At 49.2% G+C, this 57671-nt stretch carries 44 protein-coding genes (2 of these 44 only partly in view); 13 read left to right on the top strand and 31 right to left on the bottom strand.

The features are described from left to right. From ACYVFD_RS04175 to ACYVFD_RS04155, 5 genes are all read right to left on the bottom strand, one after another. Positions 1-1051, bottom strand: partial view of a hypothetical protein gene (locus ACYVFD_RS04175; protein WP_461088496.1) — the 5' portion only. 716 nt of this gene lie to the left of the window's left edge; only the first 1051 of its 1767 coding nucleotides appear in the window; the start codon lies at positions 1049-1051; the stop codon falls past the left edge of the window. Positions 1052-1195: 144 nt separating this feature from the next. Further along, positions 1196-2812 (bottom strand): RagB/SusD family nutrient uptake outer membrane protein, encoded by a 1617-nt coding sequence (locus ACYVFD_RS04170; RefSeq protein ID WP_461088495.1) that lies wholly within the window; start codon positions 2810-2812, stop codon positions 1196-1198. Positions 2813-2832: 20 nt separating this feature from the next. Beyond that, entirely contained in the window at positions 2833-6252 is a 3420-nt protein-coding gene (locus ACYVFD_RS04165) for a SusC/RagA family TonB-linked outer membrane protein (RefSeq protein ID WP_461088494.1), read from the bottom strand. Between the two features lie 23 nt (positions 6253-6275). After that, positions 6276-7277 carry a FecR family protein gene (locus tag ACYVFD_RS04160; protein ID WP_461088493.1) on the bottom strand — a complete coding sequence of 334 codons (1002 nt, stop codon included), beginning with the start codon at positions 7275-7277 and terminating at the stop codon, positions 6276-6278. Positions 7278-7313: 36 nt separating this feature from the next. After that, positions 7314-7964 (bottom strand): RNA polymerase sigma-70 factor, encoded by a 651-nt coding sequence (locus ACYVFD_RS04155; protein WP_461088492.1) that lies wholly within the window; start codon positions 7962-7964, stop codon positions 7314-7316. A 328-nt stretch (positions 7965-8292) separates the two neighbouring features. On the opposite strand from ACYVFD_RS04155, the gene solA reads away from it, so the two are divergent. The 6 genes from solA (at position 8293) to ACYVFD_RS04125 (ending at position 16086) form a co-directional block, all read left to right on the top strand. Next, positions 8293-9453 (top strand): N-methyl-L-tryptophan oxidase, encoded by a 1161-nt coding sequence (solA, locus tag ACYVFD_RS04150; RefSeq protein ID WP_461088491.1) that lies wholly within the window; start codon positions 8293-8295, stop codon positions 9451-9453. Between the two features lie 46 nt (positions 9454-9499). Next, entirely contained in the window at positions 9500-11074 is a 1575-nt protein-coding gene (locus ACYVFD_RS04145; RefSeq protein WP_461088490.1) for a M81 family metallopeptidase, read from the top strand. A 184-nt stretch (positions 11075-11258) separates the two neighbouring features. Then, on the top strand, positions 11259-12236 hold the full coding sequence (locus tag ACYVFD_RS04140) for a hypothetical protein (RefSeq protein ID WP_461088489.1): 978 nt from the start codon (positions 11259-11261) through the stop codon (positions 12234-12236). A gap of 50 nt (positions 12237-12286) precedes the next feature. After that, positions 12287-13456 carry a hypothetical protein gene (locus tag ACYVFD_RS04135; RefSeq protein ID WP_461088488.1) on the top strand — a complete coding sequence of 390 codons (1170 nt, stop codon included), beginning with the start codon at positions 12287-12289 and terminating at the stop codon, positions 13454-13456. Positions 13457-13588: 132 nt separating this feature from the next. Next, complete coding sequence (locus tag ACYVFD_RS04130) at positions 13589-14626, top strand: Gfo/Idh/MocA family oxidoreductase (RefSeq protein WP_461088487.1); 1038 nt, start codon at positions 13589-13591, stop codon at positions 14624-14626. 152 nt (positions 14627-14778) lie between these two features. Then, the gene (locus ACYVFD_RS04125) at positions 14779-16086 is read left to right on the top strand and encodes an MFS transporter (RefSeq protein WP_461088486.1); all 1308 of its coding nucleotides are present in this window, start codon (positions 14779-14781) and stop codon (positions 16084-16086) included. Positions 16087-16174: 88 nt separating this feature from the next. Here ACYVFD_RS04125 and ACYVFD_RS04120 read toward each other — a convergent pair whose 3' ends face one another. The 5 genes from ACYVFD_RS04120 to ACYVFD_RS04100 form a co-directional block, all read right to left on the bottom strand. Continuing rightward, positions 16175-17047, bottom strand: a complete 873-nt coding sequence (locus tag ACYVFD_RS04120; protein WP_461088485.1) for a tetratricopeptide repeat protein — start codon at positions 17045-17047, stop codon at positions 16175-16177. Positions 17048-17072: 25 nt separating this feature from the next. Beyond that, positions 17073-17423: a hypothetical protein gene (locus ACYVFD_RS04115; RefSeq protein WP_461088484.1), complete on the bottom strand. Its 351-nt coding sequence runs from the start codon at positions 17421-17423 to the stop codon at positions 17073-17075. A 131-nt stretch (positions 17424-17554) separates the two neighbouring features. After that, the gene (locus ACYVFD_RS04110) at positions 17555-20746 is read right to left on the bottom strand and encodes an efflux RND transporter permease subunit (protein WP_461088483.1); all 3192 of its coding nucleotides are present in this window, start codon (positions 20744-20746) and stop codon (positions 17555-17557) included. An 84-nt stretch (positions 20747-20830) separates the two neighbouring features. Beyond that, a complete protein-coding gene (locus ACYVFD_RS04105) occupies positions 20831-21949 on the bottom strand; it encodes an efflux RND transporter periplasmic adaptor subunit (protein ID WP_461088482.1) in 1119 nt (372 codons plus the stop codon). A gap of 34 nt (positions 21950-21983) precedes the next feature. Continuing rightward, positions 21984-23324, bottom strand: a complete 1341-nt coding sequence (locus ACYVFD_RS04100; protein ID WP_461088481.1) for a TolC family protein — start codon at positions 23322-23324, stop codon at positions 21984-21986. A 284-nt stretch (positions 23325-23608) separates the two neighbouring features. Between ACYVFD_RS04100 and ACYVFD_RS04095 the strand changes: the two genes are divergently transcribed. The 4 genes from ACYVFD_RS04095 to ACYVFD_RS04080 all read left to right on the top strand — a co-directional run bounded on the left by ACYVFD_RS04095 (position 23609) and on the right by ACYVFD_RS04080 (position 26276). Beyond that, on the top strand, positions 23609-25351 hold the full coding sequence (locus ACYVFD_RS04095; protein ID WP_461088480.1) for a glutamine--tRNA ligase/YqeY domain fusion protein: 1743 nt from the start codon (positions 23609-23611) through the stop codon (positions 25349-25351). 91 nt (positions 25352-25442) lie between these two features. Further along, complete coding sequence (locus ACYVFD_RS04090) at positions 25443-25730, top strand: DUF4160 domain-containing protein (protein WP_461088479.1); 288 nt, start codon at positions 25443-25445, stop codon at positions 25728-25730. Then, positions 25672-25989, top strand: a complete 318-nt coding sequence (locus ACYVFD_RS04085) for a DUF2442 domain-containing protein (protein WP_461088478.1) — start codon at positions 25672-25674, stop codon at positions 25987-25989. Before ACYVFD_RS04090 ends, ACYVFD_RS04085 begins: the two co-directional genes overlap by 59 nt. A 32-nt stretch (positions 25990-26021) precedes the next feature. Beyond that, entirely contained in the window at positions 26022-26276 is a 255-nt protein-coding gene (locus ACYVFD_RS04080) for a hypothetical protein (RefSeq protein ID WP_461088477.1), read from the top strand. A 6-nt stretch (positions 26277-26282) separates the two neighbouring features. Here the strand turns inward: ACYVFD_RS04080 and ACYVFD_RS04075 are convergent, their stop codons facing one another. The 3 genes from ACYVFD_RS04075 to ACYVFD_RS04065 form a co-directional block, all read right to left on the bottom strand. Beyond that, positions 26283-26780, bottom strand: coding sequence for a nuclear transport factor 2 family protein (locus ACYVFD_RS04075; protein ID WP_461088476.1), 498 nt, complete (start codon positions 26778-26780; stop codon positions 26283-26285). Positions 26781-26788: 8 nt separating this feature from the next. Beyond that, positions 26789-28507 carry a M14 family metallopeptidase gene (locus tag ACYVFD_RS04070; RefSeq protein WP_461088475.1) on the bottom strand — a complete coding sequence of 573 codons (1719 nt, stop codon included), beginning with the start codon at positions 28505-28507 and terminating at the stop codon, positions 26789-26791. Between the two features lie 186 nt (positions 28508-28693). Then, a complete protein-coding gene (locus ACYVFD_RS04065) occupies positions 28694-30265 on the bottom strand; it encodes an amidase family protein (protein ID WP_461088474.1) in 1572 nt (523 codons plus the stop codon). A 297-nt stretch (positions 30266-30562) separates the two neighbouring features. Between ACYVFD_RS04065 and ACYVFD_RS04060 the strand changes: the two genes are divergently transcribed. Then, positions 30563-32152 carry a serine hydrolase domain-containing protein gene (locus ACYVFD_RS04060; RefSeq protein ID WP_461088473.1) on the top strand — a complete coding sequence of 530 codons (1590 nt, stop codon included), beginning with the start codon at positions 30563-30565 and terminating at the stop codon, positions 32150-32152. A gap of 99 nt (positions 32153-32251) precedes the next feature. On the opposite strand, the gene ACYVFD_RS04055 is transcribed toward ACYVFD_RS04060, so the two are convergent. The 8 genes from ACYVFD_RS04055 to ACYVFD_RS04020 all read right to left on the bottom strand — a co-directional run bounded on the left by ACYVFD_RS04055 (position 32252) and on the right by ACYVFD_RS04020 (position 40439). Continuing rightward, on the bottom strand, positions 32252-34483 hold the full coding sequence (locus ACYVFD_RS04055) for a xanthine dehydrogenase family protein molybdopterin-binding subunit (protein WP_461088472.1): 2232 nt from the start codon (positions 34481-34483) through the stop codon (positions 32252-32254). A gap of 83 nt (positions 34484-34566) precedes the next feature. Next, positions 34567-35589, bottom strand: a complete 1023-nt coding sequence (locus tag ACYVFD_RS04050; protein WP_461088471.1) for an FAD binding domain-containing protein — start codon at positions 35587-35589, stop codon at positions 34567-34569. After that, entirely contained in the window at positions 35586-36125 is a 540-nt protein-coding gene (locus ACYVFD_RS04045) for a (2Fe-2S)-binding protein (RefSeq protein ID WP_461088470.1), read from the bottom strand. Before ACYVFD_RS04045 ends, ACYVFD_RS04050 begins: the two co-directional genes overlap by 4 nt. A 180-nt stretch (positions 36126-36305) precedes the next feature. Further along, positions 36306-37343 (bottom strand): sialidase family protein, encoded by a 1038-nt coding sequence (locus tag ACYVFD_RS04040; RefSeq protein ID WP_461088469.1) that lies wholly within the window; start codon positions 37341-37343, stop codon positions 36306-36308. Between the two features lie 63 nt (positions 37344-37406). Beyond that, complete coding sequence (locus ACYVFD_RS04035) at positions 37407-38177, bottom strand: LytR/AlgR family response regulator transcription factor (RefSeq protein ID WP_461088468.1); 771 nt, start codon at positions 38175-38177, stop codon at positions 37407-37409. Between the two features lie 64 nt (positions 38178-38241). After that, positions 38242-38751 (bottom strand): hypothetical protein, encoded by a 510-nt coding sequence (locus tag ACYVFD_RS04030; protein WP_461088467.1) that lies wholly within the window; start codon positions 38749-38751, stop codon positions 38242-38244. A 136-nt stretch (positions 38752-38887) separates the two neighbouring features. Beyond that, entirely contained in the window at positions 38888-39361 is a 474-nt protein-coding gene (locus ACYVFD_RS04025) for a copper resistance protein NlpE N-terminal domain-containing protein (RefSeq protein ID WP_461088466.1), read from the bottom strand. Positions 39362-39371: 10 nt separating this feature from the next. Next, positions 39372-40439 (bottom strand): sensor histidine kinase, encoded by a 1068-nt coding sequence (locus ACYVFD_RS04020; protein ID WP_461088465.1) that lies wholly within the window; start codon positions 40437-40439, stop codon positions 39372-39374. Between the two features lie 289 nt (positions 40440-40728). Between ACYVFD_RS04020 and ACYVFD_RS04015 the strand changes: the two genes are divergently transcribed. Both ACYVFD_RS04015 and ACYVFD_RS04010 read left to right on the top strand, forming a co-directional pair. Continuing rightward, the gene (locus tag ACYVFD_RS04015) at positions 40729-41391 is read left to right on the top strand and encodes a dioxygenase family protein (RefSeq protein WP_461088464.1); all 663 of its coding nucleotides are present in this window, start codon (positions 40729-40731) and stop codon (positions 41389-41391) included. Positions 41392-41503: 112 nt separating this feature from the next. Further along, entirely contained in the window at positions 41504-43879 is a 2376-nt protein-coding gene (locus ACYVFD_RS04010; protein ID WP_461088463.1) for a TonB-dependent receptor, read from the top strand. Positions 43880-43995: 116 nt separating this feature from the next. Here the strand turns inward: ACYVFD_RS04010 and ACYVFD_RS04005 are convergent, their stop codons facing one another. The 10 genes from ACYVFD_RS04005 to ACYVFD_RS03960 form a co-directional block, all read right to left on the bottom strand. Next, on the bottom strand, positions 43996-45177 hold the full coding sequence (locus ACYVFD_RS04005) for a serine hydrolase domain-containing protein (RefSeq protein ID WP_461088462.1): 1182 nt from the start codon (positions 45175-45177) through the stop codon (positions 43996-43998). Between the two features lie 20 nt (positions 45178-45197). Beyond that, the gene (locus tag ACYVFD_RS04000; protein WP_461088461.1) at positions 45198-45851 is read right to left on the bottom strand and encodes an ankyrin repeat domain-containing protein; all 654 of its coding nucleotides are present in this window, start codon (positions 45849-45851) and stop codon (positions 45198-45200) included. Continuing rightward, a complete protein-coding gene (locus ACYVFD_RS03995; protein ID WP_461088460.1) occupies positions 45848-46594 on the bottom strand; it encodes a GNAT family N-acetyltransferase in 747 nt (248 codons plus the stop codon). Before ACYVFD_RS03995 ends, ACYVFD_RS04000 begins: the two co-directional genes overlap by 4 nt. A gap of 85 nt (positions 46595-46679) precedes the next feature. Further along, complete coding sequence (locus ACYVFD_RS03990; RefSeq protein ID WP_461088459.1) at positions 46680-47045, bottom strand: glyoxalase superfamily protein; 366 nt, start codon at positions 47043-47045, stop codon at positions 46680-46682. Between the two features lie 128 nt (positions 47046-47173). After that, on the bottom strand, positions 47174-49582 hold the full coding sequence (locus ACYVFD_RS03985) for an ABC transporter permease (RefSeq protein WP_461088458.1): 2409 nt from the start codon (positions 49580-49582) through the stop codon (positions 47174-47176). Between the two features lie 179 nt (positions 49583-49761). Continuing rightward, positions 49762-50298, bottom strand: a complete 537-nt coding sequence (locus tag ACYVFD_RS03980; protein ID WP_461088457.1) for a hypothetical protein — start codon at positions 50296-50298, stop codon at positions 49762-49764. A gap of 389 nt (positions 50299-50687) precedes the next feature. After that, positions 50688-51554 (bottom strand): ankyrin repeat domain-containing protein, encoded by an 867-nt coding sequence (locus ACYVFD_RS03975; RefSeq protein ID WP_461088456.1) that lies wholly within the window; start codon positions 51552-51554, stop codon positions 50688-50690. Positions 51555-51619: 65 nt separating this feature from the next. Then, positions 51620-52306, bottom strand: coding sequence for a hypothetical protein (locus ACYVFD_RS03970; RefSeq protein ID WP_461088455.1), 687 nt, complete (start codon positions 52304-52306; stop codon positions 51620-51622). Between the two features lie 54 nt (positions 52307-52360). After that, positions 52361-55006, bottom strand: coding sequence for an ABC transporter permease (locus ACYVFD_RS03965; RefSeq protein WP_461088454.1), 2646 nt, complete (start codon positions 55004-55006; stop codon positions 52361-52363). A gap of 139 nt (positions 55007-55145) precedes the next feature. Next, positions 55146-57671, bottom strand: the 3' portion of a protein-coding gene (locus ACYVFD_RS03960; RefSeq protein WP_461088453.1) for an ABC transporter permease. 213 nt of this gene lie beyond the right edge of the window; 2526 of the gene's 2739 nt are visible here — the last part of the coding sequence; its start codon lies off the right edge, out of view — the gene reads right to left on this strand; the stop codon is at positions 55146-55148.

Here is a 57671-nt window from a genome sequence, read left to right as displayed (position 1 = left end):
CCAGATTTGTGTGTTTGTAAACTACCTCAAAGTTAACCGATGGAGCTTTAGGCGTCGGTAGTGGCTTTTTATAGATTGGTTCCTCCAGATAATAGAACAACAAATCGTTTAGTACCCGATCGGTAAAGCCAGGCAGGGTTTCGATATACCGGGTGATAGCCGCCCATTCGGGTTTTTTATCATGAATGGCCATAAATCGGTACTCATGATAAAAATTCAGGATACCGATGGGCGCAAACTGATCCTGCCGACGCGAATCGACAGTAACCAGTTCGCCATCGGGTTCACAATGCACATAAACCAGATCCAGGTTTTTGCGAACGGGCCCTAACAGCGAAGGCATAGGCAGCAGACGGGCCATAGTGATCAGGGCCCGGTCAATGACGACCGAATAGTTCATGCTCCGCTCAAGGTAATTCCCTTCGTCGTCGATGTAAACACCTTCCGCCAGCCATTCATGAATCCGCTTCACATAGCCGGGATCTGGATAGAGTGCATTGATTTTTGCCAGTGCGGCCGATACCACCCATCGGTGATTGGGCGTATGGACCCCACCTGTTCTGAGAGCTTCTCCAGCTTTTACAATAAACGCCTTCAATTGCTGCTTAACGTCATTCAACGAAGCCTGATTGTTCTGTTTTAAGATCGTAGCCGCTGCGGTCAGGGGTTCCAGGATAAAAGCCGTATCGGGTGGAGAGGCCAGGTTACCAAAGTCGAGCGTACCGTCCGCATGTTGTGCTTTCAGCAGGAATCGAATAATCTTCGACATGGCAGCCACCAGTTCTTCATTCTGGTAGAACGAAGATGTCGATTCACAATATGCCGCTGCCAGGTTTGCCAGATCATACCCGGCCCGTCGACGGACTTCCGTAATCTCGACGGTTAAACTTGTAAGCAGTTTTGAGACCTCCTGTTCGTTAGCAGCTACGATCCGTTTGAAAAAATCGTCATCCGCTCTTTCTTCAGCCCAAACCATCGCGGGCACCAACGATAAACTCGCCAGTGCCCCGATTCCCAAACATTGCTCAATAAACGTTTTCCTCGAAATCATTTTCTGTCTGGTTAATTGGTTGGCTGGTTGACTGGTGAATTGGTTGATTAGTTAATTGGTAGAGCGGTTGATTAATGAAAAACTACTCGACCAATCAACCAATGAACCAACCACCAATTAACTAATCAACCAATCACCAGTCAACTAATACCCTGGATTCTGAGTTAGGACAGGATTTACGGTAAAGGCAGCCGTTGGAATAGGGAAAATCCGCCGGTTGGCATTCGCATCGGTTTTGAATCCCCATTTGCCTTCATATTTTCCAAATCGAATCATATCGTTCCGGTGCCAGGTTTCGGAAACAAATTCCCGGCAACGCTCGGTATACATATCGTTTAGTGTCACGCTCGACAATGCGGCCGAGGTGGTTCGGTTGGCCCGCAACTGATTGACCAGCGAAAGAGCCGTTTGTCCCTGCGTGGCTGTTCCACCCCGTAGAATGGCCTCCGCTTTCATCAGGATAATGTCGGAATAGCGAAACACGGGCACATCGTTGTTCTGATTCCGGGAGGTCGACGACGCATCGGGGTAGAATTTGATGTTGCGGTAGCCCATGTTCCAGGCGACCTCATCATTGCCCAGGTCGAACGTCGCTACGTCCTGACGGAGAACGATATCCGGTGTCAGATTTACCTGGTAGGTGTAGGCAGCACTCCCATCCGAACCGGTATAGAACTGATCGTAGCCCTTCTTGGTCGTCGTAACAGTTACCGGTGTAACGCCATCATTCATGTACTGAAGCCCCGTTAGCCACTGGCCATTTCGGATGTCGTTAGGATCATTGAAATTCGCATAAAACTCCGGCAGGGTGCTTTCGGGGGCACTGGGCGTAAAGGGCAGGTTGAACTTCTTCGTTTCCGAACGGGGTACGTCATATCGGGCGTGATACATCATGCCATTGGTGCCCGGCATTGCCGATGCTGCCGGATCGTAAGGAATTGCGAAAATAAACTCCTTCATCTGCGGCCCATTGTTCGGATAGAACATCTGGAGGTACGACGCACGCGGTTCGAGCGAATATAGCCCCGAGTTCATCACACTATCGCAGGCAACCACACAGTCGCTGTAGCGTTGCGTACCGGTATAATACTCCGCATTCAGGTACATTTTGGCTAACAGGGCAAAGCCGGTAAACTTATTGGCTCGTCCGTACATACTTTGGCCGGAAGTCCGGCTTAGGTAGGGCATGGCATTTTTCACCTCTTTCTCGATGAACGAAAACACCTGAGCACGTGGCACGTTCGGGTGGGGAGAGAAATCACCGTAGGTCGTGTCGATGGGGACGTTACCGTACAGGTCCATCATCATAAAATACGCCAGTGCCCGCACCATTTTCAATTCAGCTAGGTTTGTCGACTTCGATGTACCCGTCGGAATGGTTTTATCCAGTATAGAAAGCGCCTGATTGGTAGTACCAATTACGGTCGATAGCCAGGTCCAGTTGCTATTGGTCCAGCCATGATCTTTCGTCCATTCGTGGTAATGCAGCATCCGATAATTCTGATTATCGTACCAGTTGCCTCCACGAGCGGGTAAGATGGCCTCGTCGGTGCTTAAGGTTTGGATAAACCAGTAGTCGAGGGCAAAATTTCCGCGCAGAGCGGCATAGGGAGGTCCCGATGCCTGAATAAACTGCGTTGAGTTCTGGGGGAAAATATCAGGGGTCAATTCGGTATTGACCGGTACATTCAGGTCATGGCAGGCCGTAGTCAGGTAAACCACCAAGGCCAGCAGCACGCCAGGAATAGCTATTTTTTTCATCGCTTTTTTTCGAATAAGGTTTAGAATGACACGTTTACGCCCACCAGAATCGTCCGGGTTTTGGGATAGAAGTTGTTCGAATCGATACCGGGAGCAATGCCTCCCTGATTCACTTCGGGATCAATTCCCTTATACCCAGTGATCACGAATGCGTTATTGACAGTCGCATACACCCGAAGCGTTTTTACGTACTCACCCAATTTCTTGAAATTGTATCCCAGCGTGGCATTGTCTAAGCGAACATAACTGCCATCTTCAATGAAGCGGGTCGAGTATTTGTACGCGTTCACATCACTGGGCGACTCATTGGCTGCATCAACCAGAATGTTGGTAAACTGAGCCGTGCTGGGCCGGAACAGATCAGCGCGGGTAGCGTTGAAAATCTTATTGCCGAATACGCCCCGGACGAACAGGTTGAAATCGAAGTTGCCGTAGTGTAGCGAGTTGGTCCAGCCAACGAGGAGCTTCGGTTGTGGGCTACCGGCATATCGGTAATCGGTACCAATAACAGGCGTGGTGGTCAGACTGCCATTCCGGGAAAGGTATTGCGAAACACCTTTATCATTTTTACCGGCATACTCCAGGGTAAAGAATTCGCCCAGCGGCATGCCTGCCTTCAGAATTTGCAAGGTACTGCCCGTTTGTCCGGCCCCTTCAGGTTGCGTGGTCCGGGTCGAGTCACCACCGACGAAGAGTGGGTTGGTCAGGCTGGTGATTTTGTTGGTATTATGCGCCAGGTTCAGGCCGGTAGTCCAGCTAAAATTGGTTGTCCGAACGGGGGTAGCGCTCAGGCTAAGCTCAATCCCTTTGTTGCTCATGTTGCCACCATTGGCGATTATGCTGCCGACGGGCACCAGGATCGGGTCGACCCGGTACGAGTAGATCATACCCGTAGTGGTTTTGTCGTACCATTCCAGCGTACCGCTCAGTTTGCCTTTCAGCACGGTAAAGTCAAGACCGATATTGGCGGTTGCCGTCCGTTCCCATTTCAGGTCGGGGTTCGCAGCCTGGGTGGGGCCATAGGCCGAGGTCTGCACCCCGTTGTAATAGTAGGTCCCGAGACTACCGGAGATAAACTGAGCCGTATAGGCATTAAAGCCCGACGAGTTACCCGTTACGCCATAGCTGGCCCGCAGTTTGAGGTCGTTGAACAGACTCTGTTTCTGCATAAAATCCTCCTGCCCGATGCGCCAGGCAACGCCCACGGCGGGGAAATAACCCCACTGATTGTTGGCACCAAACACAGAACTACCATCCCGGCGAATCGAGCCCTGAACCAGGTACTTGTCTTTGTAATTGTAGTTCAGACGGACGAAGTCGGAGATCAACCGCGTTTCTTGGTAAATGCCATCGGCTCCGAAATTGATCCGGTAGCTTGACACGGCATAGGGGTTACTGAGGGCAAAGTTGTTATACCCGATGTTGTCGACGGGAAAATTGGTGCTGGACGTCTGGAAACCATCGCCCGAAACGGCACCCTGCCACGAATAACCCAGTACCGCATTGATGGTATGGTCGCCAAAGGATTTGTCCCAGGTCAGGAACGTTTCCAGCACTTTACGGGTCGTCTGGTACGTATTCCGTAAGGCCGAGCCATTGGTCCCAAAGTTCAGCAGTCCGTGTACAGCCGGTGGATCGGGATTATTGTAGAAGTTGGCACTGTTATACTGGGTAAAATAGCTGTCGTAGGCTTCACCATGTAATGAGGTGTTGTTCTGATACGACAGGTTTAGGTCGTAAGTCAGGCCGAAGGGCAGGTTCACATGCGTATTCAGCGACCCCACCAGGTTGTTGTATTTGGTATTATCCTTGGCGTGATTGATGATGGCCACCGGGTTGAAATAGCCCGTATTCTGGAAGTTCTCGAAATAGCTGCCATCCGCGTTGGTCACGGGCGAAACCGGCAGGTGGTTGATCATCTGCAACAGCACGTTGTTCCGCAACGGGGTGTTGTTGGCATTGCTGGCCGAGTTGGTCACGTTGAGGCTAAACCGAATCCGGTCGTTCAGGGCATACTGATCCACAGCCAGCCGGGCAATCACCCGATTCAGGGAGCTACCCTGCAAAATACCCTGCTTATCGAGGTAGTTGATGCTGGCGCTGTAGGTGCTGTGTTCGGTGCCCCCACTGATCGACAGGTTGTGGTTCTGTGAAATGGCGGAGCTTTTCTCGACGGCTTCCTGCCAGTTGGTGTTGGCGCCTTTATCGTCGGTGGGCGAAAACGATTGGCCATTCTTGGTCAGGAAATCACGGAGCTGAGCCGCATCCATCATCTTCAGTTTGCTTGATACAGTTTCACTACCTGTGTAGCCGCTGTAGTTGACCACCATCTGCCCTTTTTTACCCCGTTTGGTTGTCACCATAATCACCCCGTTGGCAGCCCGGTTTCCGTAAATAGCTGTAGCTGCCGCATCCTTCAATACATCGATCGACGCAATGTCGTCGGGAGCAATGATGGAGATATCGGCTCCTGGCACCCCGTCGATGACGTAGAACGGCCCCTGCGAGCTGTTGATGGTCGAAGCCCCACGTAATACCACAGCGGCTGGTGCGTTGGGGTCACCACTGGCCGAAATATTCAGTCCCGGTACTTTACCCTGAAGCAATTGCCCTACATCGCTGATGGCCCCCCGGTTTAGTTCTTCGGGTTTGATGGTGCTGATGGCGCTGGTCAGATTTTTACGTGACTGCGTACCATACCCTACGACCACCACTTCGTTCAGTGACTTTTCGTCGGCCAGCAGGCGCACCTGAATGGCGGTTTGGCTCCCCACCCGAATCTCCTGAGGCTGATAGCCCACAAAGCTAAACACCAGCACGGCCGAATTGTCGGGAACCGATACCCGAAAAGCGCCCTGTCCGTCGGTTGTGGTCCCTCTTGATGTTCCTTTTACGACGATGTTTACACCGGGCAGGGCCTCCCCTTTCGCATCCCGTACCGTACCCGTAACGATCTGGTCGGCCACGACCAGGTTTTTCGCATCGGCAAGGGCGAGTACTTTCCCATCCGGTTCGGCTGAGATTGTCGTCGGAAACGACTCTGGTTCCAGATTGACCGATGTTGTGGCGGCCGACGTAGTTTTTGCCTTGCTGGCCTTACCAGTCTGAATCAGATACGCGTCCTTTTTTACTTTTTTATACCGTAGGCCAAGCGGTTGCAGGAGTTGCTTTAATTCGGCTTCCACTGATCGGCTGAAATCCGGTACAGGGGCCATATAGCCTTCAACGGCTTTATCTTCGAACAACAGGTCGACCTGATAGGTCTTCTTCAGTTGCACCAATACATCTTTAAGTGGAAGCGATGTCGATGACTGGGGCTTTTGCAGCGACATCCCGTTGGTCTTCTGATACCGCTTTGCCAGCACCTGCCCCGAAGCAGGCCAGATCTGTGTGGCTAGCAGCAACACAACAAAGGGTTTAATAAGTAAGGAGTTTTGCATTGTAGGGAGTATTAAAAATCGTATCAAGGGGTAACGGGCTCTGTAAACGTAATCTGATTGCCTTTCTGGCTAACCGTAATCTCCAATAGATCAGCAATAACCTGGCTTAATTCGGAGGCCGTTCGGGTGCTAAACGTACCCGAAACCGTACGTTCGGCCAGCGCCGTATCGGCAATGTGAACATGCATACCATAGTTTTCTTCCATGAGTTTAGCGATTTCGCCAAGGGCCGTCTGATCGAATTCAAATCGATGCTCCTGCCAGGCCACATAGGCATCGGGCCGGGCTACATGCTTTATCGACCAGTATCCCGACGAATCCAGGCTAACCAAATCACCAGGTTTTAAAGTGATTCGCCGGGCCGTCGGATGCTGGGTCCGGACAATCTCCACTTTTCCTCGCCGTAGCACCACTTTGGCTCCACGCGGACGAGAGAACACATTAAATTCGGTGCCCAGTACCACCACATCGAGATCATGATCAGTACTCACCACAAACTGGGCGTGGTTTTTCATATGCTGAACCGCGAAACTAGCCTCCCCTGACAGATACACCCGACGTGCCTTATCGCCAAACCCAAATCGGGGATAGCGTAACGACGAATTAGCATTCAGCGTAACCACGCTTCCTTCGGGCAGAACTATTTTCCGAATCTCTCCATAGGCGGTTGTTTCCGAACGGTATAGTATATACGAACGACCTGCATACAGCGCGCTCATGAATACGAGTCCGGCGACAACGGCTGCCCATTGCCAGGGTGCAAAAAATCGATTGGTCGACTGACCGCCGATCTGGGGTTGAAAAGGTGGTTGTTCGGCCAGAAGTTTGGTCAATGATTTTTCCAGCGGAGCTTCCACATCCACAGCATACTGCGGATTTAGAAGCTCCCATTCTTCGAGCCATTCATAGTACAGTTCCTTATGTGCCGGATCTTCGAGCCACTCGGCAATCATCCGATGTTGAAGTGGCGTCACACGATCTGCGAAATGCTCGAAGATCAATTGTTTGTTGACAGGAATATTCATTAGATATTCAATGGGTATGTATAGCTTTATTCAGGTTCAAAGCAGTAGGCCAGCGAGGGCGATCAATCCACAAATGGTAAACAGGGCGGTTCGCAATTGATTGAGTGCTTTGGAAATATGCATCTCGACCGCTTTCACCGAAATCGACAACTCGTCGGCAATTTCCCGGTGTTTCTTATTCTCGAACCGGCTCATCAGAAAAACGCGCTGACACTGAGGGGGCAACGCTTTAATAACAGCCTGTACTTTCGTGTATAGTTCGGTGAACAACAGGATTTGCTGAGGATCTTCCGGTTCGGCAATATCGATTAGCTGATCAGTAGTTGGTGGCTGGTGCGCCAGCTCATCGCGCAGGTGATTGTAAATTCGATTTCGCAAGGACCGAAACAGGTAAGCCCGCATCGACGTGGTGATATGCAGATGCATCTGCCCTTTCCAGAATGCCGAGAACACTTCTGCCACCAGATCTTCGGCCTGCTCCTTCGACTGAACAAATCGTACGGCATGATTGCAAAGCGGCCGGTAGTAGCGCCGAAATAATAATTCGTATCCTTCGCGAATACTCCGATCAAAAGCCTGCCGGATAAACACCTCCGAATCGACCACTCGACTTTCGTTGCTGCCGGAATCGGTACCCATGATGGATTTACCGCGATATTCAGGATAAAGAGACTGAGGCTGACTCATAGTTCGGGTTAATTACTTACGAAGACACGAAAGCGATAGGGCACCCTATCCCCTCGTTAAAAATAATTTCACTTTGTGAGGAAAATTTTGAACCTGCAAGCGATCATATCCTAAGAAATAGGCCGTTTCTGACGGCCAATACCCTATTTTGGGTTAAATTTTAATTTCGCAGCCGGCAGGATTAGCTACCATTTTTTTGATCGGTTAACGTCTATACGACAAATCGAAAATCCTGTACCGTATTTCCTCATACCTTTTTTGTTTCTTGCGGAACCGTCAGAAACGAGTTGCTTTCCGATTAATTCACTTCAGTCTAGTTCGCTCGTGTATGGTATACGACGCTATAGTTATCGGTTTGGGAGCCATGGGGAGCGCCACGCTTTACCAGCTCTCAAAACAAACGCCCCATATTCTGGGTATTGACCAGTTCGATCCTCCACATACGCAGGGCTCCACCCACGGCGATACGCGCATTACCCGACAGGCCATTGGCGAAGGGTTACATTTTGTTCCCCTCGCCCTACGCTCCTACCAGATCTGGCGCGAACTTGAACAAGCCTCCGGCGAAAATCTGTTGACCATTACGGGCGGATTATTTGTTGGGCAGCCTAACTCAACCATCCAAACCCGCAATAAACCGTACTGGCTAAACACGACCCTCCAGGCGGCCGATCAGTTTGGTATTGCGCATCGCCTGCTAGACGCAAACGCCCTCCGAAAAGAATACCCACAGTTTCGGTTTGACCAACATGATATTGGCTATTATGAAAATGAAGCTGGTTTCTTAAGCCCCGAACGTTGCATCCGGGTTCAACTGGAACAGGCTCGACAGGCAGGGGCATCCATCCATACGAATGAGCGGATGCTCTCGTTTCAGCCGACAACTTCAGGAGTGATAGTTCAGACTGATAAGGGACAGTATCAAACCCGAAAATTGATTCTGACCACTGGTTCATGGATTACGGAATCGCTTCGCCAAACGCCCTATCGTGAGCTACTACGGGTCTACAGACAGGTACTTTACTGGTTCGCTATTGACGGAGAGTATGCACAGTACACACCCGACAGGATGCCGATCTTTATTCTGAATGACCGGGGTATTTACGGCTTTCCGGCTATAAATGGCCCCAAAGGAGGACTCAAAGTGGCGACCGAAACCTACGAACACGTAACCACGCCTGACACCGTTCATCGAAATAGTAGTCAGGCCGAAACGCAGCGCATGTACGAACAGTTCGTTGCTCCCAACCTCGTAGGTATCGGTCCGAATTGCCTTAAATCAGTCGTTTGTTTATACACCATGACTCCGAATGGGGATTTTATCATCGACCAGCATCCCGATTACTCGGATGTTTTATTAGCCTCGGCCTGTTCCGGGCATGGCTTTAAACATTCGGCCGCCGTCGGGCAGATTTTAGCGGAGCTGGCCCTTACAGGCCAGACTACGTTCGATATTTCCCGATTTCGACTCAATTCGGTTGCCGTCTAGTGCCGACAAATTCTATTGGTACGTTGGTTTCCATTAACTTGTGGGCATGAAACACTTCCTCCTCGGTCTTACTACCTGTTTTTGGGCGTTTAGTACCAGCTTTGCCCAATCTACCCCTCCTACCGACACGCGTTTACCCCGGATTGCCATCGCTGGCCTGGGAATCGAATCCAGTACATTTTCTCCGGCGGTTACACTGGAAGAAGCGTTCCACGCCCGATATGGTCCTGAGGTGTTCAACGCCTACCCATTTATGATGCCCGTTTCCCCATTGCGTAAGCAGGCCGCCTGGTTCCCGACGGTTGTTGGAAAATCACTTCCCGGCGGAGCCGTAACCCGCGAAGCCTATGAATCGTTGGTCGGCAAAATGCTGGATTCGCTCAAGAAGTATGGTCCCTACGATGGCCTGTATTTCGACATCCACGGCGCCATGAGCGTGAAAGGTCTCGATGATCCCGAAGGCGATCTGATCACCCGCATCCGACAGGTTATTGGTTATAAAACGCTCATTTCAACGTCCATGGATTTGCACGGGAATGTATCCTGGCGGCTGGCTCAAAACACTGATTTGATGACCTGCTACCGAATGGCTCCCCACGAAGATGCCATGCAAACTAAAGAACGGGCCGTAATGCACCTGTTGGAGCGGATCAAAAACGGTAAAGGCAAACCAGCCTACAAAGCCTGGATACCCATCCCGATTTTATTGCCGGGCGAAAAAACCAGTACACGCATCGAGCCAGGTAAAAGTCTCTATCAGGAAGTAGCTCCCCTGGCCGACCATCAGCCGGGTATTGTCGATGCGGGTATCTGGATCGGGTACGCCTGGGCCGATGAGCCGCGCAACCATGCCGTGGTGATGGTTACCGGCGACGATAAAACCAGCGTGACTCAGGCGGCCGAGAAACTGGCCCAGCATTTCTGGCGGGTGCGCTCCGAGTTTGGGTTTGTAGCCCCCACCGGTACACTGGACGAATGCCTTGCCAAAGCCTTAGCCAGCCCTAAACATCCATTTTTCATCAGTGATACCGGCGACAATCCGACAGCGGGTGGTGCCGGTGACGTCACCTGGACACTGACCCAGATTCTGTCTCGACCAGAATTTCAGAAAGCAACTGGTCCCTCCTTGATTTATGCGTCAATTCCGGCACCCGAACTTATCCGGAAAGCGATTGCAGCTGGTGTAGGCGGCCGTGTGGAAGGAACCGCCGGTGCTGCTGTCGATGCGCGATATGCACCACCGATCCCCCTCAAAGGCACCGTGGAGTCAATAGTAAAAGGCGATAAAGATGCCGAAGTAGAAGCGGTTATTAAGGTAGGAAGTGTGCACGTGATCATTACGCAAAAGCGTAAGCCCTATCACAAAGAAATCGATTTTACCCGGTTGGGTCTGAAGCCCAGAGAAGCGGATATTGTGGTCGTGAAAATCGGCTATCTTGAACCCGAGCTGTACAACATGCGTGCCGACTGGATTATGGCCCTTACGCCAGGGGGCGTCGATCAGGATCTGTTCCGGTTACCGTACAAGCGGATCAAGCACCCCATATTCCCGTTCGACAAGGATATGAAAACGCCTGATCTGTCGGCCCAGTTGGTGCCTGTTTCCGGAACAGCGAAGTAAGTCTATTTCAACTGAGTAGTGCTTTTACCAAACGGGGAGGTTCCTAAAAATACGGGAATTTTCCCGTTTCTTTTTTATCGGCATTCTACCTTCTTTAAGGTCCAATTATACATTTATCAACAAAATACCGCCAAGTAATCATTAATTAATCACCTTTTTCCTAAACCATTCGCAAATCAATTCGATGAAAAAACTCTTAACCGGCGGCTTTCTGTTTTGGGGAAGCCTTGTACTAGCGCAAAACAATTACGTAGCCACCTCGCCTACCTCTCAGACTCCCGGAGGAAACAATACAATTATCGGCATCAATGCAGGCCAAAGTGTAGTGGATGCCCAACGAAATCTAATGCTGGGAAACTCTGCGGGTTCAGGCAATAAATCGGCCAGGGATAATATTTACATAGGCCATATTGCAGCGTCAAAAGATACTAGTAAAAACATTGGTGAAAGCATTTATATCGGGAATGAGGTAGCATTGAATTTGAAGAAGGGACAGCGAAATGTTCTGATTGGTTTTCGGGCTGCTCAAAATGCCACCCTTATGGACGAGACTATTATTATGGGGTATAATGCAGGGAGTAATTTGGGAGGAGGATTTGCCAATATCTTAATAGGCCCTAATGCGGGAACCTCCTATACAGGTATATTTCGTACTGTTTGTATTGGTCAGTCGTCAGGAGGTGGGCCGGGAGGCATCACCCCTACTCCTAAAACAGGCGACCGGGGCACATACATTGGCCATGAAGCTGCCGGGGCCGATAATCTGAACAATGCAACAGCCATTGGGGCAGGGGCTTTCGTCAGCCTTAGTAACTCGTTAATTTTAGGGAGTACGGGGGTCAATGTTGGCATTGGGAATTCAGCCCCACTTAATAAACTGGAAATTACTCATGCGCTTCCCAATCAAAGTGGTTTACGGTTTACGAATCTGACTAGCAAATCTCCGGCTTCGACCAGTACCGGAAAAGTGTTATCTGTCGATACACATGGGGATGTTATCCTCACAGCCGGAACCGATCTGACCGCCGTTTTAAGCCGTTTAGATGCTATTGAGAAGCTAAATTCGACGCAGAGACAACAAATCACAGCCTTACAACAGACCAACGACGACCTGAAAAAACGGGTCGAAACATTAGAAGGACAGCTCCTTCGGAAGAAATAATCGACCACCAGGCTAATTTGTCACTTTTCCCGTGTATACTACCTTCCTCCATGGATCAAAAAAATGCACTCCTTGAAAAACTGATCAAACATCCCCTTGATTTTGGCGATCTGGATTTCAAACACCTTACTGACCCTGCCGTCGGTTTAAATTTTGACGACCTCCGAACAGCCCTCAAACGGGTCTATAATATCAACGAATCCGCTCTCCGAACCGAGTCGGATGCCACAACGGGCGTATTGGGTCAATTCAATCGGTATATGACTTCCCGGCGTCAAAAGGCCTATTTTCGTAAAATAAATACTGGATTTGTTGGCATAGATGGGCACAAAGTGATCGTAGCGGAAGGTGATTCCTGGTTCCAATTTTTTGGGCGAGACATTATCAACTGGCTCGACGATCATAACGATTACGCCATCTTCAGCATGTCGTATGCCGGCGACTGGCTGGCCAATATCCTTTTTGAAGAAAAATACGTAGAAGAATTATCCATTCATAAGCCTTCGGCGTTTCTGGTCAGTGGTGGAGGCAACGATATGGTTGGCGGAAATCGACTGGCGATCATGACCTGTCTCACACCCAATGATGAGCTGCCCCACAAACGTACAGATAAGCAGGAATTATTGGAAGCGGGGTGCACCAGCGAGCAGGCAGAGCAGATTCTGACAGCGCAAGGACATATACTTCCCGAATTCTATGCGTTTATACTGATCCTGAAATGCCAGTATTTCATGCTTTTCAGCAGCCTGCGCAAAGCGGCTGACCTGAAAACAATGGCGATTATAACGCAGGGGTATGATTATGCCATTCCGCATGCAGGCATTCGCTTCGACTGGGCAACGCCCCTTCAACCGATCCTCAACGCCCTCCTGGGCAGTGGCAAATGGATGTCACAACCGCTGATGATTCGAGGGATTAAGACTTCGTCCATACAACGGTCCATCATCATGGCCATGATCTTTGAGCTCAATGAAATGTTTGTCAGTCTGGCCCAACGGGATGAGTTCCCCTACCTTTATCATATTGACAGCCGGGGAAATGCCCGCGACCAGGAATGGTTCGATGAGCTCCACCTTAAACCCCTGGCATTCAAACGGGTATCGGATACGTACCGACGCTGTCTGGATACTCATTTCAGTCATCTAAAGGCCACCTCAGGCCAGGGAGTGGTCAAGAATCCAACCTTTCATTTCTGGGTAAAAGGTAGCCGTATTCTCTAACAGGATCTGAAAAACTTTTCCCGACAATCAGGAGATAAACACAGGGAATTTGCTTTAGAAACAGAGTTTATAGTATTCGGTACACGGTTCAGACGGGTCCGAATACCTTTCTGTATTATTCCCTGAATTGGTATGCCTCAAGTTGTCCAAGTTGGTTTAGTTGGGTTTGGCCTGTCGGGCCGGTATTTTCACACGCCTTTCCTGACCGTCAATCCACGCTTCCATCTCAAAAAAATTGCCAGTAGCCGTCCCGAAGCCGTCCGGCAATTCGATTCGTCGATTGAATGGGTAGCCACGCCTGAAGAACTCTTTGCTGATCCGACTATTGACCTGGTGTTTATTTGCAGCCCTAACGAAACCCATGTCGCCTACGCTCGCCAAGCGCTGGAACAGGGCAAACATGTTGTTGTCGAAAAACCCTTTGCCTTAACCGAACTAGAAGCCATTGAGCTACTGGAACTGGCCCAGCAACAAGGGAAGCTGGCCACGGCTTATCAAAACCGGCGATGGGATTCAGACTTTCTGACCATCAAGCGGCTATTGGCTGAAGGGGCTTTGGGTACACTGGTCGATTACGAATGTCGCTACGACCGGTATACGCCCGTTCCACCCGATTCACAAAGCTGGAAAGAACAGGCTGGTATTGGTCGGGGCAATCTGTACAATTTAGGCCCACACTTACTTGATCAGGCATTGCATTTATTTGGTGCCCCCGAAACGGTACAGGCCACGGTCCGGATCCTTCGCCCCAACAGCCATGTACCCGACTATTTCGATATTAAGCTGGGCTATGCCGATAAAGTCGTTCGGCTTGAATCCAGCCTGATGATGTACAAGAACACCTTACGATATAGTTTACATGGTACAGAAGGTTCATTTCTGAAAGGCGGTTTAGATCCACAGGAAGAACGGCTACGGACGAATCGACTGCCCAGTGACTCTGCTTTAGGGATCGAGCCCGACGATCGCTGGGGTACACTTTACCGCGATGGCAAAGCCGAAATTATTGAAAGCGAACCGGGCAATTATACCCCATTTTATGACAATCTGTATGAGGTGATCGTCAATGGTGCCCAGCCCGAAATTTCGCCAGCCGATATTCAGCATCTGGCCCGCGTCATTGATTTAGCCCAGGAGAGCAGCCTCACCCTCCGCACCTTACCATTCTAACTTCGTGGTCATTGGTGGTCATTCACTGTCATTGATTGTCATTTGCTGTTCAAGTTCATTGTCAAGTAGCTAGGCATGACAATCAATGACAGTGAATGACTACCAATGACCCCTATAATGACAATCAATGACCATTTAATGACTCCCGATTTATGACCAACTACCGCTGGCAAATTGTTGGATTACTGTTTGTCGCTACGACGATCAACTACCTGGACCGTCAGGTGATCAGTCTGCTTAAGCCTACTCTGGAAACCCTGTTTAACTGGACCGAAACTGATTACAGTCATATCGTGATGGCGTTTCAGGCGGCTTATGCGCTCAGCTACGTAGCCTTCGGACGACTCATCGATACCATTGGCACCAAAGTAGGTTACGTACTGGCTGTATTGATATGGTCCATCGCGGCTGCGCTACACGCTGTCGCGACCAGTACGTTTAGCTTCGGTGTGTATCGGGCCTTACTTGGCTTTGGCGAGGGGGGCAACTTTCCGGCAGCCATCAAAACTGTAGCCGAATGGTTCCCTCGTCATGAGCGGGCACTGGCAACGGGCCTTTTCAATGCAGGCACCAACATCGGGGCCGTCGTTGCTCCGGTGGCTGTTCCCTGGATACTGGGTGCTTATGGGTGGGAGGTTGCGTTTTTACTGACAGGGCTGATTGGGTTCATCTGGCTTTTCTTCTGGTGGTGGTCGTACGACAGCCCACAGCAGCACAAGAAAGTATCGACCCAGGAGCTAGCTTTCATTACGCAGGATACGGAAGGTGCATCGACCGAGTCATCCCAGGTACGCTGGCTTGATCTGCTTCGGCACCGACAAACGTGGGCGTTCGTCCTGGGCAAGCTACTGACTGATCCGGTCTGGTGGTTTTTCCTGTTCTGGCTTCCGTCTTACTTTGCCGCTTCGTTCAACCTCGACCTGAAGAAGCCAAGTCTGCCACTGATCATCGTTTATACAGCCGCTACCATTGGCAGCGTTGGCGGAGGCTACTTATCGGGGTATTTCCTGAATCGAGGCTGGACCATCAACCGGTCGCGCAAAACGGCTATGCTGTTGTATGCGCTATGCATTGTACCCATTGTACTTACCCGCTATGCTACTACGATTTGGGAGGTGGTTGGCTTACTGAGTCTGGCCGTTGCCGCTCACCAGGCCTGGAGTGCCAATCTGTTCACACTGGTATCCGATATGTTTCCCAAAAACGCCGTCAGTTCGGTAGTGGGACTGGGCGGCATGGCCGGTTCAGTAGGTGGTATTCTCTTTCCAATGGTAGTCGGTGCGCTGCTCGATACCTATAAAGCACAGGGAGCCATCACAATCGGTTACAATTACATTTTTGCCATGTGTGGCAGTGCCTATCTGCTGGCCTGGATACTCATTCACCTATTTGCTCCCAACATTCGGCCCATCCAGCCGGAGAGTGAAACGCCAAGTCTGGTCAAGGGTGGTCAGGTATAGTCAAGAATGGTCAGTCGTCGTCAAGTGTGGTCAGATGTAGTCAGGCAATTGTTTTTGACAACGCTTGACTACGCCTGACCATTTCTGACTACACCTGACTACTATTGAGCTTCCGTTTCAAAAAGCCGCTGATAAAACTGCCTATAAACGTTAGAGCAATGGAACCGTACAGGGTAAACTGCTCAAGTTCCTGTCGAGCGTTGGTTCCGTGCTCCGTAGTGATCAATCGGTAGCCTAAAACGATCAACAGTGCCTGAATCAGGGCCAGCAACCAGCCTTTTTTCGGTTCAACATAGCCGATAATGCCAGCCGATACAGCCGCCAGCAAATAGGGTCCATGAATGGTAGGACTGTGTGTGATGGCATATAGCAACACACTGCTATTGACAAGGGTCAGAAGAGCTCTTCCTGCTAACTGCCAGCTTAAAAATGGTGTACTCATATCTATTCCAGTAGAATGTTGGGTGGCTTGTAAGGTTAGAGTCGCGGCTTTGGCCCAATCCTGTTCTGCTTCCTGAGGCTGGTTAAGTCGCTGACGAGTCAGGCCCCGCCAATAGTAAGCTGTACTTCCGCTCCCATGTGAATAAAAAACAGCCTTATCAAAATCGGAAAATGCGTCTGTAAACTCCTGCCGTTGAAAATGAATCCTACCACTTTCAAGGTGTAGATCAGGTAAGGTATCGTCATACCGCTTACCAGCTTCTAGGTCTGTCATCGCAGCCGAATAGTCTCCCAATGCTTTAAAACAGCGGGCACGGTATAAATAGGCAATACTCGATGAGGGGCTCTGTTGGATGGCTTCGTGAAAAAAATGGAAGGCTTCATCCAGATTACCCATATTATACTCATCGATACCTGGCTGAAACCGCTCGATGTCCTTTTCCGCATTGGTTTGCAATCCGGCCAGGTAACGAACATAAATAATCAGTCCAATAACGAGCGTAACTAATAAGAGATCCATGGCACATACGCGCTAATCGGCAACCTTATGGCCGTCTTCCCTGATAAATAGTGAGTGTGTCGTCCGAGCACTCAAAGTAGCCACCACTGGGCACCTGATCCCGAAGAACCTGTTCACCAATAAATTGCAAAACCGGCTCCCGGTAGGTAAGCGGAAGTTGAGTACGTTCTTCCCAGGTTTTGGTGGTTGGAATATCGATAATCGCAAGCGCATTGCCACCTGCAAATTCGTACCACATGTTGAATGAAGCCTGTGGGCTTATATAATGCACTGTACCGCTCCGCCCTCCGCTCGAATAACGTACCCGAGCATCGGCAGTAATAGAGGGCAATTGTAGATTGCCTGCGGTCAGAAATATCTTTTTACGTCCTTTCATACTATTGCATACGCTTCGTTGAAAAGCGTATGCAATAATACAGGAAGACTAACGCACAGAAAATCAACAATTAACCAGATGACTAAATGAGCTAATAAGAGGGGCCAATTCGCCCATAAACCGTTTAGCCCTTATTTATCCACCAACTGGGTTTGTTCTTCAGGCTTCTCCGCTTGCTTCGCGTTCTTTTTCAGTTCCTCCAGTCCTTTTTTACCATACGCCAGGCGCGTGATGCCTACGTACAAAACCGGTACGACGAAAATCGCAATGGAGGTAGCAGCCAGCATCCCACCCAATACGGTTCGGCCAATAGTAGCCCGAGCAACACCACCCGCGCCACTGGCAATGGCCAGCGGGAACACCCCCAGAATAAATGCCAGCGACGTCATCAGGATCGGGCGGAGACGCAACCGAACGGCTTCCAAAGTCGACTGAATAAGGTCTTCTCCCCGATCTACCCGTTCTTTCGCAAATTCGACAATCAGGATGGCGTTTTTTGCCGCCAGTCCGATCAGGGTAATCAGACCGATCTGGGCGTAGACGTTGTTGCTTAAATACGGGAAAAGAATGAGCGCTACGATGGCTCCCAACGCGCCAATGGGTACCGACAATAATACCGAAAATGGTACTGACCAGCTTTCGTACAAAGCCGCCAGGAACAGGAACACAAAGCCGATCGACAGCATGAAAATGTAGATCGACGTATTCCCCGCATTAATTTCTTCCCGGCTTAGTCCACCAAAATCATATGAATAACCAGCGGGCAGCACCTTTGCCGCCACCTCCCGCAGCGCATCGTTGGCCTGACTGCTACTGAAACCCGGCTTAGCCCCGCCGTTTAGTTCAACCGATCGGAAGAGATTGAAATGTGAAATCAACGGCGCATTCTCAATAACCGTCGTTTTAATTACCGTACTGATGGGCACCAGTTGACCAGCCTGATTTCGTACGTAATAGCTCCCCAGATTCCGCACATCGGTTCGGTACATGGTATCGGCCTGCGCCACTACCCGGAACTTACGCCCGTAAATGATAAAGTCGTTTACGTACTGGCTTCCCAGATACGTTTGCATGGTTCGGTACACACTACTCACGGCAATACCCAGTTTTTTACACTTGTCGCGGTCTACATCGACACGGTAAGCTGGCGTCTTAGCGGTAAAATACGAGAAGGCCCGGCCGATTTCGGGTCGCTTATTAATTTCACCCAGGAAGTTCTGCACCACGTTATCGAAGGCCCGTACATCGTCGGCCGTTTCGCGTTGCTGAATTTCAAAGGTAAAACCGGAACTTTGTCCGAGACCCGGAATAGCGGGCGGCTGAATCACCTGCGGACGGGCATCGTTCAGGCTCGACAAAGCTCGCTGAAGTTTGACGACCAGCGAGTCGGCCTGCATATTTCGTTCCTTCCGTTCGTCCCAAGGTTTAAGCTGAATAAAGACCGTACCACTGTTCGATTTCGAGGCAAACGTAACGGCGTTCAGACCGCCCAGGGCCGAAAAGTGCGCCACATACGGCTGAGCTTTCAGAATATTCATCACTTTATTAAGCACGGCCAAACTACGAGAAGTTGAAGCGGCTTCAGGAATTTCGTAGGTCACAATTAGCCTTCCTTCATCCTCGGTCGGTAGAAAGCCAGTAGGTTTTGCCCGGAACAGCAGCCCGGTTCCAATGTAAATAACAACCAGACCAACAATCACCAGCGGGGTCGCTTTGATGAGTCGTTTAACACCATTGGTATACGAATTCGTCATTCGTTCGAATACCTGGTTGAACTTGTAAAAGAACTTGTTGAGTCCAGTCGCTTTTTCGTCGATATGCATCGGACGAAGCAGCATCGTACACAAAGCGGGTGTCAGCGACAGGGCCACAAATGCCGAAATTAAAACCGATACGGCAATCGTAATGGCAAACTGCTGATACAATCGCCCGACAATCCCCGGAATAAAGCCAACCGGTACGAACACAGCCGCCAGAATTAGGGCAATGGCAATAACGGGTGCTGAAATCTCGGCCATTGCCGCCTTTGTCGCGTCTCTCGGCGACATTCCTTTGTCGATATTCACCTGAACGGCTTCTACCACCACAATAGCGTCGTCGACCACAATCCCGATTGCCAGTACGAAGGCAAAGAGCGTTAGGGTGTTGATGGTAAATCCAAGCGGCACAAACAGCGCAAACGTACCAACAATCGATACTGGAATAGCCAGCAATGTAATCAAGGTAGCCCGCCAGCTTTGCAGAAATAAAAACACGACCAGCACCACTAGTGCCAACGCTTCGAGCAGTGTTTGGACCACTTCTGAGATAGAGACCTGAATCACTGATACCGACTCAAACGGCACCACATAATTGATGTCTTTCGGGAACGTCTTTTTCAGGTTATCCATCGCAGCATACACTCCTTTGGCCGTAGCGATGGCGTTACTACCCGGCAATTGATAGACCAGCAGATAAGCCGCCCGGTTGCCATCCACAAACGAGTTGCTGGCATACGAAAACTTACCCAGTTGCACGCGTGCCACATCTTCCAGGTACACCAGTGAGCCGCGAGCCGGGTCGCTGCGTACGATAATCTTCTTGAATTCGTCTTCTTTGCTGAGTCGGCTATTCGTGAAAACGGTGTACTCAAACGCCTGCGTGGACGGTTGTGGCGATGCACCTACCGAACCACCGGCTACCTGCAAGTTCTGTTCCTGAAGTGCCCCAACCACATCATCGGTCGTCAGGCCAAGCTGTGCCAGACGGTCGGGCTTGAGCCAGATCCGCATACTGAAATCATCGGCCCGGCTGAAAATATCCCCTACTCCCGGCACCCGAAGCAAGGCGTCGCGGATGTAGATGTTGGCGTAATTGTCCAGGAAAGAAACATTGTGGGTTTTGTTGGGCGAATAAATGGCCACCAGCATGAACAGCGACGGATTCCGCTTGCGCACCACAACCCCAAGCCGGGTAACTTCTTCGGGCAATTGCGGCTGAGCAATCCCTACCCGGTTCTGCACATCTAATGCGGCAATATTCACATCCGTACCGACCTTAAACGTCACGTTCATGGTCATCCGGCCGTCGTTGGTGGCGTTGGTCTGCACGTAGTCCATACCCGGCGTACCGTTCACCTGCGTTTCAATAGGCGTCGCTACAGTCTGCTCCACCGTCTGGGCATCGGCTCCCGTATAGGTACCCGTTACCTGCACCACCGGAGGGGTGATGTCGGGATACTGGCTGACGGGTAGGCTCTGCAATGCCAACAACCCCAGCGCAACAATCACGACCGATATAACAATGGCCGTAACCGGCCGGTTGATGAATATTTCTGCGAACACGACTTTTTGAATTATGAATGATGAATGATGAATTATAAATGTCTGTGCAGGCAATCTTGCGTCAGGTCATTCATAACTCATCATTCATAATTTATCATTAACTTTTACTTTCGCTCCTTCCCGAATCTTCTGCGTGCCTTCGGTAACGATGGTTTCGCCTTCGGTCAGGCCATTTTTCACGACGACTTTATCGTTGATCCGGGCACCGAGTGTTACTTTTTTCTGGCTCACTTTACTGCTATCCCCTACGGCAAACACAAAGTATTCGCTCATCTGCTCCGTCACGGCCTGGTATGGAATCAGCAACTGAGGCTCGCCCGTACTGTTTTTTACCCGTACGTTGACATTCAATCCTGGTTTCAGTTGCCGGTTTGAATTTGGGAAAGCGATCCGTACCCGGAGTGTACCCGTTTGTGGGTCAACCGCCCGGTCGACGATACGGACTGAACCGGGAAATGGATACGGCTGCCCACTGGGCAACAGCAGGACAAACGTGGAATCGCGCGTCACGTTGGGCTGGCTTTGTAACTTCAGGAACCGCTGAATCTGCGACTCATCGATCTGCACATCGGCCGCAATTGGGTTATCAGACGAAATGGTGTTGAGTGGAGTGGAACCGGGTGCTACGGCCGCACCGAGCCGTACCTGCGAAATCCCGATCGTTCCGTCCATTGGCGCATAAATTGTGGTGTATTTCAGATTAGTACCTACCTGTCGGATGGTAGCCTGGGCGGCTTCGACCTGCATTTTGGCCGATTCCAGCGTGGCATTGGCATTATCGACCAGTTGTTTGGCAACGGCATCCTGTTGAGCCAGCGTATTGTACCGATCAGCGTCTTTCTGCGCCCGGTTCAGGTTCGCTTTCTGCACGTTCAGATTGGCCACCGCCTGATCATAGGTGGCCCGGTACTGTTGCGGATCAATGGAGTACAATTTCTGTCCCTTGCTGACGTGCTGCCCATCCTGAAAGAAGATACCCGTGATATTACCGGCCACCTGCGGCTGAATCTCAACCTCCAGCAAAGCCGTTACTGTAGCCGGAAACTCATCATAATAGGTAGCGTTCCCCTTGGTCACTTTCGCGACCGAAACAGCTGTAGGTGGCGGTGGCCCCTGCTGCTGGTCCGTTTTCTGACCACCACAGGCCATCAGCGCAACAATGAATCCAACCCCAATAAACGTTTGATTTATAAATTGTTTCATAATTCTGAAGACATTTTTGTCAAGCCGACAAAAATTAAAACTGAATAACACCGAGTGCTCGTTGGACGTCCAACTTACTGATTAATACCTGATAAAGCGCATTGAACAGGTTGAGCCGCGCCGTTCGAAGATCGGTTTCGGCAATGGTTACGTCCAGAAAGGTTTTTACACCGGAGCGGTATTGCAGGTTGATAATCCGGTAGACATCCTCCGCCATGACGAGGTTTTCGCGCAGAGCCAGGTAATTAGCCAGATTCCCTTTGTAATTAGACAGTGCCTGTGCATACTCCGCATCAACCGAACTGGTGAGCGAGGCCAAATCCCATTGTAGTCGTTGAACCTGCAACTCGGCGATTTTAGTCTGCTGAATCCGTCGCCCGCCCTGGAAGATGGGCAGCGCTACCGACAGACCAACCAATGAGTTTGGAAATACCATGCCGAAGAGCTGACCGAACGTATTGTTCTGATACAGAAGATTATAATTACCAAAGGCGGCCACTGTGGGCAGGTAGGCCCAGCGCGTATACTTTACATTGGCATCGAGTAAACGCCCCTGAGTCAATAACTGCTGGTATTCGATCCGATTCTGTGGATTGACGAGCTGGAGCGTATCCAGATTGGCGTCATTCACCAGTTGCAGCGTATCATAGGCCACATTGAGCGGGGTATTGGGCGGATAGCCCATGAGCTGCTTCAACGTCTGGTATTTGGCTCCGACCAGATCCCGATACTGTTTCTGCTGGGCGCGCGTATTATTGAGCGCGATAGCTGCCCGTTGCGGGTCCGTTTTATCGACGATTCCGCTCTGATATTGATTGGTGGCGTCTTGCAGACTACGCTGCAAACGGGCAATATCGCCACTCAGAATATCCACCTGTCGCTGGGTCAGAATCACGTCGTAAAACGCCTTGCTGACGTTGACAACCACATCGATTTTGTTTCGAACAGTCGTTTGTGTCGCCTGTACGCGGTAGGCATCGGCTGTCTGGTTGGCGAGCAACAAATCCCGATTGAAAATAGTCTGAGTCAGCGACAGAGATGCCGTCGATGTGTTTTTAGCGCCAATCACCCGAGGTACAGCTTCGCCCGTTGTTGGATCGGGGAAGAGTGTAGCCGGTTGTTTAAGGTAGTGTTGTAGGTTGTATCCCGCTGAAATTTGTGGATACCAGGCCGACAAACTGCTTTGGATCGTTCGTTCAGCTATCTCCTGGTCGATAACCGATTGTTTAACTATAGGCTGGTGGCTTAATGCGTATTGGATGCAATCGGTCAGATAGGCCTGTCGGGCCAACGAGTCCGTTGTTTTTTGTGCAAAACCATGAATTGATATAAAACACCCAACCGCAAAAAGAAAGCCGATAAACGTTTTTTTCATAAACCGTATGCCTGGGCACCGTTGTTGGCTGATAATAAACGGCGTACTTACTGCAACAACTCGTTCCGGTAACCTTTTTGTTCGCTCATTCATAAGAAATTAACGAACGGTTAATGCCTACTTAAGTAGTTTTTCTACGAGCCTGATAGCGAAAATTCAGGGCTTTTTGACGACCGACCTTTCGCCCTTCAACTCGTCTTTTCAAAGCAATTGGTATCGGTTTCGTTTGTCAAACCCGGTCAAAGGCCGTAATTTCGGGACTTTATCAAGTGCGAAGTAACGACATGGCGGAAGTAACGAAGGAACCCGAAGAGTCCACTCACGGAGAGAATAACTCCACCGACCGCAGTAATGCTGGAAGCTCTCTGAATTTTATTGAACAAATTGTCGAAGACGATTTAGCCGGTGGCAAAAACGGTGGCCGTATTCACACCCGTTTTCCACCCGAGCCGAACGGTTATCTGCACATCGGTCACGCCAAATCCATCTGCCTGAATTTTGGCCTGGCCGATAAGTACGGTGGCCAGACCAACCTGCGCTTCGATGATACTAACCCAGTTACCGAAGACACCGAGTATGTCGATTCGATCAAGAACGATGTACGCTGGCTGGGCTTCGACTGGGAAAATGAATTTTATGCCTCCGATTACTTCGACCAGCTTTACCAATTCGCCGAAACGCTGATTCAGAAAGGCTTAGCCTACGTTGACGATTCGACCTCAGAAGAGATTGCGGCTCAAAAAGGTACGCCAACTGAACCCGGTCGGATGAGCCAGTATCGGGATCGAACCGTTGACGAAAACCTCGACCTGTTCCGACGGATGAAAGCGGGCGAGTATCCCGATGGGGCCAAAGTGTTGCGGGCCAAGGTCGACATGGCCTCACCCAACATGCAGATGCGTGACCCGATAATCTACCGGATCAAGCATGCACACCACCACCGTACGGGCGATGCCTGGTGCATTTACCCGATGTACGACTTTGCGCATGGCCAGTCGGATTCAATTGAGCACATCACCCATTCGCTTTGCACGCTGGAGTTCGAAGTACACCGGCCGCTATATGAATGGTTTATCGATAAGTTGTCTATTTTCCCGTCTCGACAAATTGAGTTCGCCCGTCTTAACCTTACGTATACGGTTATGAGTAAACGGAAGCTCAAGCAGTTGGTCGAAGATGGGCACGTTAGTGGTTGGGACGATCCGCGTATGCCGACGATTGCGGGTATTCGTCGGCGGGGGTATACTCCTGCCAGCATCCGCGAGTTTGCCGACCGCATCGGTATTGCCAAACGCGACAACCTGATCGACGTGGGCTTGCTGGAGTTCTGTATTCGTGAGGAACTCAACAAAACTACTCACCGCGTGATGGCCGTACTCGATGAAAAGCCGCTGAAACTGGTCATCACAAACTATGAGGTTGGTCGGGAAGAAATCATGCACATCGAAAACAATCCCGAGGACCCCAACGCCGGTGAGCGGAATGTTCCGTTTAGCCGGGAAGTATATATCGAACGGGATGATTTCATGGAAAACCCGCCGAAGAAGTTCTTCCGGCTGTTTCCGGGGGGTATGGTGCGACTAAAAGGGGCTTACATCATCAAATGTGACGAAGTTGTAAAAGACAATGCCGGTGAGATTATCGAACTTCGGTGCTCGTATGTTCCCGAAAGCCGTAGTGGTTCGGATACATCGGGGATCAATGTAAAAGGCACGATTCACTGGGTGTCGGTACCACACGCTGTCGAAGCCGAAGTTCGGCTGTACGACCGGCTCTTCTCGGTCGAGAACCCAGCCGCCGACGAACGCGAATTCCGCGAACTACTGAACCCGAACTCGCTGGAAGTGGTCCGCGCCTTTGTGGAGCCAGCACTGGTCGAAGCCGCTAGCGCGGGAACCATCCGCAATTTCCAGTTCATGCGCAAAGGCTACTTTGTCCTCGACTCCGACTCGACCGCCAATAAGCCTGTCTTTAACCGAACCGTCACCTTAAAAGATAGCTGGGCGAAGGAAGTGAAGAAAGGGTGATATTCGAAAAAAGTGATCATTTAAAATCTGGTGCCATTGAATTATACAATAAGTGGCACCAGATTCGTATAGAATTAGTTTGTTTAGTTAAATGCCCACCCTTTTCCGACTCTTTGGCTTCCGTTTTTTCTATCGCATATACGATTTACTGAATGAACCCTGTCATGTACATGCCAGCGATGATGGAATTAAACAGTGTAAATACTGGATTCGGGAAGATGGCAGTTTTTTATTAGCCGATTCGGTGAAAATAAAAATCGCTGAACGCAAGAAAATCGAGAAGGCAATACTTGATCATATAGACCAGATCAAAACTACCTATGAGAACGACTGCCAGACAAATGGCATCAAGCCAAACTATTACCGACAAACGAGCTAACAAACGTACCCGGCAACGTCCAAAATTTTCGGAACTTCCTACATTCACGGCCGTTGACATGTCCTCTGACTTTATCTGGTTTAGTTTAAGTGATGGGCGTAAGGTAGCTATTCCTATTGAATGGTCTAAACCGTTGAAAGCAGCGTCTGAAAACCAACGTAATAAGTTTACTGTCAGCGCTTATAATGTATTCTGGGATGATATTGATGAAATCATCGGTGTGGAAAATGTGCTATTTGGGAAAGAGTTGTATTTATAGTTTAGAAGTTTTCCTCTTGTCATTGTCTTCTCATGTCCACCATCCGAAAATCCAGTAATCCAGAAGATATTCATATTTATGACAAGGAATATTGGTGGGCAAAAACACCACAAGAACGCTTGGCTGCTGCCTTGAAATTAATTCGCCGGGCAAAAGATATCTATTATGCAAATCCTGCCAACCCGCCCTTAAGTCATGGAAGACAAGTACTTAAATCTGACAAACCTATTGTCAGACACAAATCGCCCGTTTCTCTTTGCCAGGATATAGCTGAAAACGCAAAATAATACCGATCACTTTCCGCAAGCGGCACTGCCGGTACAAGCTAAGCTTACGAATAGCTCAGAGCGGATTTTCCAGCCGGAGTCGGTTTTTCGCCACATAGCCAGGTACGTTCCTGTTATAAGCTGAATGCCGTCGGTTCGACGGAAACGGCCTTCCCAGTGGCCATGTTCGGCAGCCAACGGGCTCGTTGTGCTGATGTCGATGCGGTCCGTGTACCGAATATATCCCAGAAAAGCGGGGTCTTTGAACTGAACGCTTACGGATGCCAATACCGAATCACGACCCGACACATGCGAGCCACTGCCCCGCGTAACTTCTATGTCCGGCAACATCGTCTGTCCAAATCCATTGAGGTCTTTTGACTGAATGGCTCGGTTCGACTGGGTACGTAATGATCGAATGGCCGCAATTTCGGGTGATTCGGTTTTATTAACAGTGCCCGCCTGTGTCCATCCGTAGATGGGGATCAACAAACTGGCTAGCAATGAATACACTTGTAAACGCATGAAAGCCATTAGTTCAGTCGGTAAATGGGGTATCGGTTATGGGTTTTCTCGTAGTAGGGCGTTTGCTTATAGATGAAATCCAGATGAGCGTCGGCATTTTCAGCGAATGCTTTGTCGGCAGCCCGTTTTTCGTCCAGTTGTTTTTTTAGTGCGGGATTTTTTTTCAGCAAGTCGGCGGCCGTATCTTCAAATATATAATCCGAAAAATATTCTTTCTGGTCGAGAATACTATCGAAGAAATTCCAGGCAAAGAATGAATCAACGCCCTGCGGTTCAAGCGTTTCGACAATGTATCGATTTGTTGACTGGTTCGTCTGAATCAGGTAATCGCCTTTGTAAAACTGAATCGACTGGGCTTCCGTCCGCACCTTCACACCTGTATGCGGGTAATGCCCTTCGTAGGGGCGCTGCGGGGTTTTGAAATCGGCGATGTAATAGGCTGTTACCGTCATCAGAGTATCTTTTGATAATGCTTGTAGCTTCACACCATTGCGCTTTAATTCGCCAATTACCTCGGCCCACCCTTGTGCAATCACGTATGCTCGAGGCTTTTCAACTTGCGCATCAACGGCAAAGGTATTCCAGTAGGGAACTCGCTTAGTAAAGGGTTTTGTCCGGTCGTAATACAGTCGTTTCAGGCCCGATACCTCGCTCGGTTTATAGGCAGCGGCATACCCCAGAAAGGTAACAGAATCGGTCTTGCTGCGGTCAAGTTTATAGTTCAGCGGAAACGTTTCCTGCTGGCGGATGACTTCGTCGGTACGCTGTTGATTGGCCAGAATGGTTTTGGCTTCCTTGTCGCACAAGCGCATCACTTCTTCATCGAACACATAGGATGCTTTTACCCGAGCCGGAAACGGTTTCCACATATGCGTTTCTAGCGTAAATCCAAAGCAATTGAACAAAGCGGCATAACCCGTTGAATAGCGGGGCGAATCATAATATCCGATCAGTCCACTCTCCGGTGTATCGCCCGCATGATTTACATAAGGGGCAGAAGGAAAGCCCTTAGCGGTTAACTGTTTGTCTAACGCTGGCTGAAACGACTGCACCATATAACCCGACACCATGGGATGCAGCTTATCTTTCTGCGTGGCAAAATAGGTCAGTACATGCTGATAATCAGCCCCATCGCTGGTATGATTATCGATAAACACCTGTGGCTTCAGCGACTGAAACATCGTTTGAAACGCCCGTGTGTTTTCAGCTTCGGCTTTGATAAAATCGCGGTTCAGATTCAGGTTCCGTGCATTGCCCCGAAATCCATACGACTCTGGCCCGTTCTGATTCACCCGCGACACGCCCCGATTCAAACAGCCGCCTACATTATAAACAGGAATAATGGCGACCAAGACGTTTTGGGGTAGCTTATTCGATTTTAGTAAATCGCGAGCCAGCATCATGCAGGCATCAATGCCTTCGGGTTCGCCGGGATGAATGCCGTTGTTGATCAGCAGCGTAACGCGATTGGGCCTTGACAAGAATTGTTTATCAGCCGCCAATAGAAACAAATGCAACGGTTTTCCAATGTCGGTTTTACCAATTTCAATCAGTTTAGCCTGATCATATTGCCGATCCAACTGCTGATACCAACTGATAATCTGCTCGTAGGTTGCCGTCTGATTCGTATCTCGCTCAAACGGGGTAAGCATGGCCACCCGATTTTGTGAGTAGGCAGCCGTTGAGAGAGTAAGTAGTATGAAAAATAAAGCGGATAATTTTACCATAAACCTAATTTATATCTTCTGCCAGAAACGCAAAGATGATTATTAAAAACCAGTTATTGGAAAGCGCTTCTATTGTGTGTTTACGTTCGACCCCATCGGGGTCGTATGTTTATAGCCAATCGAAACCTCTATAAACATACGACCCCGATGGGGTCGAACGTAAACAGATGGATAATCTTTACATATTCATTGCTTTCGCCTTTTCTTCGGCAGAACGGGGGTACTTTCGGGTGGGTGTCGGTGGTGCGTTGCCTGTTCGTAGGCATAACAAAAACGGACGAGTGTTGGCTCGCTGAAAGGGCGCCCGAAGAATTGCAAACCGGCGGGTAAGTCATTGTAAGTAAAGCCCATGGGTACCGTAAAGGCTGGAAAGCCAGTCGGTGGGGAAAGAGCGTTATTGTTCGTGCCAGACGGCGTATTCAAATCACCCAAAAGCCGGGGTGGATAGCTAAACGAAGGGTACACCAACGCATCGACACCCGTCGAATCCATTGCCCGGAGAAGTAATTTTCGCAAACGTTCCCGTAAGGCCATGTTTTTCAACCATCCTTTATGGGCTTCCGGGGCCAGCGTATCCTTGTCCGAATCCTCCAGCGTTTTTTCGATACTCGGGTGAAACTGTCGCGACTTAATAATAGACCTCAGCGACTTATGCGGGGCATTAGGACCCAAATTGGCCAGATACACGTTAAAATCGCGACGAAGCTGCGGGATGGTGTCGAACTGCTTGTTTATCGTATCCAGTTCAGGCACCCGCACTGAGTCGATCACCGTAGCCCCAGCCGCCCGTAATTCGTCCAAAGCTTTGTTAAATAAGGCATACACTTGCGGGTCCGAGTTCTTGGTAGTGCATAATTGACGAAATACACCAATCCGAGCCCCTTTCAATCCGTCTTTTTCCAGATACTGGCGATACGAAACCGGAATTTTGCCTTCACTCCGCCGGGTCACGGTATCGGCTTTATCGTAACCGGCTATCACCTCCAGCACACGGACCGCATCGTCAACCGTTCGGCAAATGGGCCCGCCGGTATCGTTCGTCAGGGCCAACGGGGCAATGCCATCCCGACTGACCAACCCCAACGTAGGCCGAAAACCTACCAGACTCTGATGCGACGATGGCCCACGAATTGAACTACCCGTATCCGTTCCGAGTCCAATAGTACCGAAATCGGCGGCAACAGCAGCGGCTGTACCCCCACTCGACCCGGCCGTTGTCCGTTTCGTATCGTAAGGATTTCGGGAATAGCCGGGCAAAATCGAACTCACAGAAACCTGCCCTGAGGTAGCAAACTCAGCCAGGTTCGACTTGGCAATGATGATCGCTCCAGCCTCCCGGATTCGCTTAATGACAAACGCATCTTTCGGCGGAATCGACTTTTTCATGGCCAGCGTCCCATTGGTAGTAGGCATATCGAAGGTATTGTAGTTGTCTTTCACAATGACTGGAATACCATGCAGCGGCCCCACAAATTTCCCCGTTGCCTGGTACAGCGAATCCAGCCGACGGGCTTCTGCCAGCGCTTTCGGATTTACCAGGATAATCGCATTCAGAAAAGGCCCCTGTTTGTCGTACGCTTCGATTCGATCGAGGTAAAGCTGGACCAGTTGAACAGCGGTCAGTTTGCCTTTTTGCATGGCCGTGTGCAGTTGCTCAATGGTCGCTTCCTGTAACTGTTTTGGTTTGAACGACTGTGGAAGGGCAACCGTCGTGACTAGAAAAAGGAATGAGAAAAGAGAAAGGAATCGTTTAAGCATTTTTATTGATGAGTGAGGTGGTTACGATTGTGATCAATCCAAATAAATACCTAACAAATCAGGCACTTACCCGAAGGATTGCTATAAAAATATCCTGAAGCAAAGAACAATCAAGCACAAACCTTAAAAAATCCAAAATTCCATTTCTTTCAGCGCGTTTCGGACTATCCGTCCGTTTTATCACCGTTTAATTTCCAGCGGCACAATAGTAATTTTTATTACTACTGCTCCTTTTATGTGTGCCCACCAGATGGACTCGTAAACGCTAACTTCGGCTCAAACCTCTTAGGCAAAACCATGAATTTAAATCGTAGAGATTTCCTGCAACAGCTCGGCTTCGGCGCGGCTGGTCTGCTAATTTCCAGCCAGCTTCCCACAACAGGTTGGGCTTTACCAGCCAAAACGGGTAAACTTCCCCGAAGCTTGCCCGAAGCACAGGGTGTGTCGCCCAGTGGACTGCTGGATTTTTTGAACGCCATCGACAGCCAGAAGCTCAATGTGCACAGTGTCATGGTGCTAAAACGCGGGCAGGTCGTGGCCGAAGGGTGGTGGGCTCCCTACGCTCCTCAATACAAGCATACCCTGTATTCGCTCAGCAAAAGCTTTACCTCAACAGCCGTTGGTATGGCTGTAGCCGAAAAACGATTCACTGTGGATGACAAAGTTGTCAAGTTCTTTCCCGAGGATGTTCCAGCTACTGTCAGTGCGAATCTGGCCGCTATGCGCGTGAAAGACCTGCTCACTATGTCGACCGGACACGACAAGGATACGACGGGGGCCATTCGCAATGGCGATACATCCTGGGTAAAAGCGTTTCTGGCTCAACCCGTCGAACATGAACCCGGAACATTCTTTGTCTACAACAGTGGCGCTACCTACATGCTATCAGCCATTGTGCAGAAAGTGACAGGCCAGACCGTGCTGGAGTATCTGAAACCTCGTTTGTTTGGACCACTGGGCATTGAAGGTGAAGATTGGGAGGTGTCGCCACAGGGCATTAACACCGGCGGCTGGGGACTGCGGGTTCGAACCGAAGATATTGCCAAATTTGGCCAACTGTATCTGCAAAAAGGCATGTGGAATGGCAAGCGGCTGATTCAGGAAGCCTGGATCAACGACGCGACCAAGGCCGAAGTGCAGTCGAAAGGGGGCAAAGGCGATGCCAGTGTCAACGACTGGATTCAAGGGTATGGCTACCAGTTCTGGCGGTGTCGCAACGATGCCTACCGGGGCGATGGTGCCTATGGCCAATACTGCATTGTGCTGCCGAAAGAAGATGCCGTGATTGCCATGACCTCCGAAACGGGCAACATGCAGGCCGTACTGGATGCCGCCTGGAATCATATTTTACCGGCCCTACGCGGAACGGATCTGGCATCAGCGAAAACGCAGCAATCGGCCCTAACAAAGAAGTTAACAGCGTTAACCTTACTGCCAGCCTCTAGCCAGCCTGCTTCGACGGTGTTCAACCAGATTAGCGGCAAAACCTACGCAATTGCCGATAACTCGCTGCATGTCAAAGATGTATCGCTAACCTTCGGCAAAGACGGCTGCATTTTTAAACTTCAGGACGACAAAGGTCCACATCAGGTTTTGTGTGGGGTGAACCGATGGGTCGAAAGCACCACTACGTTTGCAGTAGCTCCGCTGATGCTAACGCCAACACCGGTTCCGGGCAGCGAGACGCGGAAAGTAGCGGGTACCGGTAGCTGGCAGGATGCCAATACGTTCGTGATGGTCTGGCGATTTATCGAAACGGCCCATTACGACACGGTCACCTGCCGATTCGGTGCCGAAGGCGTTCAGGTTGAGTTCCAGAGTAGCCTAAGTATTTTGACAAAAGCGAAAGACAAACGTCCTATCCTGGAAGGAAAAGCCGTCGCATGATTAATGGTCATTTGTGGTCATTGATTGTCATTAGTAGTCATGCATTGTAAGTTCACCCATACGTGTTTACAAAGTATGACTACTAATGACAATCAACAACTATAAAAGTCGATCCAGCGTAATCGGCAGATCTCTTACCCGCTTGCCCGTTGCGTGGAAGATGGCGTTAGCAACGGCGGCTGGAATGGCTACGATACCGATTTCACCCAGTCCTTTGATACCCAGTGGATTCACAATGGTATCGTGTTCTTCTACAAAAATCACGTCGAGGTCGTGAATATCAGCATTGACGGATACGTGATATTCGGCCAAGTTGTGATTCATGAACCGGCCAACGTTGTGGTCTAGAACACTTTCTTCATGTAGTGCTTTACTGATGCCCCACACCATACCGCCCAGAATCTGACTGCGCGCTGTTTTAGGGTTCAGGATTCGGCCAGCTGCAATCGCACTCACAGCACGAGTAACCTTTACAGTGCCGAGTTCTTCATCGACCATCACTTCTACAAAAGCGGCTGAATGAGTAGCCCGAGCATAGTCTTTTTGCTTCAGTGCATTCGGTAGCCCGGTTGACGTTTCGCGAACGGCCTTACCGCCGTTTAGGTCAACAAGCGTTTGCAGCGAAACGGCAATTGATGGATCACGTTTCAGTCGTAGATGCTTATCTACGAATTCGACATCTTCCCATTGTGCTCCTTTAAAGGGTGACCCGGCTAATTTCTTAGACAATTCCAATAATGACTTACCAACCGCTTCGCAAGCTGAGTGAACCGCCATACCGACCGTAGCGGCCGTCCAGGAACCACCCGAAATAGGCGCTACCGGGAAGTCCGTATCGCCTAACTTAAACATGACATCCTCAATCGGCATGCCCAGCGCGTCGGCCGCAATCTGAGTCATGATGGTGTAGGTGCCTGTACCGATGTCGGCCGTGGCGCTGCTGACCCATAATTTACCGTTGACCAACAGGGCAGCTTCAGCACGGGCGGGCATCTGGTTGGCCTCCCAAATTCCGGTTGCCATTCCCCAGCCAATCAAGTAGTGTCCTTTCCGCATCGACCGGGGTTCAAACTGCCGTTTCGACCAGCCAAACCGCTCGGCTCCCTGCCGGAAACATTCCCGAAGCTCTTTGCTGGAGAATGGCTTTTTGGTGTTGTGATCCAGGTCGGTGTAGTTTTTCAGTCGAAGCTCCAGCGGGTCCATACCGAGTTCATACGCCAGCTCATCGACCGCGATCTCCAGTGCCGACATACCCGTTACGCCCCCAGGTGCCCGCATATCCAACGGGGTATACACATCCAACGGCACGAGCTTATAGTCTTGTGTAACGTTTTCGGGTGGATACAGCATCCCTCCCCAATTCGTCACGACTTCAGTATAATCTTCAAAACGAGACGTTTCTCCTCGGGCGTCGTGATACAATGCATTCATAGCTCCGTCCGTCGTTGCACTGATGGCCACGTTCTGGACCGTAGCCGGTCGGTGACCAAAACTGAACATCTGCTGACGGGTGAGTGTCACGCGTACCGACCGTTTCAGTTCGAGCGATGCCATCACGGCCATAAACAACTGGTACTGTGGTCGTAAGCCAGACCCAAATCCACCACCCATATAAGGCGATAGTACCCGGATATTTTTGAATGGAATGTCGAATACCTGCGAAACGTACAGAATACTATTCGTTACGCCCTGCGTTTTATCGTAAATCGTCAGCTTCGGTTCCTTACCCCCTTTTTCGTAGACGACCGTGCTGGTAAACAACTCCATCGGATTATGGTGTTCAGCCGCATGAATATACCGCCCGTACATTTTGATGGGTGCTTCTTCATACACTTTATTGAAATCACCCCGTGGCTTGGGCGGTGGCGGTTTCAATAAATCGGCAACGCCATGTTTTTGTGGCCGGGCGCGGTGCAGATTCGCTTCCAGGCTAGTTTCGTGGGTATCTTCCTTATACTCGACATGTATCAGCGAAGCGGCATAGCGAGCCACTTCAAAAGTTTCGGCTACGACCAGCGCAATAGGTTGACCGCTGTATTTGATGGTCGCATCCTGCAAAGGCCGGAACGGCGATCCCGGTGGTGCATCCTGATCTTTATAGCTGATGTCGAACCACGCCAGTTTGGGCCGATTTTCATGCGTGAATACCTGCAATACACCATCCAAACGTAGCGCTTCGCTGGTATCGATCCGGGTGATTTTCCCTTTGGCAATCGCCCCCGACACGACGTAGCCATACGCCAGATCCGGCACCTGAAATTCACCAGCATATTTTGCTTTTCCGGTCACTTTATCCCGACCGTCGATACGATTAATTGGTTTTCCGATCATGATTTTAATGAATAATGTAGAATGGATACTGTAAAATGAAGGTGATGGACACAACCGTCCTATAAAGCATTATTCAGTTTACATTATTCATTGTGCATTGATGCCGCCTGTCCGAGTGCCCGGACAATGGCTCGTTTTGCCAATTCGATTTTGAAGGTATTATGCCCAAACCCTTGCGCCCCTGCCAGCACTACCTCTGCAGCAGCCTGAAATGACTCTTTGGTGGCGGGTTTACCAACCAGCAAAGCCTCCGCTTCGGGTTTACGCCAGGGTTTATGCGCAACCCCACCCAGTGCAATGCGGGCGTTTGTGATCGTATCGCCCTCTAGTTCCAGGCCAGCCGCTACCGATACCAGAGCAAATGCATAGGAAGCCCGGTCACGAAGTTTTAGGTACATGTGGTTCTTCGAAAACCCGTTGGGGGGCAGGTCGATGGCGGTGATGAGTTCATCAGGTTCCAGTGAATTGTCGATGTGGGGCGTATTGCCGGGAAGTCGGTGAAATTCGGCGAAGGGTATCGTCCGTTCACCCTGTTTACCCGTTACTCGCACAACCGCTTCCAGCGCAGCCAACGCCACGCACATATCGGATGGGTGGGTGGCAATACATTGTGGTTCAGCAAACTTCCCGTCCTGATCAAGTACCTGCGTTCCCAGAATAGCATGAATTCGATTGAAACCATTAATAGCCGAACAGCCAGATCCCGGCTCTCGTTTATTACAGGGTGTCGCGACATCATAGAAATAATAGCAACGGGTTCGCTGCATCAGATTACCCCCGTCAGTCGCCATATTCCGGAGTTGTGGAGAAGCCCCCGCCAGTATGGCCTGCGACAGCAGCGGATACCGGTCCTGAACCCGTTTATCATAAGCCGTATCGGCATTGGTAACGAGTGCTCCCAGTCGTAAACCCCCATCAACCGTTTCGGTGATGCTGGTCATGGGCAACCGGGTAATATCGATCAGCCTCGAAGGCTTTTCAACCGTTTCTTTCATCAGATCGAGCAGATTCGTTCCGCCCGCAATGAATTTGGACCGTTTTTCGGATACGCGCTCATCGACGGCAACATCAATAGAATCAGCGCGGGTGTAGGTAAAGCTGTTCATATCGATTGCTGGTTTATGACTTCCTCAATGGCCTGAACAATGTTGGTATAAGCCCCGCAACGGCAAATATTGCCACTCATCAGTTCCCGAATGTCGGCCGTTGTTTTGACCTGGCCTTCGTTAAGAAGCCCTACCGCCGAGCAAATCTGACCGGGCGTACAATAGCCACATTGAAAGGCATCGTAGTCGATAAAGGCTTTCTGTAGTGGATGCAGGCCATCGGGTGCGTCCGTAACGGTTTGAGCGAGTCCCTCGATGGTGGTAACCTGTTTCCCTTCCTGCATAATGGCCAACGTCATACAGGAATTAATGCGCTTCCCATCGACCAGAACCGTACAGGCCCCACATTGGCCGTGGTCGCAGCCCTTTTTGGTGCCGGTCAGGTCCATATACTCGCGCAAAGCATCGAGTAAGGACGTCCAGGGAGCGAGTTGCAGTGTGGTTTCGGTACCGTTGATGATCAGTGTAACGGCATGTGTGGGCGGCAGTGAAGGCGCCTGCGTTTCCCGAGGAGGAGCTTCGGCAATAAGCGTCATAACGTTCCAGAATAAGTGTACTTCCAGAACTATATGTATTTGGGGTTGTTCAAGAAACTTGATAAACGGGATTGATAGAACCGCAACGGCGGACCGGCAGATCGTTATGATAGTTATGACATATTAAGGTCTGTGTAAATCATAACCATCCTATAGATCAGCCGGTCCGCCGTTGCGGTTCTATATTTTTTTCGGATCAACGATCACATGCCGAACGCGCTGACGTTTCCAGGTATAGGTGATATGTACAAGGCCATCAGCCGTTTGAATGACGGCTGGGTATGAATACTCTCCGGGTTCGTTTTCCAGCACGGCCAGTGTTTTCCAGCTCTTTCCATCGTCTGAAATCGCTACGTCGAGCGGGGTACGTGGTCCACTTTTACCATTCACCGGCGATGTGGGGTTGTAGACCAATACCTGCCGACCATCCTTCAACGTCACAGCATCGGTACCCGAGTTTGGGTTGGGCAATGACGTTTTTTGCAATGCAGACCAGGTTTTACCGCCATCTTTCGACCACGACTCCTGAATAAAACCAAGCTTCTGACTCCGGCAAAGTATTTGTAACTGACCATTTTTATGAAAGAGAACACTGGGCTGAATGGCACCGTCCGTTACGCCATCGTTGATAGGAGCCGTTTTTTGCCAGGTTTTCCCCCAATCGCTGGTCTGTTCGAAATGCACCCGCCAGTTATGATCTTCCGAACTGGTTGGGCATAACAATACGCCCGATGTGAGCAACACGGGTTTGTTTTTGATTGGCCCTAAGATTCCGTCAGGCAACCGCTCCCCTTCCGACCAGGTTTTACCACTGTCTTTCGACCGTTTCAACATACCCCACCAGGTCGACGGACTGGGACCAATTTTGTAAAAGAGCAACAACTCGCCGTTGGGTACCTGAAACAAAACCGGATTCCAGCAGGGAAGTCGTTTGCCGTCGGGCTGTACACCCGTTGCCACTTCGACCGGTGGCGTCCAGCCGGTTTTAGTATGATGACTCACCCAGATGCCTACATCGGGATGGCGCTCGTGGGTACCGCCGAACCAGGAAGCAATCAGCCCATTAGGCGTTTCGGCGATTGTGGAGGCATGGCATTCGGGAAATGGAGCCTGCTCATAAATAAATTCACGCTGACGGATAGCCGTATTGTTGGGTTGCGCAATAAGGTCGAGCTGAATAAAAAGGGCGATACAAACGGAAAGAAGAGCGGTTTTCATGAATTGGTTCTGCTACGTGATACTAATAAGTCGGCAAGAACGCTTTTTTACGCTTACGAGTGGTTAGCGTGGGCGATCAAAGAGGGTTTTCTCAACCTCTTCCTTATAATTACGGCCAATTGGGATTGGAGTACTATTCAGCATCAGCCGATTTCGTTCAATTCGACTGATATGGGCCATGGCGGCTATGAATGACTTGTGTACGCGCAGGAATCTTTCCTGTGGAAAAATGTCCTGCATAGCTTTGATCGACCCTTTGGTGACTATTTTTCGAGTCGTTGTGTAAATAATAGCATAGTCTTTCAATCCCTGAATATAGATCACCTCGTCGAGATTGAGCCGAATCCGCTCCACACCACTTTTAACAACGATCGATCCTGCCGGTAGCGATTCGGGATTAAATTCAGACGGGTGGTTTTCAAATCGGGTGTTCAGATCTTTCAAGGCCAGGAAATCCCGGATTTTTTCGATAGCCTGAACAAATCGTGGGTAAGCAATCGGCTTCAGTAAAAAGTCAATAACGCCCAGTTCAAACCCTTCGAAGGCGTAGTTTCGATATGCGGTTGTAAAAACGGTAATGGGCGGATGCGTCAGCGATTTCAGGAAATCGATACCGTTCATGCCGGGCATTTCAATGTCCAGAAACAGCACATCGACTTCCTGATGTTCCAGATAATGAAATGCCTCCTGAACCTGCCCGAACTGACGAGTCAGCTCAGCATACTCCAGCCGATTCAGGTATCCTTCCAGCACTTCCCGCGCCAGTGATTCGTCGTCAATAACAACGCATTTCAGCAAATTCACCATCACTATTTCATGGTCATTGGTAGTCATTGATTGTAATACTTTTCTCAGCAACTAATGACTATTAATGACCATCAATGATAATTAATGACAACTAATTAATAACCCGATTCAGGGTATAACTCACGTTTTCATTGCCCACTCGCAGATTCCGCTGCTGATCCAGGATAAACAGGATGTCATCATCTCCTTTTAGCAGATAGATCGAAGCATCCGCTTTGTCTGAATCCAACTGATACACAATCGCGTTGGGATCGTTTTTAATGCCCCGTATCATAGCCCATTTCCCTTCACGCGCTGCCGACCGGTTCAAACTGCCTTTTAAATGATAGGTCGTTGGCAGATGCGTCACAGGATCTTGATAAAGTATGAGCGCCCACTTGACTTTCCAGCACTCCGGCGAAACCGTTATTTTCCAATCTTTAGCAATTTCTGAACAGGGAATTCGTCCATGAAACTCACCCACCACAGACGGACCAGTCGGTACGGGCGTTCGGGATGTCGTTTTGGATGGCATATTGGTCTGCCTTGGGTCTTCGGCATGAATTGCATGTCCGAAGCCAATAAAATAAGCTAGCAATAGCAGTAACAATCTGGTTTTCATAAGTAATCGACCTAAACTAGTTTTGCTTATTCAAATGCTAATTTTGTCATCCCGACCGGTCTGCCGGTGCGGCAGGCGGGTGGGGATGACAAAAAATAATTTAATTCTTTTCCCTGCCTATTATCAGTAAATCCTTTCATTTTCTGTTTAGCGTATAACTCCAGGCCGCATGACCTATCATCAGTTTACCCTGTGAATCCAGCAAGTGAAGTAGTCTATCGTCTAATTTTGCAAAGGAGATGACTTGTTCAGGCGTATCTGGATTCAGCCGGTAGATCTCCCGTCCATTCGTATCCTTCAGAATGACCCAGTTACCAGACTTTTCCAGGTGATTGCCTCCATTCTTAAAACCCGTTGTATTGAGCTGCGACATACCGTATGTGATGGTCAATTTATAAAATGTAGGTTCTTGATTACGTGGATCCCGTTGAAGAGCCAGATTCCACTTTATAAGTTCACAATCGGCATTCGGTGGGATTCCCAACATTGTTCTCGGCATCATGTCGCAGGGACTACTGGCCACAAACTCGGCCGGTTCGGGCGAAGGTCGCCGGGCCTGTATAAAACAAATAACCAGCAGAGTAAACAAGGTAATCAGGAGCCCTCTCATGGTGTTGCAATTAGTCAGCCAATGAAATGTATAATGCCGCTTTGAAAGTATCTAACCGGTCTTCCGTCTGGAGCGTATACCGACCGGGATAAAGCAGTTCCAGCCGTTTGCGTAAGTTTGACAGCCCGATGCCTCCTTTCTGGCTTTTCGGATGAATAACCGGTTTGTTGTTCTCGACCGTCATTTCTACGGCAGTTGAATTTAAGGTTAGTGTGCCATGCAGCCAGGCTTTATCGGCCTGTTTGCCAATACCATGTTTAAAGGCATTTTCGACCAATGGCAGGAGCAAAAGAGGAGCGATTTCTTTACCATTCGGATTGCCGTTGACCTCCAGCGCTATTTTTGAATGGTCACCACAGCGGATTCGCTCCAGTTCAATGTAATTCTGCAAGTAGTTAATCTCTTTTTCCAGAGGTACTTTCACATCGTCGCTGTCGTAGAGCATATACTCCATCATGTCCGACAGTTTAAGCACCATATCGGGAGCGAGGTCCGATTTCTTGAGCGTCAGGGCGTACAGATTATTCAGGATGTTGAATAAGAAATGTGGATTGACCTGCGAACGCAGAAAATTGACTTCTGCCTGTAACTTTTCGACCGCAATTTTCTGCAACAAACGCTGCTGTTCGTACCAGTCGATACTTAGTTTCAGCGGCACCATCAGGGCCAGATACCAGAGGGTACTAAAGAAATTGTACGATAATGTTTCAATCCAGTTGCGGTTTTGAGTTGGCGCAATCACGAATCCATAAATAATGTAGTCGTAGAAAGCCTGAACGAGCAGATAGCTCAGAATCGATAAAAGAACCAGTCCGAAATACCGCCAGTAACGCCCGGTCAGCAGATAGCGCGGGAGAAAATAATGCAGATTCAGATAAGCTATCCCGATCAACAGGACTACCCTGATAAACACACAGGCAGCAAAATAGGGCAAGCCAGCTTTGTAAATCAGGTATCGTTTCTCGTACAAAAAAAAGCCGGTAATCAATACCCAATACCCCGTATGAATCAGCGCCGATTTGACCGTAGTCGTGCGATTGGTCAGCGGAGTACGTATGCGTCTATCCAGAAAATCCATAACAAAACCGATTGTAAGCCGGTGTAAATGAATACAAAAGACACGCACTTTAAAAATTATATCGACCAACGACCAAAAAAGTAGAGGAAAGAAATCAGGATGGCGAACTCGTCTATTATTCAGGTCGTTGGTCTACTATTTTTGGGAAAGTTTTTCTAATCCGGTTGCTTTGTTTCGGCATTGACTAAATACCCTAACCAATACCTTACAGACAGCGATGAAAACTCCGGGATTAATTCAAAATAGAACGCTGATTTTTATGATGATTATGATTAGCGCAGATAAAATCATGATTAATCATAATCATCATAAATATCTGCGTTCTATATGTGCGTTTATCGTACTACTGCTGTTCCTGTTGGCATTACCGGTAATTGGGCAGGACAAAAAAGTAGGTGGCCCTTGCGAGGGATGCGAAGCAATTTATGAGAGTCCGGTTCCGGTCGAGAAGCTGGACATGCTGGCGAAACTTCCAGATGCCACCTGGAGCGGAAAAAAGCCGCTAGGTATCAACGGGGTCGTGTTCAAGGCCGATGGCAAAACACCAGCACCGGGCGTTATTCTGTACATCTACCACACCGACGAAACAGGTCATTATGTGGCAAAAGAAGGTGCCAAAGGCTGGGAAAAACGACATGGCTCCATACGCGGCTGGATGCGCACCAACGAGAAAGGCGAATACAAGTTTGTCACGTTACGACCTGCCCCTTACCCTGGCCATTCCGATCCAGCCCATATTCACATCACGATCAAAGAACCAGGCCTCAACGACTATTACATCGACGAATACCTGTTTGACGATGATCCGCTCCTTACCGCCGACAAACGGGCAAAACTTGAAAACCGGGGAGGTAGCGGCATCCTAAAACTTAAAGACGTCGGCAATATGTACAAGGCCGAACGACACATCTATCTCGGGAAAAACATCCCGAATTATCCGACAAATCAGTAGCAATCGTTTAATAAATCTACCTCAGTTCCCAATGCCAGCTTAGCATTGGTTGGCAATCTATTGCCTTCGCTGCCGCCCTATCTCTACCAAAACATTTTGTTCACTAAAAGCCATGAAATACGCCTGTCTGTTTCTGGTGGTGCTGTTAAGCATTTGCCCGTTGAAAGCTCAGTCGGTTAAGGGTACAGGATCGGTACAAGGAACCCTGGTTGATTCGTTAACGGGAAAGCCTATTCCGTTTGCTACGGTTTCGTTGATTCAACGCGACAAACTGGTCGATGGCACGGTAAGCGACAGCCTGGGTCAGTTCAGATTGACTAATTTGCTCTATGGTACTTACTCACTCCGTTTTGGCGCCGTTGGTTACCGACCCAGCCAAACACCCGTCTGGACGGTGGATTCTGCCCATCTGGTTGTACAAACAGATTCCGTTAGACTTACGCAGGACATCCGAAACCTGAATGCCGTTACGGTTCGTGGACAAAAACCGTTGATCGAAAATCGGGTCGATGGGATCAATTTCAATGTCGAAAGTCTTCCATCGATTGCCGGCAGCAATGCCTCCGATATACTTCGTCGAGTGCCCTTACTGTCGGTCGATGCCAACGGGGGACTTTCGATGCGGGGCAGCACCAACATCCGGGTATTTATCGATGGTAAACCCTCGGATATCTATGCTCCATCGGTAGCCGATGCCTTAAAAGTCATTCCGGGCGAAAGCATCGTTAAAGTCGAAGTTATTACGCACCCCTCCGCACGATACGACGCTGAAGGCACCGACGGTGTGGTGAACATTATTACCCGAAAAATTCGGGAAAACATCACGAATGGCACTTTTAGCGGAGTATTAGGCAATCGTAATGAACAGCTGATGGGCAATGTCCAGAGCAAAACCAACAAATGGTTACTGAAAATGGACGGATTCTATCAAACCTACTGGAATCGCAATGGTAGTGTACTGGACCGGGAATCAGGCCTGTTTCGGGTCATTCAACACACTGAAACCCATCAAACGGGAAACAATATTTTTGGCGGGGCCAATGTTTTATATAGCCTCGATTCACTACATACGATAAACGTTGGCTATCGGCTTCGCTGGACACCCAATGAAACTCAGGCAACGTCAGCTAATTTCAATGTCGAAAATGGCCTGCTTCTCCCCTCCTTTCATCGGCAGATTATAACGCCCTTACAGAGTAATGGCCATGTTTTTACCAGTGGGTATACGGGAATGTCACGAGATAAGCGGAAAGAATTATCACTTCTGGCTACGTATTTCAGGCTCAACAACACCAACCAGTACGAGGTCGACCAAACCAGCACCGACCAGACATTTTACCGCGAAGATTTCTATGGCCTGACCCGCAATCGGGACCTGATTCTTCAGGCCGATTATTCCCATACATTCCGACAGAACTGGAAATGGGAAACGGGAGCCAAACTCACCCAGAAATACCTCACCAGCGACAATCAGTTCGGTATCTACAATTTCGATACGCAACAGTATCGTCCCGACCTAACCCGAGCCAATGCATTTTCGTATCAAAGTTCGGTGTATGCCTTGTATGCCAATGTTAATTTCCAACTAAAAAAGTGGCAGTTCATGACTGGAGTGCGGTATGAGCAGACATTATTACAGGCTAATTTCCGGCAAAACGAATTGTCAATCCCTTCGTTTCACAACCTTGTACCGAATCTGCTCATCAGCCGAAATCTAAACAAAAAAAGTACGCTGAAACTAGGGTATACGGTGAAACTGGTACGTCCCTACTACGCCTATCTGAACCCAACGATCAACAATAGCGACTCACTCAATATTCAGTTTGGCAATCCGTATCTCCAACCAGAAATCACCCGTCGGTATCAACTCAGTTATTCGCGAAATAATCCAAAGCTGTTTACTGATATTGCCCTGTTTTACAACCACAACCGAAACAGCATCGAAACGATCCGAACGGCTCGGCCCGACGGTGTATTCGAAACCACCTGGCAAAACATCGGCCATAATCAGCGCGTTGGCGCATCGATTTATCTCAACTGGAAACCAACTCCTACAATCAGTTTAGGGAGCACCTGGACACTACAGTATGTGCACCTGACAAGTCCGGTCCTGCAACTTTCCAACGCTGGGCTAATGCGCCAATGGGTGCTCAATTACAGCCAAAAACTCCCCAAAGGTTATAGCCTGGATGTTTACGGCTTCTTCGATGTGGCTTCTATCAATCTGCAAGGTTCACGCACTGGCTGGAAATACTACAGCCTGACGGTCAGCAAAAAATCAGCAAATGATCGATTCAATCTGAGCCTGCGCATGGATACCCCCTTCACCCGTTACACCTTTATCGATGAAGAAACGACGACCGCTTCGTTCTACCAACACTACACGTATCGGTATCAAAACCAGAATATCAGACTGACATTTTCGTATAAGCTGGGCAAAAAGGAAATCAAAAGCCCACGGATGCGGCAAGCCGAAAACCCAGACTAGGCCTTTGAATGCAGCTCATGCCAGACTGACGAATTTAACTCGCTCCAAGGGTACACGATTGCCTATAAGCCCTTGTTTTATGATATACTTCGTAGCGCAAAGCTGATTTTCATGCGTTATCCGGCCAGCAATGGATTTAATATAGCTTCCAGTTCGGGGTGAAAAATAACCCTGCCGCCATTATCGCTATTGGTCAGCATGACAAAACCCGATTTCCGACTTACGGATCCCATCGTCAGCGATCGAAAGCCAGACTGACCACCGGAGTGCAGGATAACATCACCTGTTTTCCGCTGTTGAATGGCCCAACCCAACGCCCAGCCATCAGCCCCATCAATTTTCTCACCTTCCTTCAGCTTAATTTGCGGACGCAACATGGCATCATGATACGCCTTTGTCAACCGAAACGCATCAGCCGGTTTGGGAGCCAGAACCTCGATCAAAAAGTTGGCGTAATCAGTGCAGGTGGTCAGTAAGCCACCCATCGCTCCATACCGGGCCACATCGGGTGCCATCGGCTTTGGTTTCACCAGGACTTTCCCGTTCACATCATGCGGTTGGGCTGCGAGTTTTTCAAAACCAGCACGCCACAAATACCCACTGGATTTCATACCGAACGGTTGCAGAAGCGTCCGTTTCATAAACAGATCGAAATCCGTAGCGCAGACGGTCATACCTGCTTCGTATTGGGAACAGTTCGTCCGGTCTTCCTTTCCCAGTAAATGCGTCACTACTGATTGCAGGTAGTAATAGCCTTCGCCCGAATAGTTAAATTTTTCGCCGGGTTTAAAGTAGATTTTCAACGGGGTATCACCCGAACGAATCTCTGGGAAGCCTGTTGTATGAGAGAGTACATGCCGGGCCGTAATTAATTTCAGTTGGGGATCTCCTTCCAGAAATGGTTTCGCTGCATATTGGGTCAGTGGCGTATCGAGATCGATCACTTTTTTTTCACAGAGTTTCAGTATGGCATAGGCGAAGACCGTTTTGCTGATCGACGCACATTCAAATACCGTATCGACTGTAACCGGCTCTTTCGAACTAGCCTTCTTAACCCCAAAACCCTGCTGCCAACACAGTTTCCCGTCCTGAACCAGCGCCATCGAAAGCCCCGGAACCCTGGCTTCCTGCATGAATCGGGGAATTCGTTTCTTCAAATTGGCAATTAGTAGTTGCCAATCCCTGCCGATTTTGATTTCGTGAGTACTAGTGTTCGGGCTTCGCCAAACGGCAAGTGGAGTCAGGCCAGCAACCAGCGAAGCCCGGCTACTCTCTAGTAGAAACTCTCGTCGACGCATACGATCCAATAGCGATAAAGTTAGACTAATACCTGCCTCATTTCCAACTCCTGCGCATCCAGCATGTCAATGGGTTTTACCCCTTCTTTATTCGGTATAGTTTTATCCGCGCCAGCAGCGAGTAAGAGCCGAACACAGTCGATCTGATGGTGTCGATTCGCTTCGCCCCCAAACACGTACCCATGCACGGCCCACAGGAGTGGTGTTCCATCAAAAGCAGTACATCGCTGATTTATAGCTACCTTTTTCTCAATTAATCGTTGCACCAGCTTATCGAGCCCCACCCAGGCCGCCCAATGCAGAGCCGTTCCCCTATAACAACCTGCATGTTGACTCGTAGCGCCCCGGTCGATGTACAACAGTCCGACTTTCTCAGCCCGTAAACTGGCCGCAGCGGTAAGGGGGGAATCCTTCCCATCGACCAACCCGCTCCCGTCGACGTTAGCGCCAAAGTCTAAAAACAGTGTTGCCAGTTCAACGGCTTCGTCATCGGAATAGGAGCCATCACATACCCCATCACAGATTCGGTGCAACGGGTGAGCTTTCGTCGTATTTTGTTCATCATATGGAAGTCCTTCGTTGGCCAGCTCGGGGTATTGGGTAAGTAACTCCTTGAGCCTAGCCAACTCGTTGTGTCGTATCAGTGTCCGCACAGACAGTTGAGATTCGTTCATTGGTCGTTTTTAATAAGGATTCCTTTTAATCTAAACCCACAGGCACGCAAGCCAGCTTTCTGAAGTGTAGCCTTCGAAATCTGGTTCGTTACATTGCAGCGCGCGGCTGGCACTCGTCCCATCAGATAGGCCACTTTTTTTAGTTCCTGTACCAGAAAACTCCCCAGGCCCTGTTGCCGAAACGGCTCGTTTACCTGCATGTAAATATCAGCAAACGGCAAGTTGTAATTGAGCATCAATCCACCACTGGCCACAATAGTCCCATTTTGTTCGAGCACATACGAGCTCTGATCGTCTGCTTCTACATCATCGGCCGTACGCTGGCGAAAAACGACATTCGAAACGGTAAGGCTGGTGGTTAATTGATCGTCAAAAAGACTAGCCTCCGCATGGATATATTGGGCGTATTCATACGTCATGGCCACTAACAAGGCATCGTTGGTCTGGCTTTCGATGTACGTAGCTCCAGAAACTGAACAGAATTCCGGAAAAATCGCATTCACAAACCTCCGGTAAAGGGGCAGCACATAAAACTCAAAAATCGTGTCCCGATCTTCGCGCCGGTCGGTTCCCCAGACTGCGCCATAGCCCACTTTCACGTTGTCGATCCTAAACAGATACACATCAGCCCAGCCGTACTGGTGGCACTTGTTGCATACAAACTGACAGTTAACTTCCTGAAGAAACAACACCCGAAACGGTACTATTTCGTCTTCTGATGTTTTGTCGATCTGAATAGTCATGGAAGTCGATTAATCCTGATTTAGCCCCAAATCGTTTTGAGTTATAACGGCGAGTGAAAGACCGTAGTGGAGCCATGCTTTGTATCTATACGTCTGGCTCACATTCGATTCGATGTCCAATGCGTAGAATATGACCATCGGGGTCCTGTACAGACATCTCCCGCATTTGCCAGGGCTCATCAGCAGGAGCCGATAAAATAGTGGCTCCGTTGGCTTTTATCTGGTCGTAATACGCATCGACATGATCCACCATCAGGCAAATCCAGGTTCCTGGATGCCCCTGATCTTCTTTGCAGAAGAAAATTTCGACATCATCTTTCACGACTCCCCCAAACGTAGGTGGATTATCCCACTCCCATTTTTCGCTAAAGCCCAGCACATCGATATAGTAGGCCAGGCTCCGTGCTACATCGGCAGAATACAGGATCGGTACGGTTTTTTCCAGTGTCATGGTTCTTCCTCTTATTGACACACAATGCTAAGGGCCTGACAACGTAACCTTTTTACGTTGTCAGGCCCTTTCAGAAATTTTTGCTGTACACTTTTATCAATTCCTGTCCTGAACCGTGCTAGGTTCCATTACTCACTGCGCAAACTCTTTACCGGATTCATTAGCGCGGCTTTCAGGGTTTGGTAACTAACCGTTACTAAGGCGACGACGAATACCAGCAATCCAGATAGGGTAAACATCCACCAGTCGATGGTTATTTTGTAGGCAAAACTCTGTAGCCATTGGGTCATCAGATACCAGGCCATTGGCATGGCAATCAGGCAGGCCAGCAGTATCAACAGTAAAAAGTCGCTGGACAACAGTAGTAAAACGTTATTTACCGAAGCACCCAGCACTTTACGAATGCCAATTTCCTTGGTTTTCTGCGCTGTCGAATAGGCAATCAGACCATACAGCCCCAGGCTCGCGATCAGCAACGACAAAATCGAAAAAGTCAGAATTATATTCGCAAACCGTTCTTCGTTCCGGTATTCTCCTGCCAGTTGCTGATCGGCAAAATCGAAATCGAATAAGGCCACCGGGAAATGTTTAGCCCAAACCTTTTCGACATAGGCCAGGCTTTCATGCGCTTCGTTCTCAGCTATTTTCAGCGTGATTTTTGTAAAATAAGTATCCCGTAACACCATCGCCAGGGGCTCGATGGCATGCTGCAACGAGCGATAATGAAAATCACGAACCACGCCAACGACCACCCCAGGTTCGTTTTCCAGCGAAAATGGTTTACCAATGGCAGCTTCGACCCGCGAAAGGCCCATTTTTTTGACAGCGGACTCATTCAGAATGACTTGCTGGATCGTTTTGGTCGTTTCGCCAGGAGCATGCGGAATCACATTTCGGCCTGCTATCAGTTTTAGCCCATACACGGCCAGATAATCAGCGTCAATTTGAATTCTGGCCGCCTTTAACTGAATGGATTTTCCCTTCCGATCCATTGTTCCGGCTTCAAAGGCGTCTGTGCCCGACCGGGATGCAGCGACGCCCCCAACCAGCGGGCTAGCTAGCAGGTCATGCTTAAACGCATTGTAGCCTTTCACGACATCGGCATTACCGTTGAGTCGTAAAAACACTAACGCATCTTTGGAATACCCTAGGTCTTTATGTTTGACGTAGGTCATCTGGGCGTAGATAATAACAATACTGGTGATCAGCAACAGCGTAATGACAAACTGGGATATGACCAGCGATTTACGCAGCACAACACCTTTAGCTCCTGATTTGAACGCCCCCTTCAATACACTGACCGGTCTGAGGGCCGACAATACAAAAGCAGGGTAAACACCTGAAAGTAGCCCCAGGAAAATCGTAACACCGAAAAGCATTACGATCAACTGAAGCGACGCTACAAGTGACAGGTTTTTGCCCGTAAGTTGATTAAAAAATGGCTGGATAAATGTAGAAGCCAGCAACGCCAGCAATAGGGAAATAACTGCTATCCCGACCGATTCGCCTAAATACTGCCCAATAAGCTGAGTTTTAACCGCTCCAACCACTTTCCTCACGCCAACTTCCTTAGCCCTGCCAATAGCACGGACCGTAGCCAGATTTGTATAATTAATACCGGCCAACAGTAAAATAAAAAGGCCTATGGTTGAAAAAATATAGACCTGACTGATGTTGCCGTTCGTTGCAATCTCGTTTTCCAGATGCGAATGAAGATGAATCTCGCTCAGTCGCTGAAGCTGAAAAACGTATTTATTCCACCGAGCTGCCAATTGAGCGCCAATATATCGGGAATAGAACTGAGCGATTTTTGCAGAAAATGTTGGCACATCAACACCCGGCTTTAGCAACAGGTAGGTGTAGTATCGATTCATTCCCCACCCCTCGGCGGTCAATACTTCAGGGCGGACAGCCTCAATGGTCTTAAACGACCCAATTAGTGAAAACGTAAAATGGGCATTCTCAGGTGGGTCGGGAGTAATGCCGGTTACTTTATAATTGGCTCCCTGGCCTGTGCTGTCGTACATGAAAATCAGCAAGGATTGCCCCATCGGGTCGGCCTTGCCGAAATACTTTCTGGCCGTCGATTCAGTCAGAATCACCGAATACGGTTCCGTCAAGGCGGTAGCTGCATTGCCCCGGACTAACGTATAACTAAATACGTCGAAAAACGACGGGTCTGTCAGGATAATACCGGCTTGAAGCGTTTGCTTGTTATCATGCTGCACAATTTCTTCCCGGCGCTCCAGCCGAACCGTATTTTCAATTTCGGCATAATCCTGCTGAAGTGCCTTAGCCATTGGCGCAGCCGTCCGAGCCGATTCCGATAGACCCGTTTCGGTCTTTTCAGTCGTAGTTAAACGGACAATTCGATCATAGTTTTGGTTGAACGTATCGTAGCTGAGTTCGTTCTGGACCCAACGTGCAATAAAGGCAAAGCAGGTCAGCCCGGCAGCTAACCCGAGTATATTCAATACCGAGTATGTTTTATCGTAGACCAGCCTTCGGCCAAGCTGGAGCAAATAGCGTTTTAGCATACGTCAGACCATTTTACCAGATCGACGCACAAATCTGTTACCAGATTTTATGAAACAGCCTGATTAACGTACAGGGGCATTTTTATAAAGTTAAATCGCGTTTCCCTGTCCGTAGGCGGACAGCTAATGTCCATTGCAGGACAACCCGTACAGCTTCATTTTTACGACTTATAGAAGCATTACCCTATTGGTTCATTCGTACTTATAACGGAGGCTGTAGCCAGCGTAGGTATACTCACAATCCGTGGTTTCTTAACGAACGGAAGAGCCAGTAATGAAATCACACTCACCAAGGTAGGCAGAATCCCGATCGGCGTAAACGCGAAGGTAGGTGCAGTGACCACAATAATTGCCAGAGTAGCCTGCACCGCCTTTCGCTGACTACCCGGAATTCCACTAAACCAGTCAGCAAGTTGCCGAAGCGTATAAAGGCTCAGAAATATTAGTACCCCTCCCATCAGAAACAGCGAATACTGCCGAAAATCAAATGTATAGGTGCCCGCATAGAGTTTTTCGGCAGCATGATAGCTGTTTTCGAACAAATGCCCGGCCCCCATTAGAGTCGCGTTAGCGGTTGGCCCGAAAACGACCAGGGCAGCAGGCACAGTCCGCAAAGGCACGGTAGCGCCACGAACTAGTCGGACTGTATTAAATGCCGTCAAGATTAAGCACAGGCTTAACACAATCTGATCAATATAAGCAAGTATGGTATCCATCGCAGTTGTTGTTTTATTTTCCTACGACGAATGTACGGTCAGTGTCTCCCTGTGCTCAAGGTCAGCCTGGGTGAAGTGTAAAAAGCGCTGCGTGAATCCGGGCATAGCTGGTATGAACCGATTAGCGACTGGAAAAAAATCAACTTTCTTTAAACAATACCAGCTACGCCTTGTTATATATACATGAGTCGCTGGTAGACAGAGGTGCTGTGAAAGGCATCTGATTTTAAGTAATTACCGTTCTACTAAGCGAACAAAAGCCAGGTGACCTCGCGTCGTCTGGCTTTCTTTTTTGCATTGGGGTAAGGGCTTGGAGCATAGGGTAAAGCCAATACTGAATTTTCTATTCATTAATCCTAAACCCTTCCCCCAATGCCTTCTGCTCGTATTTATGCATCCATTCTGTTGCGTAAATAAGCTTCTATTTCGGCATACGTGTGCTTCGCCCTTTCATCCTGATCTTCTGTCTGCATATGTATAGCCCAGCCTAACGGGGTTCCGTGATAGATGCGGTCTTCCAGATCCAGACGGGCACCCGCTTCAACCAACACGTTCACCGCATCCAGCGATCCGGCATATACAGCCTGATGCAAAGCCGTTGCATGGGAATGAAACCCACTGGATGGTTCGATATATCCGTTCACATTCGCCCCCAGCCTGATCAGAAAAGCAAGCCAATCGGCTTTGCCATAGAATGCTGAACCGATCAGGGCGATTTGACGATCTGTAACCGTCGACATGTGTGCTAATCGTTGAGCGTCCTCACCAAGGTTCAGGCAAATGGCTGTTAATAGGGTCAATTCGCCACCTCGTTTTATAAGATGGCGGGCGGCATCCAGATTACCATGAGCCAAGGCACCATGCGCCTGCCCCGGTGTAGCTCCGGCATTGATCAAAACATCCATTAGGTCAAGCTGTACCCCACACGTTCGTGGAATCCGACCAGTTACAACAAGGCCTAGTGTGTAGTCGATTTGATGCTGAAAACTTTCGGATGCGTGCTCCCGTATCGCCTGAATGAGTAACCGGGCGACATCAACACTATTCGCGGGTAATGTCCCATTTCGAATCGGATTATCGGCAATAAACCAAAGCAGGTAGGGGTGGCTAAAATAGCCTTCAGCCGGAACGTCCGAGCGCTGGCCTGCGAGGTCGGGGTGGCTTTCCAGCAATCGGTGCAAATTGGTTATATCGCCCGCATCAATCGCTTCTACAGTTTCACGGAATACAGGATCGGTACTGTCTGAATTTTTCATATCCTATTCGCTAGTCATGAGCAATTCTAAGGCCGACACAACATAATCTTTTTACGTTGTATAATTTAATTACCAGGGGTAACGGTCAGGCTGGCGAAATGAGCATCGGTACCGGGACCAATCCAGAGGCCAATGGCACCTTCCTGCGCTGCCCCATGCTTCAGATCGTTGACAATCAGCGTAGGTTGCGCGGCTCCGTGTACATAAAGTTTTGCCTTATCGCCCTGTACCACAATCTTCACCTTCGTCCATTCTCCAGCAACCAGGTCTACATACGTTTCATATTTTTCCGGGGTCTCTTTCCGGCTTCTCTCCCAGGGAAAGTCGGGATGAGAGATGTACTGAACGGAATGGTTTCGCCGGACCTGGTCGTCTGCCCGACCATTGGTCGGACGCAGGTAGATACACTCGAACCTGGAATCATCGTCAGCAATTCGAAAAGCAATACCCACAAACCCCCGAGCCGACTCACCTGCTGTCTTTAAGGTCTTACCGGCCAGTTCGAGCTCGATGGTTCCATTCTGGAAACGGAGATTTCTAATTTTGGCACAGGCCAAATCCGATGTATTGTTGCCCGCATCGACCACTCGAATGCTGGGTTTGCCAAGGTAGTTCTCCGTCGATACCACCACATGAACGGGTTGTAGCCCGTCTGTGCTGGTCATGGGTAGCTTCATTGCCTGATTCTGTCCAGAACTTAAACCATGGCACAAGAGTAGTAAGGCAAGGGGTAGAAAAAGTCTGATGTTCACGTCTTTACGTTTTACAGTACAAAAGTCAAATTTATATTCAATTATCTCCACCTCCTATTCCGCTCGTAGACTCTTCACTGGATTCACCAGCGCGGCTTTGATGCTATGAAAACTGACTGTCAGTAAGGCAATACCAATCGCCAGTAATCCAGCCAGAGCAAAAATCCACCAGTCGATGGAAATCCGGTACGGAAAATCGTTCAGCCAACTACCCATAGCCCACCAGGCTCCAGGTGCAGCGATGAGGAAAGCCAGGAAAACCAGCACGATAAAATTCCTCGAAAGGAGTGCCATTATGGTAAGAACACTGGCTCCCAATACTTTCCGAATTCCGATCTCTTTAACACGCTGTTCCACACTGAATGCAGCCAGTCCGAATAATCCCATACAACCGACAGTAATGGCAAGGACAGCAAATACCCAAAGCAAATCGCTTAGTTTCTCTTCGGTGTTATACATTTTCCCATAGGTCTCGTCCATGAACTTATAATCCAGCGGGAAGTTGGGAGAGAATCGGTTCCACACCGTATTGATATAGGCTATCGTTTGAGGCATATCGGCTTCACGAACCTTTACAGCCACTTTAAATAGCTCCTGCGGCACCATATGGATCACCGCTGCTGTCACTTTTTCATGCAGGCTTTTGTAGTGAAAATCCCGAACTACGCCTATAATCCTTCCTTTTTTAATCGGCTCTGTTGTGTCGGCAGGTGCCCATTCATGCCAGTTTATCCGCTGGCCTAACGCTTTTTGGGGAGAACCCAGGCCAAACTCCCGAACAGCCGTTTCGTTGATGATAAACCCTTCCCGTACATCGGTCGACATGTTTTTTGAAAAATCCCGACCGGCAATCAGTTGCAGACCCAGTGTTTTTAAGTAGTCATGGTCGCCGATAAACATGTTTACGGAATATTCTTTTTCGGCATTCTTACCGGGGATGGTAACCCCATCTCCGGCAAACTGATCGCCCGGGAGGCCATAACCGGACGTAACAGCAAGCACATTGGGCGAGCGTCTTAGCTCAGTCTTAAACGTTTCAAGCCCTTTTCCGGCTACGTCGCCCTGCGCCTGAAAATAGATCAGTTGTTCTTTATTGAACCCCAGTTCTTTATTGTTCATATACTGAGTTTGCCGGAACACCACAAGGGTGGAAATAATAAGCAGAGACGACAGTGCGAACTGAACAACAACCAGCCCCTGTCGGAACCAGGATGTGCCATTCAGCGATAGCCGCCTATTTTTCAACACCTTTACCGGCTGAAAACCGGATACGATGAATGCTGGGTAACTACCCGCCAGTAGCCCTACCAGCAAGGTTGCCCCTAACAGCAGCAAACCCAACTGCGGATCGGTGAACGGATTAAAGGCTATCGCTTTGTCGGTGAATCGATTCAATGCCGGAACAACGATAAATAAAATGACCACCGCGATGAGCAAAGCTATCAGGGAAACCAAAACCGTTTCGCCCAAAAACTGGAAGACGAGTTGCCGACGTCCTGCACCCACCACTTTCCGTACACCAATTTCTCTGGCTCTTCTGAACGAGATGGCAGTAGCCAGGTTGATAAAATTGAAGCACGCAATGACCAGCACAAACAGCGCAACGATCATCAACGCATTAACATAACTTTCATTTCCCCGAATGGCATTGTCAAATATAAAATCAGCTGAGCCAAGATGAATATCGTGAAGTCGCTGAAAAAAAGGCAGCATGACCGTGTCGCCGGGTTTGATGATATCAGTTTTTACATAGGTCTGGAACTTGCTCTGTACACGGTCAATGTCGGTACCAGGCTTCACTTTTACATACGTAAAAAACTGGTTCCAGGTCCACCGTTCCATTCGGCTCGGCGGTATACCCGCGCTGGAGAAAGACATCAGGAAATGAAAATCCAGATGAAAATGATCGGGCAATGGTGCCAGTACGCCTTTTATGGTATAATCGACCGTATTGATTTTAATGGTTTTACCTACGGGGTTCTCCCCACTAAAATACTTTTTTGCCAGGTCGCTGGAAAGCACAATTGACCTTGGCACATCCAGAATGCCTGCTACCGTCCCCTTTTCCAAGGGCAAAGCGAAGACCTGGAAAAACGATGGCTCCACAAACCACCCTTTATCTTCATAGTTTTTCTGTGCTCCGATTTCCATCAAAAATCGGTCTGGGGCCATCAAGATCCGGGTTGTGGTATCAACTTCAGGATAGTTTTGTTGCAGGAAACTAGCATAAGCTGGAGCCACAACCGCTGCTTTTGTGGTTGTGTTGTCTTTTGTTCGTTCCGTATACATGCGGTAAATAGTTTCACCATCAGGAATCGTTTTGTCGAACTTCCATTCGTCCCACACAAACAGCCCGATCGAAATACAGCCGATCATACCAATAGCCAATCCAGCAATATTGATGGCAGAATAGACTTTATTGTGCAGCAAGTTTCGGAAAGCGATTTTTAAATAGTTGCGGATCATAGTCGGATGCAGGGTTGAGGGCGTTTGATAATACTCTTCATTCGATTCCCGTGGGCGGACAAAAGGCGGCAGTACCGACACCACATTGAGCACATAGCGCAGGGTGGCCCGTGTTTTCCCCGCCCGATGGTACCAGTAATCGTATAGTTCATCCAGATCACCCTCTACCTCTTCGAGTGTGTTCGCAGGATGCAGTTTGGTCAACAGCCAATGGGCAAAGCGGGGCGGTTTCATGAGTTTCATTTATGTAAAGACCGGTCCGCCGTTACAGCCATACCTGGCGTCTCCTATGCGTCAGCTAGTTGTTCATCCATAAACCATCAGGTGCGTAGACGCGAAGTATCGTTGCATCTACGCACTGTTCTCTACACGTTTATTCTGATCGTAACGATGTCAATGGGTTCGTCAATGACGCTTTGATGGCCTGATAGCTCACAGTCAGCAAGGCAATTGTAATGGCTAAAACGCCCGCCAGGGCAAACATCCACCAGTCGATGTCTATGTGGTAAGCATACTCCTGCAACCAGGTATCAACCGCCCACCAGGCTATCGGGAAGGCAATCCCATTGGCAATCAATACCAGCTTCAGGAAATCTCTGGATAGTAATGCCGTCAGGCTCATCACACTAGCGCCCAGTACTTTACGAACACCGATTTCTTTGACACGTTGCTCTGCCGAATAGGTAGCCAGGCCAAACAACCCCAGGCAGGAGATGAAAATGGAAGCTAGCGCCACCCAGATCAATAGGGTTTGTCGACGGGAATCTTCCAGGTAAAAACGCGCCAGTTGCTGATCCAGAAAATGATATTCAAATGGCTCATCCTGATCGACGTTTACCATGACGGCTTTTAGCTTCTCCAGCGTTTCGGGTATACCGTTGGCCTCTATTCGAGCCGTGTAATAGTCGATACTCTGAATCGGATTCTGGTTATAGGCCAGTACCAATGGTTCAATCTTGTCGCGTAATGACTGAAAATGAAAGTCTTTCACAATACCAATGACCCGGGCTTTGAAAGGCATATTATCAATCAAAACAGGCGAAAACTCCCCTCCCGACGACATGGCCGGAACTTCAACCAGTTGACCAGACGGTTCGGTTATGTGTAGTATGCGTGCGGCTGTTTCATTCAGGAGCACCGAAGTGGAATCGCTTGGGTTGACAAAGTTTCGTCCAGCCAGAAGGTTAACTTCAAAGGTTTTGAGAAAGTCTTTATCGGCGCCAATCAGGTAGGCAATTTTAGGTTCCTCGCGAATGCCCTGATTGTTGATTTTAACCGTCCGAATCGTTTTCCATTCACCGGGTACGCGGGAGGTTACGGACACGGTCTTTACTGCCGGAATTTTCGACATACCCTCCTTTATCGTTTTAAACTTTTCCCGAGCCGCACTGGTGTTGACATCGATGACCACCAGTTGCTCTTTATTGAAACCCAGGTTGGTCGTATTCATGAACTGTACCTGCCGATAGAGGACAATGGTGCCAATAATCATCACGGTGGAGATTACAAACTGAAAGACCACCAGGGTTTTTCGTAAACTCAGACTACTACGCTGGTTGATTTTCATGCCTTTCAGCAATAGAACTGGCTTGAACCCCGACAGTAGCAAAGCCGGATAACTACCCGACAGCAGCCCAAAGAAGATGGTCGAAGCGATAGCCGTGAGCCATATTCGGTAATCGGTTCGGAAGCCAAGCGTTAGTTGTTTATTGACAAAATGATTGAAGGAAGGCAATATCACATTGACGAGAACCAAAGCCAATAGCAATGAAATACCCGTAATCAGCAACGCTTCAACCAGAAACTGATAGATCAGATTGCTCCGCTCAGCCCCAATCGACTTTCGAACACCTATTTCTTTCAGGCGATTGGAAGCTCTGGCGGTCGACAAATTCATGTAATTGATTCCGGCCACAAACAGGACGAAAAGCGCAATGGCCGCGAAAATCTTCAGGTAAAACGGATTGCCCTGGGCTATGGCTTCCACATTTGAGTTTCTGGCTCCATCGGTAATGTCTTCTGAGTACAGATGTATTTCATTCAGCGCCTGAAGACTGAACGACAGACGGGTTCCTACTTCCAGCTTGGCGTTAGTCAGGGCAAGCTTCGTCAGTTTGGCCGAAACCACTTCCGGATTCGTATGGGGTTTTAAAAGTGCATAGATCGAAAAGTCCGACGATGCCCAATCGCTTGCCACCGTTTGTTTGAAAAATTCAGCCTTATACATAGAGGACTCCGACATGACCGAATTGAAATCGAAGCTCGAATTGCGCGGATGATTTTTCAAAATGCCCGTTACTTTTAGCGGGGCATCCATAAAATTAAACTTGAGCATTTCGCCCATTGCCTGCGTCTTACCAAAGAGCCGTATGGCCAGGTCTTCGTTGATGATAATTGAATTTGGCTCTTTCAGTGCCGTATTTTTATCACCCGAGAGCAGCGGAAAATCAAATATTTTCAAAAAATTTTCATCGGCAATCGTTACGGTTTCCTGAAAATTAACCGGGTTTTCAGGATTGATCAGGTTGGCACGACCCATGCGCATCATACGGGTTGTATTGTCAATTTCACCAATGGTTTTCCTGGATTCGGTGGCCAGTTTATAGCTTCCTGCCGCAATAACCGTTGCTTCTCCTTTTACATTTTTATGTTCAATAACCCGATAAATTCGGTCGGCGCGACTATGCTGCTGGTCGAAGGTGAGTTCGTCAAACACATACAGCCCGATCAGCAGAAAGCAGGTGATGCCAAACGTAAGCCCCGCCATATTGAGAGCGGTGTAGAGTTTGTTCCGTTTGAGCGTACGGATGGCGATCGTTAAATGGTTACGTAGCATGTTTGGATGCAGGCTGGATGGTTGTTCATATTGTTGTTTCACTTGGTGCCGTGGGCGGACAAA

This window comes from Spirosoma gilvum, assembly GCF_054776815.1.
Note: the sequence above shows the minus strand (reverse complement) of the source record. Positions and strands in the feature narration are given on the sequence as shown.

Coding starts and splice junctions, on each gene's coding strand:
- ACYVFD_RS04170 (WP_461088495.1), bottom strand. CDS start 2,812: ATGAAAAAAATAGCTATTCCTGGCGTGCTGCTGGCCTTGGTGGTTTAC.
- ACYVFD_RS04165 (WP_461088494.1), bottom strand. CDS start 6,252: ATGCAAAACTCCTTACTTATTAAACCCTTTGTTGTGTTGCTGCTAGCC.
- ACYVFD_RS04160 (WP_461088493.1), bottom strand. CDS start 7,277: ATGAATATTCCTGTCAACAAACAATTGATCTTCGAGCATTTCGCAGAT.
- ACYVFD_RS04155 (WP_461088492.1), bottom strand. CDS start 7,964: ATGAGTCAGCCTCAGTCTCTTTATCCTGAATATCGCGGTAAATCCATC.
- solA (WP_461088491.1), top strand. CDS start 8,293: ATGGTATACGACGCTATAGTTATCGGTTTGGGAGCCATGGGGAGCGCC.
- ACYVFD_RS04145 (WP_461088490.1), top strand. CDS start 9,500: ATGAAACACTTCCTCCTCGGTCTTACTACCTGTTTTTGGGCGTTTAGT.
- ACYVFD_RS04140 (WP_461088489.1), top strand. CDS start 11,259: ATGAAAAAACTCTTAACCGGCGGCTTTCTGTTTTGGGGAAGCCTTGTA.
- ACYVFD_RS04135 (WP_461088488.1), top strand. CDS start 12,287: ATGGATCAAAAAAATGCACTCCTTGAAAAACTGATCAAACATCCCCTT.
- ACYVFD_RS04130 (WP_461088487.1), top strand. CDS start 13,589: ATGCCTCAAGTTGTCCAAGTTGGTTTAGTTGGGTTTGGCCTGTCGGGC.
- ACYVFD_RS04125 (WP_461088486.1), top strand. CDS start 14,779: ATGACCAACTACCGCTGGCAAATTGTTGGATTACTGTTTGTCGCTACG.
- ACYVFD_RS04120 (WP_461088485.1), bottom strand. CDS start 17,047: ATGGATCTCTTATTAGTTACGCTCGTTATTGGACTGATTATTTATGTT.
- ACYVFD_RS04115 (WP_461088484.1), bottom strand. CDS start 17,423: ATGAAAGGACGTAAAAAGATATTTCTGACCGCAGGCAATCTACAATTG.
- ACYVFD_RS04105 (WP_461088482.1), bottom strand. CDS start 21,949: ATGAAACAATTTATAAATCAAACGTTTATTGGGGTTGGATTCATTGTT.
- ACYVFD_RS04100 (WP_461088481.1), bottom strand. CDS start 23,324: ATGAAAAAAACGTTTATCGGCTTTCTTTTTGCGGTTGGGTGTTTTATA.
- ACYVFD_RS04095 (WP_461088480.1), top strand. CDS start 23,609: ATGGCGGAAGTAACGAAGGAACCCGAAGAGTCCACTCACGGAGAGAAT.
- ACYVFD_RS04090 (WP_461088479.1), top strand. CDS start 25,443: ATGCCCACCCTTTTCCGACTCTTTGGCTTCCGTTTTTTCTATCGCATA.
- ACYVFD_RS04085 (WP_461088478.1), top strand. CDS start 25,672: ATGAGAACGACTGCCAGACAAATGGCATCAAGCCAAACTATTACCGAC.
- ACYVFD_RS04080 (WP_461088477.1), top strand. CDS start 26,022: ATGTCCACCATCCGAAAATCCAGTAATCCAGAAGATATTCATATTTAT.
- ACYVFD_RS04075 (WP_461088476.1), bottom strand. CDS start 26,780: ATGCGTTTACAAGTGTATTCATTGCTAGCCAGTTTGTTGATCCCCATC.
- ACYVFD_RS04070 (WP_461088475.1), bottom strand. CDS start 28,507: ATGGTAAAATTATCCGCTTTATTTTTCATACTACTTACTCTCTCAACG.
- ACYVFD_RS04065 (WP_461088474.1), bottom strand. CDS start 30,265: ATGCTTAAACGATTCCTTTCTCTTTTCTCATTCCTTTTTCTAGTCACG.
- ACYVFD_RS04060 (WP_461088473.1), top strand. CDS start 30,563: ATGAATTTAAATCGTAGAGATTTCCTGCAACAGCTCGGCTTCGGCGCG.
- ACYVFD_RS04055 (WP_461088472.1), bottom strand. CDS start 34,483: ATGATCGGAAAACCAATTAATCGTATCGACGGTCGGGATAAAGTGACC.
- ACYVFD_RS04050 (WP_461088471.1), bottom strand. CDS start 35,589: ATGAACAGCTTTACCTACACCCGCGCTGATTCTATTGATGTTGCCGTC.
- ACYVFD_RS04045 (WP_461088470.1), bottom strand. CDS start 36,125: ATGACGCTTATTGCCGAAGCTCCTCCTCGGGAAACGCAGGCGCCTTCA.
- ACYVFD_RS04040 (WP_461088469.1), bottom strand. CDS start 37,343: ATGAAAACCGCTCTTCTTTCCGTTTGTATCGCCCTTTTTATTCAGCTC.
- ACYVFD_RS04035 (WP_461088468.1), bottom strand. CDS start 38,177: ATGACTACCAATGACCATGAAATAGTGATGGTGAATTTGCTGAAATGC.
- ACYVFD_RS04030 (WP_461088467.1), bottom strand. CDS start 38,751: ATGAAAACCAGATTGTTACTGCTATTGCTAGCTTATTTTATTGGCTTC.
- ACYVFD_RS04025 (WP_461088466.1), bottom strand. CDS start 39,361: ATGAGAGGGCTCCTGATTACCTTGTTTACTCTGCTGGTTATTTGTTTT.
- ACYVFD_RS04020 (WP_461088465.1), bottom strand. CDS start 40,439: ATGGATTTTCTGGATAGACGCATACGTACTCCGCTGACCAATCGCACG.
- ACYVFD_RS04015 (WP_461088464.1), top strand. CDS start 40,729: ATGATTAATCATAATCATCATAAATATCTGCGTTCTATATGTGCGTTT.
- ACYVFD_RS04010 (WP_461088463.1), top strand. CDS start 41,504: ATGAAATACGCCTGTCTGTTTCTGGTGGTGCTGTTAAGCATTTGCCCG.
- ACYVFD_RS04005 (WP_461088462.1), bottom strand. CDS start 45,177: ATGCGTCGACGAGAGTTTCTACTAGAGAGTAGCCGGGCTTCGCTGGTT.
- ACYVFD_RS04000 (WP_461088461.1), bottom strand. CDS start 45,851: ATGAACGAATCTCAACTGTCTGTGCGGACACTGATACGACACAACGAG.
- ACYVFD_RS03995 (WP_461088460.1), bottom strand. CDS start 46,594: ATGACTATTCAGATCGACAAAACATCAGAAGACGAAATAGTACCGTTT.
- ACYVFD_RS03990 (WP_461088459.1), bottom strand. CDS start 47,045: ATGACACTGGAAAAAACCGTACCGATCCTGTATTCTGCCGATGTAGCA.
- ACYVFD_RS03985 (WP_461088458.1), bottom strand. CDS start 49,582: ATGCTAAAACGCTATTTGCTCCAGCTTGGCCGAAGGCTGGTCTACGAT.
- ACYVFD_RS03980 (WP_461088457.1), bottom strand. CDS start 50,298: ATGGATACCATACTTGCTTATATTGATCAGATTGTGTTAAGCCTGTGC.
- ACYVFD_RS03975 (WP_461088456.1), bottom strand. CDS start 51,554: ATGAAAAATTCAGACAGTACCGATCCTGTATTCCGTGAAACTGTAGAA.
- ACYVFD_RS03965 (WP_461088454.1), bottom strand. CDS start 55,006: ATGAAACCGCCCCGCTTTGCCCATTGGCTGTTGACCAAACTGCATCCT.